Raw genomic sequence first — 54,766 nt, 5'->3', positions numbered from 1 at the left:
CAATCGGGGGCGGGACAGGTGGAACTGACAACAGCGGGCTGGCTGCTGCTGGCGCTGGCCTCGGCGCTGGTGGGGCTGGCCAAGGGCGGGCTGGCGATGGTGGGGATGCTGGCGGTGCCGATCCTGTCGCTGGCCATGTCGCCGGTGCAGGCTGCGGGCGTGCTGCTGCCGGTCTATGTCGTCTCGGACATCTTCGGGCTGATCGCCTATCGCCGCCACTGGGACCGGCTCGTGCTGGCGCGGCTGCTGCCGGGGTCGGTCGCCGGGATCGCGCTGGGCTGGGCCACGGCGAGCCTGGTGAACGACGCGGCGGTGGGCGGGATCGTGGGCATCATCGGGGCGAGCTTTGCTGTCATGACGCTGCTGCGCCCTCCGGCCCCCGACGCGGCCCCGCGCCAGGCCGACTGGACGCGCGGCACCGGCTGGGGGCTGATCACCGGCTATACCAGCTTTGTCAGCCACTCGGGCGCACCACCCTACCAGATCTATGTCCAGCCGCTGCGGCTGGGCAAGGAAACCTATGCGGGGACCGTCACCGTCTATTTCGCGGTCGTGAACGCGGTGAAGCTGATTCCCTATGCGGCGCTGGGCCAGCTTGGCGCGGACAATCTGGGCAAGGCCGCGGCCATGATCCCGGTCGCGGCGATCAGCGTGGGGGCGGGGGTGTGGCTGGTGCGCCGCATTCCGCAGCGCGCCTTCTACCTGTTCATCACCTGGGCGCTGCTGGCGGTGTCCCTGAAGCTGATCGCCGACGCGGTGATGTGACGCCGGGCCCGCGTGGCAGGCCCGGCGGAACGGATCATTCCTGTTCGTCGTCCTCGTCGTCCAAGCTGTCGGGCGACTCGCCTGCGGCCATCGGGTTGGCGCGGTCCTCGGCGATCTCGGACAGAAGCTCGTCGGCGGCCTCTTCCTGCTCAAGGATGTCGTTCATCAGGTCGGCCACTTGGTCGAGGCCCAGCAGTTCCGCATAGGCGCGCAGGCTGCCGTAGCGGGCGATCTCGTAATGCTCGACCGCCTGGCACGAGAAGATGATCGCCGCGTCTCCGGCCGCGGTGCCGCCGAAGTCCTGCAGAAGCGAATCGCCTTCCTTCAGGATGCCGTCCATCGCGTCGCATTTCTCGGAACGGGGCTTTTCGCCCATCGCCTCGAAGGCCTCCTCGAGCATGGTGATCTGCTCGGCGGTTTCCTCGAGGTGGCGTTCCAGGCCGCGCTTGAGTTCGGGGTCCTGGGCGGCCGCGATCATCTTGGGCAGCGCCTTCTGGATGCGCGCCTCGGCGTAATACATGTCCTCGAGCCCGTGCTTGAGCAGGTCGGTCAGGCCCATCTCTTCGCTTGCCATGTGCTGTCCTTTCGGGGTTGAGCGGAGCAGGTCGTCGGACGTGGAAAGCCCGAGGGGGCCGCTCGGGTTCCACTAACAAACTCTAAGGACGCGCGCCGAACGCCCTTGCCGAGCCCGGACCAAGCGGGCACTCATCCGGGGGACTTTTTCCAGCAGGAGAGATTGCCGCCATGTCGCGCCCCTATCGCTCGGTCCTCTACATCCCCGCAGCCAACCAGCGCGCCATGGAAAAGGCGCGGACGCTGGCGGCCGACGCGATCATCTTCGACCTCGAGGATGCGGTGGCGCCGGCCGAGAAACCCGGCGCCCGGGACTTGCTGCGTCAGGCGCTGGCACAGGATTACGGCGGGCGGGCGCGGATCGTGCGGATCAACGGCTTCGACACCGAATGGGGGCGCGAGGACGCTGCGGCCTTCGCCACGGGTGCGGATGCGGTGCTGGTGCCCAAGGTCAGCCGCCCCGAGGACCTGGACGCGGTCGCGGCCATCGTTCCCGACACGCCGCTGTGGGCGATGATGGAAACCGCGCTGGGAATGCTGAACGCCGCCGCCATCGCCGCCCATCCGCGGCTTGAGGGAATGGTGATGGGCACCAATGACCTTGCCAAGGAACTGGGCAGCCGCAACCGGCCCGACCGGCTGGCGATGCAGGCGGGCCTCGGGCTTTGCCTGCTGGCGGCGCGGGCGAATGGGCGGGTGATCGTGGACGGCGTCTTCAACGCCTTCAAGGACGAGGACGGCTTGCGCGCCGAATGCGAGCAGGGCCGCGACATGGGCTTCGACGGCAAGACCCTGATCCACCCCGCGCAGCTGGACACCGCCAACGCCGCCTTTGCGCCGTCCGAGGCCGAGGTGGACCTGTCGCGCCGCCAGATCGAGGCCTACGAGGCCGCCATCGCGGAAGGCAAGGCCGTGGCGGTCGTCGATGGCCGCATCGTCGAGAACCTGCATGTCGAGACAGCGCGCCGCACCCTGGCCAAGGCCCAGGCGATTGCCGCGCTGGGCGGCTGATGGCAGGGTGGCACCAAACCGGATGAAGGACGCCCTTCCATGATCCTGATGATCCTCGGCCTTGCGCTCTGGTGGGGCGCGCATCTCTACAAGCGCATGGCGCCGCATCCCGGCCCGGACAACCGGCGCAAGGGCATCGTCGCGCTGGCGCTGGTCGTCTCGGTGATCCTGATGACCATCGGCTACCAGCGGGCCGACGTGACGATGTGGTGGGCGGCGGGCCCGGCGCTGAAGGGCATCAACAACCTGCTGGTGCTGGTGGCCTTCTTCCTGTTCGCCTCGGCGGGGATCAGGAACCGCATCGGCACCCAGATGCGGCACCCGCAGCTGACGGGCTTTTCGCTCTGGGCCTTCGCGCATCTGCTGACGAACGGCGACCTGCCGTCCTTTGTGCTGTTCGGCGGGCTGCTTTTGTGGGCGCTGGTCGAGATGGCCGTCATCAACCGGGCCGAGCCGAACTGGGTCCGCCCCCCGCACCAGACCGTGATGCGGAAAGAGGTCATGGCCGCCGTCGGCGCCCTGGTCGTCTATCTGGTCGTCGGCCTGATCCACGGATGGGTCGGCCCCAACCCCTTCGGAGCCTGAGGATGCCCCTGATCTATCGCCTGCTGACCGAGGATGACACCTCGGCCTTCTGCCACAAGGTCAGCCTGGCGCTGTCGAAGGGCTGGACGCTGCATGGCGCGCCCTCGATCGCCTTCGACCCGACCCGCGGCGTCATGCGCTGCGCGCAAGGAGTCACGAAGGAGATCGAGGCCGACTATCACCCCGACATGAAGCTGGGCGAGCAATGACCAAGACCAACGCAGGCCGTTTCTTCGAGGATTACCGCGTCGGGGACGTCATCCGCCACGCCGTTCCCCGCACCGTCTCGGGCGGCGAGCGGGCGCTGTATCATGCGCTTTACCCGGCGCGCCACGCGCTGCATTCCTCGGACGACTTCGCGCGGGCTTGCGGGCTGGCGGCCTCGCCGCTGGACGACCTGATCACCTTCCACACGGTCTTCGGCAAGACGGTGCCGGACGTGTCGCTGAACGCGGTGGCGAACCTGGGCTATGCCGAGGGGCGCTGGCTGGAGCCCGTCTGGCCCGGCGACACCCTGCGCGCGGAATCCGAGGTGATCGGGCTCAAGCAGAACTCGAACGGGACCTCGGGGAACGTTTATGTCCGCACGCGCGGATTGAACCAGCGCGACGTGCCGGTGCTGGAATATGTCCGCTGGGTGATGGTGCGGAAACGCGACGCCGCCAGCCCCGCGCCCGACGAGGTCGTGCCGCGCCTCGACCGCGTGGTGCTTCCCGACGCGCTGGTGATCCCGGACGGGCTGGATTTCAGCGACTACGACTTCACCCTGGCGGGAGAGCCGCACCGCTGGGGCGATTATCAGGTGGGCGAGATCATCGATCACGTGGACGCCGTGACGGTGGAGGAGGCCGAGCACATGCTCGCCACCCGCCTGTGGCAGAACACGGCCAAGGTCCATTTCGACGCGACCTTCCGCGAGGACGGCAAGCGCCTGATCTATGGCGGCCATGTCATCAGCCTGGCGCGCGCGCTGTCCTTCAACGGTCTGGCCAACGCGCAGATGATCGTGGCGCTGAACGCGGGCGCGCACGCCAACCCCTGCTTCGCAGGCGACACCGTGCGCGCCTGGTCCGAGGTGCTGGACCGCGCGCCGACCAACGCCCCGGGCGTGGGTGCCGTCCGCCTGCGGCTGGTTGCCCACAAGGGTCCGCCCGGCGACCTGACGCTGAAACGCGAGGATGGCCGCTATGCGCCGCACGTCCTGCTCGACCTCGACTACTGGGCGCTGATGCCGCTGTGAGGCGCGGGCTTGCAGCCGCGGCCCTTGCTGCGGGGCTCGTGGTGCTGGGTGCGACCTTTGCAGGCCCGCTGCATCCGGCGGGCGACTCGCTGGCCGTGGGGCGGCCCTTCCTGGCGGCGCTGCTGGTGATCGCCGGGCTGCTTCTTCGGGGAAGGATGGGCTGGGCGGCCGTGGCCGGCGGGGTCGTGGCGCTGGCGCCGATCCTCTGGGCCATGCGGCCGGTCGAGAAACCCGAGCCGGGGCAGGGGATCGTCGTTTATCAGAAGAACCTGCTCTATTCCGTTGACGATCCGGCGCAAATTGCCGCCGACATCCGGGACAGCGGCGCGGACGTGGCACTGCTGCAGGAACTCAGCGCGCAGAACGGCGAACTGACCGGGATGCTGGCCGATGTGCTGCCGCATCAGGCGGTCTGTCCCTCGAACACGCCTGGCACCGTATCGATCCTGTCGCGCTGGCCCTTTCAGGGAGAGCCCTACTGCGCCACAGGCGTCGGACTTGCCTGGGTCCGGGTGGCGCTGCCGCAGGGAGAGGCGGCGGTGGCCTCGCTGCACCTCGACTGGCCCTGGCCCCAGAGCCAGCCGGAGCAGGTCGCACAACTGCTGCCCATGCTGCGCGATCTGCCGCATCCGGTGATCCTGGCGGGCGACTTCAATGCCGTGCCATGGTCGCAGACGGTCGCCAGCATCGCCGAGGCCACCGGGACAAACCGCGCGGGTCCCCTGCGGCCCAGCTTCTCGCTAGGCGGCCTGCCGATCACCATCGACCACCTGCTTGCCCCGGAAGGCTGGACTGCCGTCACCGAGATGCGGCCGGGGCTCGGTTCTGACCATCAAGGTCAAAGGGCGACCCTGGTGCCCTGACTTTGTGATCACTGTCTCGCAGCTTGTGATCACGATTTGCGCTAACAGCGCGAAAGCCTGTCGGGGACTTGAACAATCCCGTGACAGCGACGAAAGGATGACTAGAGAGACTCCGATTTCAAGCCAGCCCGCGCGCCAGCTTGGCCCGCGCTTTTCGGACAGGAGCGCCCATGGCAGACATCCCCCGCGGCAACCGCCCGCTTTCGCCCCATCTGACCGTCTATCGCCTGCCGATGGCGGCGATCACCTCGATCATGACCCGCATCACCGGGCAGGCCATGCTGGCCGGGCTTCTGCTGATCGTCTGGTGGCTGGTGGCCGCGGCGACCGGGCCCCGCGCCTTTGCCACCGCCGACTGGGTGGTGCGCAGCTGGATCGGCTACCTGGTCCTGTTCGGCTCGGCCTGGGCGCTGTGGTTCCACTTCCTGTCCGGCATCCGGCACCTGTGCTATGACGCGGGCCTGCTGCTGACCCGCGACGACGCGCAGCGCGCAAGCTGGGTGCTGATCATCGGCTCGGTGGTGCTGACGCTCATCACCGCCATCCTGTTCGTGTTCTGAGGGGACGTTTCATGCGCTACATCACTCCCCGCAAGGCCGCCCGCGGCCTCGGCGCCGCCGGTCCCAGCACCGGCACCGCGCAGCACTGGTCGATGACGGTCAGCTCGGTCGCGCTGCTGATCCTGACGCCCGCCTTCATCTTCGTCGTCGCGTCGGCGCTGGGCCTGCCGCACCACGCGGTCTTCGCCTATTTCAGCCGTCCCTATCCGGCGATCGTCACCGCGCTGTTCCTGATCGTGGGCATGCTGCACTACATCAACGGCACCCGCATCATGATCGACGACTATGCCGATCACACCGAGCGCCGCGTCGCCATCCTTGCCTCGCAACTGTTCGGCTGGGCGGTGATCGCCGTGGTCGTCTATGCGCTGGCGCGCATGGCGCTGTCCCCCGTGGTCGCGCCCGTGGCCGCCGTCGTCGTCAACTGAGGTTTCCATGTCCGCTTACGAATATCAGACGCACGACTATGACGTGGTGGTGGTGGGGGCCGGCGGCGCGGGCCTGCGCGCCACCCTCGGCATGGCCGAGCAGGGCTTCCGCACCGCCTGCGTGACGAAGGTCTTCCCGACCCGCAGCCACACCGTCGCGGCCCAGGGCGGTATCGCCGCCTCGCTGTCGAACATGGGACCGGACAGCTGGCAGTGGCACCTTTACGACACCGTGAAGGGCTCGGACTGGCTGGGCGACACGGACGCGATGGAATACCTCGCGCGCAGCGCGCCCGCCGCGGTCTATGAGCTTGAGCATTACGGCGTGCCCTTCTCGCGCACCGAGGAAGGCAAGATCTACCAGCGTCCCTTCGGCGGCCACACGACCGAGTTCGGCGAGGGCCCGCCCGTCCAGCGCACCTGCGCCGCCGCCGACCGCACCGGCCACGCCATCCTGCACACGCTGTATGGGCAAAGCCTCAAGGAAAAGGCCGAGTTCTTCATCGAATATTTCGCGCTCGACCTCATCATCACGGACGGGGCCTGCACGGGCGTCGTCTGCTGGAAGCTCGACGACGGCACGATCCACGTCTTTAACGCCAAGATGGTGGTGCTGGCGACCGGCGGCTATGGCCGCGCCTATTTCAGCGCGACCTCGGCCCACAGCTGCACCGGCGACGGCGGCGGCATGGTGGCCCGCGCGGGCCTGCCCCTGCAGGACATGGAGTTCGTGCAGTTCCACCCCACCGGCATCTACGGCTCGGGCTGCCTCATCACCGAAGGCGCGCGGGGCGAGGGCGGGTATCTCACCAACTCGGAAGGCGAGCGGTTCATGGAACGCTACGCCCCGACCTACAAGGACCTTGCGTCCCGCGACGTGGTCAGCCGCTGCATGACGCTGGAGATCCGCGAGGGCCGCGGCGTGGGCGAGCACAAGGACCACATCTTCCTGCACCTGTCGCACCTGCCGCCCGAAACGCTGCATGAACGCCTGCCGGGCATCAGCGAGTCGGCCAAGATCTTCGCGGGCGTCGATGTCACGCGCGAGCCGATCCCGGTGCTGCCGACCGTCCATTACAACATGGGCGGCATCCCGACGAACTACTGGGGCGAGGTCCTCGCCCCCGAGCAGGGCAACCCGGACCGCGTCTTCCCCGGCCTGATGGCGGTGGGCGAGGCGGGCTGCGCGTCCGTGCATGGCGCGAACCGGCTCGGCTCGAACAGCCTGATCGACCTCGTGGTCTTCGGCCGCGCCGCCGCCATCCGGGCGGGTGAGGTGGTGGACCGCGCGGGCGCCATCCCCTCGACCAACAGGGCCGAGGTGGAACGCGCGCTCGACCGCTTCGACGCGCTGCGCCATGCCCAAGGCGGCACGCCCACGGCGGTCCTGCGCGACCGGATGCAGCGCACGATGCAGTCGGATGCGGCGGTGTTCCGCACCGACAAGACGCTGGCCGAGGGCGTGGACAAGATGCGCGAGATCGCGCTGGGGCTGGACGACCTGCGTGTCACCGATCGCAGCCTGATCTGGAACAGCGACCTGATGGAAACGCTGGAACTGACCAACCTGATGCCGAACGCGCTGGCGACCATCGTCGCCGCCGAGGCGCGCAAGGAGTCGCGTGGCGCGCACGCGCATGAGGACTACCCCGAGCGGGATGATGCCAACTGGCGCAAGCATTCGCTTGCGTGGGTCGATGGAAATGACGTCAAACTCGCCTATCGGCCCGTCCATCTCGAGCCTTTGACGAAGCACGAGGACGGCGGGATCGATCCAAAGAAGATCGCACCGAAAGCGAGGGTCTACTGATGCGTCTTTCCGTTCTTCCCGTCCTGGCCGCGGCTGCCGCGCTGGCGGGCTGCGTGGCCGTTCCGCCACCCACCGTGGCCCCCGGGCCCGTCGTCGTGGCGCCGCCCGCAGGCGCCGTCGTGGTGACGCCGCCCGCGGCCACGCCGAACAACGCGGCCGCCCGCCAGGTCATCAACGCCGAGATGGCGCGCCGCCTGCCGGGCCGCAACGTGGGGCCGCTGACCGACTGCGTCGTGTCGAACGCGACCATGGCGGAACTGGCCGACATCGCCGCCCAGCAGGGCCAGCCGGGCGCGGCGGGGGCGGTGGCCTCGGTCGTGTCGCGTCCCGCGACCTCGCAGTGCATCGCCAAAGCGGCGACCGCCTGATGAAGGTGCGCGCGCATCCCGCCCTCGCGGCGCTGCTCTTGCTGGCCACGGGCCTTGCGGCCTGCGGGCCGGTTCCCGTGGACCAGGCCGAGCGCAGCTGCCTCAGGGATGCGCGCGAAGCCACAGCCCCGCGCAGCCAAGCCGTGCTGGGCGTGGGCACCGACGGAGACGACGTGGGGGTCCTGGCGGGCTTCAGCGTCTCGGTCTCGTCGGACTACATCACGGGGCGCGACCCGGCCGTGGTGTTCCACGATTGCGTCCTGCGGCGCTCGGGCCAGGTGCCGACCCGCCCGCTGCACCAGCAGCCGGGCTACAGGAGCTGAACATGCCCGACAGCCGCATCGCCCGTCCCGACGGCGCCCCCAAGGGCCTGGTGCGCGCCCATCTGGCGACCTTTCCGGCCCGCGCGGGCATCTTCCGCCGGGTGGTGGACGCCATCCTGCCGCAGGTGGACCGGCTGGTCATCGTCTTCAACGAGATGGACGAGGCGCCCGCCGATCTCGAGGCCGATCCCCGCATCGAGGCGATCACCACCGACCGCGACACCAAGGATCTGGGGCGCTTTTTCACCCGCCCCCGGCCCGACGACATCGTGTTCCTGATCGACGACGACATCGCCTATCCGGCCGACTACGTGGCCCGTTCGATCGAGCGGGCGGATGCGATCGGCTGGGCCGGCAACGTCTTCGGCTACGCCGCCTCGGACTTCCGCCATGGCGCGGAAGGCGAGCGTGGTTGGCGCCGCATCCGCCCCGACGCCGCCCTGCCGCAGCCCTTGGGCGTGCGGATGCTGGGCACCGGCACGGCGCTTGCACGCGGCGACGCGATCCCCACGATCAGCGAGATGGCGCCCTACCTCGGCCACGCCGACGTGGGCTTCGCCCTGCTGAACCACCGCGCGGGCCGCCGCGCCTGGTCGCTGCCGCGCGAGGGCAGGTGGCTGGCGGATGCATTGCCCGAGGATCTGGCGTCCTCGCGCCTGTCCCTGACCTTCCGCGCTCAGCCCTCCCTGCCGGTGGTTGCTGCGATCAACGAGATCATCGGTGCGGACCGTGATCATCCCGGGCAAGCCGCTGGTGCGGCCGAGGATGTGGCCTGAGGCAATGCTGCAGGGCACCGATCACCGGGCTGATGAAAAAGAGCAGGCGGCCGAGCCACGGCCTTCAACCTCCTTTGCCCTGACACTTCCACCCGAAGAGGCGGAGGTCGTGGCCTCCGCCTATGCTTCCGCCTCTGTGATCCTGGAATACGGCAGCGGTGGCTCGACCTTTCTTGCGCTGCGCTCGGGCGCTGGGTTCGTCATGTCGGTCGAAAGCGACAAGGCCTGGTCCGAGCGGATCGCCGCCGCCATGGGCGCCGAGTTCACTCACGACCGCTTCCTTGTCCACCATGCCGACATCGGCCCGACCGGTCCCTGGGGACGGCCCGAAGGCAGCGGCGCTTATCGCCGGTTCCACCTTTACGCCACGGGCATCTGGGACCATCCCGGCTTCCGCCATCCCGATGTCGTGCTGATCGACGGGCGCTTCCGCGTGGCCTGCTTCCTGACCACGATGATCCGCTGCACGCGGCCTGTCACCGTCCTCTTCGATGACTATATCGATCGCAAGTACTACCACTGGATCGAGGAGCTGATCCCCCGCGACGAGATGATCGGGCGGATGGCGCGCTTCACGGTCCGCCCGCAATCCCTGCCGCCCGAACAGCTGACACGCGTCGCGGGCGCCTTCACCGACCCGCGCTGAGCCAGCGACAACATGGGCGGCACGCCCTGAAAGGATAGCCAGATGGTCCAGTTGAACCTTCCGAAGAACAGCCGCATCCGGGTCGGGAAGACTTGGCCCCGGCCCGAGGGCGCGACGAACCTGCGCCGCTTCAACATCTATCGCTGGGACCCGGACACCGGCGAGAACCCGCGGCTCGACACCTACTGGATCGACCTCGACAAATGCGGCCCCATGGTTCTGGACGCGCTGATCAAGATCAAGAACGAGATCGACCCGACGCTGACCTTCCGCCGCTCCTGCCGCGAGGGGATCTGCGGGTCCTGCGCGATGAACATCGACGGCGGCAACCATCTCGCCTGCATCTACGGCATGGACGAGATCAAGGGCGACGTGAACATCTATCCGCTGCCGCACATGCCCGTGGTCAAGGACCTGATCCCCGACCTGACGCATTTCTACGCCCAGCACGCGGCGGTGCATCCCTACCTGATCACCGAGACGCCCGCGCCGGGCAAGGAATGGCGTCAGTCGATCGAGGACCGCAAGAAGCTCGACGGCCTTTATGAATGCATCCTCTGCGCCTCCTGCTCGACGGCCTGCCCGTCCTACTGGTGGAACCAGGACCGCTTCATGGGTCCGGCCGCGCTGCTGACCGCCTATCGCTGGATCATCGATTCCCGCGACGAGGCGACGGGCGAGCGGCTGGACGAGCTGGAGGACCCCTTCAAGGTCTACCGCTGCCACACGATCATGAACTGCACCAACACCTGCCCCAAGGGCCTGAACCCGGCCAAGGCCATCGCCGAAATCAAGCACATGATGGTCGAGCGCGCGATCTGAGTGCGGCGTTATTGTCTGAAAGGCCGCCCCTCCGGGCGGCCTTTTGCATTGCGGCTATGCGCTGGATTGCACGTGACCGAGCGTCACGCGGATGGTCTGCGCTGCGTTGCAGCCCTATATCCAAGCGCGAGGGAGGACCGTCCTCTAGCCAAGGTAAGACACTGGAAATGAACCGCACCGACCACGCCGACCGTCCGCAGGGCCTGATGGCCGATCTCGACAACCGCGCCCGCTCTGTCCGCCGCCTGCCCAACACGCGCGCGCTGGACGTCCTGGCCCAGATGTATGCCTATCACGATATCCAGGCGCCCGCCGGCCAGGTGGACTCGGCCTACGACCACGCGGCCTGAGCCGCGGCCGTCGAACCTGAAACGGGGCCGGACAACCGGCCCTTTTTTCATGCCTGATCGTCGGGGGGCATCTGAAGCTCGACGGCGAGGAAGCGCTCGAAATCGTCGAGATCCAGTGGATCGACCAGCCCGAAGGCGCGCATCCAGACGGCCGCCGGGCGCATCCCCTCGGGGTCGAGCTTGCACCAGGTGATCCGCCCGCGCCGTTCCTGCTGGATCAGCCCGGCGCTTGCCAGCGTCGCCAGGTGCTTCGAGATCGCGGCAAGGCTGATCCCGAAGGGCGCGGCCACGTCCGTCACCGCCATGTCGTCCTCCAGCAGCATCGACAGGATCGCCCGCCGCGTCGGGTCGGCAAGCGCGGCGAAGATGGCGTCGAGGTCGGATTCGGGAGGCATGACTCATGCTCAACTGCAGGGTTGAATGATGAACTGCAGGCCGGTGCGCCGCAAGCCGGCAGCGGGAGTTCAGCTAACCCTTTGATCCGGAATGGGGTGAAGCAAGTGGCGCACTGGTTGACTCGGGGCGGGGGACTGCCTATCAGCACCGCAACTTGAAGGGGGCAGGCGTGTCCGACGACGGCGACGACGGCGTCCAGCAGGCGCGGGACGCCGAACGGCTGAAGGCGCTGGAAGAGCGGCTGGCGCAGGCCCGCCGCGACGACCGGCTGACGCCCCCGGGAATGGACAAGTTCGCCCATGCCAACCAGGCGTGGCGGATGGTCATCGAGCTTGTGGCCGGCCTCGCGGTAGGGTTCGGCGTGGGCTTCGGGCTTGACCGGCTGCTCGGCACGACGCCGATCCTGCTGGTGATCTTCATCTTCCTCGGCTTTGCGGCCGGCGTGAAGACAATGCTGCGGACCGCCGCCGAAATGGGCGGGGCCGCACCGGGAACAGGGCCGGCCAAGCCGGCGGACGACAGGCCGGCGGGTGATCCGGCGAAGGACGAAAGGGACTGAGCGTGGCGACTGAAGAAAGCACGGGCCTGGTGTTCCATCCGATGGACCAGTTCATCGTTCGTCCGCTGTTCGGCGACGGCCCGATCCACTGGTACACGCCCACCAACGTGACGCTGTGGCTGATGCTGGCGGTGCTGGTGGTGTGGCTGCTGTTCGTCGCCGGCACCTCGGGCCGGTCGCTGATCCCGTCGCGCGTGCAGTCGATGGCCGAGCTGACCTATGGCATGGTCCACAAGATGATCGAGGAAGTGTCGGGCAAGGAAGGCCTGCGCTACTTCCCCTACATCTTCACCCTGTTCTGCTTCATCCTCTTCTCGAACCTGTTGGGCCTGGTGCCCAAGTCCTTCACTACGACCTCGCACATCGCCGTGACCGGCGTGCTGGCGCTGATGGTGTTCCTGGGCGTCACCATCCTGGGCTTCGTGCTGAACGGCACCCATTTCCTCGGCCTCTTCTGGGTCAAGTCGGCGCCGCTGGCGCTGCGCCCGGTGCTGGCCGTGATCGAGCTGATCTCGTACTTCGTGCGTCCCGTCAGCCATTCGATCCGACTTGCGGGCAACCTGCTGGCCGGCCACGCCGTGATCAAGGTCTTCGCCGCCTTCGCCGCCATCGCGGTCGTGGCGCCGGTCTCGATCCTCGCCATCGTCGGCATGTATGCCTTCGAGGTCATGGTCTCGGTCATCCAAGCCTATGTCTTCACCATCCTGACCTGCGTGTACCTCAAGGACGCGCTGCACCCGGGCCACTGACGCCCGATCGGGATTTCACTTTCCAAACCGTTTCCAAGCCTCAAGGAGCATATCATGGAAAACGTCGCGACCTACGCCGAGCTGGGCAAATACCTGGGTGCTGGCCTGGCCTGCATCGGCATGGCGGGCGCCGCCATGGGCGTGGGCAACGTCGCCGGCAACTACCTGGCGGGCGCCCTGCGCAACCCCTCGGCTGCCGCGTCGCAGACCGCCACGCTGTTCATCGGCATGGCCTTCGCCGAAGCCCTGGGCATCTTCTCGTTCCTGGTCGCCCTGCTGCTGCTGTTCGCAGCCTGATCCCGGCGCCACTCCTTGCTTTTGGGCGGGCGCCTGACGCGCCCGCCCGATTGCCAACCGCAGGCCAGGGATAGGATATGTTCAGCCTTTTGCAGCAGACCGCCCCGACCGCGGTCGAAACGACCACCACCACGGCTCCCGCCGATCAGGGGTCCACGGCGACGACGATCACCGTGCCGCTGAATGGCGAAGTCGCGAGCACCGGTGCGGCCCCCGCCGCGCCTGTCGGGCAGGGTGCGCCGGCCGCCGCGGAATCGACCGCGGCCCAGACACACGCGACCGACTCGATCATCGTGCCGAACGCCAGCGGGGCCGAAGACGCACCCGCCGTCGCTCAGGACGGTGAAGGCCACCTGCCGACCTCGGCCGTCATCGAACACGCCGACGGCACCACCGAAGCCGTGGGCGCCGCCGTTCCCGGCACCGACGAGACGCACGCCGTGGTCGAGGATCACGCCGCTGCCGAATCCGCCGGGATGCCGCAGCTCGACTTCGCCACCTTCGGCAACCAGATCTTCTGGCTGCTGGTCGCGCTGGCGCTGATCTACTTCATCCTGTCGCGCGTGGCGCTGCCGCGCATCGGCCGGATCCTTGGCGACCGGCAGGGGCTGATGACCGCCGATCTGGCAGCGGCCGAGGACTTCAAGCGCAAGGCGCGCGAAGCAGAAGCCGCTTACGAGAAGGCGCTGGCCGATGCCCGGGCCGAGGCCAACAAGATCGTCGCTGCCAACAAGGCCGAGATCGACGCCGAGCTGAAGACCGCCATCGCCCGCGCGGATGCCGAGATCGCAGCCCGGACGCAGGAATCCGAACGCCGCATCGCCGAGATCCGGCAGTCGGCCGCCTCGGACGCCCGCACCGTTGCCCGCGATGTCGCGGCCGAACTGGTGCGCGCCTTCGGCGGCAACGCCGACGGCTCGATCGACCAGGCTGTCGACGCCCGCATCAAGGGAGCCGTGCTATGATCGCCCGTCTGACCGCCGTGACGGCCGTTCTGGCCGCAAGCCCCGCGCTGGCCGCGACCGGGCCCTTCTTCTCGCTGCGCAACACGGACTTCATCGTCCTGCTGGCGTTCCTGGCCTTCATCGGCATCCTGATGTACTACCGGGTGCCGTCGGCAATCGCGCGTCTGCTGGACAAGCGGGCGGAAGGGATCAAGGCGGATATCGCCGAGGCCCGCCGCCTGCGCGACGAGGCGCAGGAGATCTATGCCAACTACGAGCGCCGCCAGCGCGAGGTTCAGGGTCAGGCCGACGCCATCGTGGCGAACGCCCGCCGCGAGGCGCTGGCCCAGGCCGACAAGGCCAAGGTGGACCTGCAGACCTCCATCGACCGCCGGCTGCAGACAGCGCAGGACCAGATCTCGGCCGCCGAGACCGAGGCCGTGCGCGCCGTCCGCAACCAGGCGATCCAGGTGGCCATGGCCGCCGCGACCGAGGTGCTGGGCCGCCAGATGGGTCCGCAGGACCGCAGTGCCGGCATCGACCGCGCCATCGACGACGTGGCGCATCACCTGAACTGACCGCTGCAGGGCAGTCGGAAAGAAGGAACCCCCGGTGTCGCCACCGGGGGTTTTCGCTTGTCCCGGCCCGTTCAGCGCGTCGGGCGGATGATGATCTCGACCCGGCGGTTCTGCGCGCGGCCTGCTTCGGTCGCATTCGACGCGACCGGCTGGCTTGATCCCATGCCGCTGGTGGCGATGCGGTTCGGCGACACGCCGCCCGAGGTGAGGATGGCCGCGACCGAGCGCGCCCGGCGCTGCGACAGGTCCATGTTGTAGGACGCCGCACCCGTCGAGTCGGTGTGGCCGATCACCTGCACCGTCGAGTTCGGATACTGCTGCAGGTTCCGCGCCAGCGCGTAAAGGTCGTTCTGGGCGGGACCCGAGACGGCGGCGCTGTCGAAGGCGAACAGCACGCCTTCGGGCAGGGTGACGTTCAGCGTCTGTCCGGTGTTGACGACCTGCACGCCGGGCGTGGTCATCTGCTGCTGCAGCGCCCGCGCCTGGGCGTCGAGGACCGAGCCGACCAGTCCGCCCGCCGCGCCGCCCAAGATTGCCCCGCGCGCGATGTCGCGGCCGCGGTTGTTGCTGTCGTCATCGCGGATCGCGCCGAAGATCGCGCCCGTCGCAGCACCGGCGAGAACGCCCTGCTGCGTGCGGCTCATGTTGGTGGGCTGGCCGTAGGGATCGGTCGCACAGGCGCTCAGCACCATGGCGCCGGACACGGCGAGGATCAGGGGAACGCGGCGGGTCATCATACTGTCCTTTCGTAGGCATGGGCCGGGCCGGGAGGTTCTTGCGGCCACCCTTCAGCCCGTGGAACGGCAACAGGCTTGCAGAAGTTCCGTTCCTCGGCCAGCGGAAGCCGCTGAACGGGCGTCACTTTCGCTCGACCGGCCGAGAGGCTTGCGTGCGGGGCCAAGGCCGGGCATCACCCCTCGCATGGCCAAGGACCCGACGCTCATCCTTTCGACACCCCGCACCCGGCGCGCGGCACCCCCGCGGGTCGCGGCGGGGCGCCTGCCGCCGCCCTTGTCCTATGCCGAGCAGGTGGCGATCTTTTCCATCCTGCAGGCGGGCAACCCCAAGCCCGTGACCGAGCTGCGATACCGCGATGCCTTCACGCTGCTGGTCGCCGTGGCCCTGTCGGCGCAGGCGACCGACGCGGGCGTGAACAAGGCCACGCCCGCCCTGTTCGATGCCGCGCCCACGCCGCAGGCCATGGTCGCGCTGGGAGTCGAAGGCGTGACCGACCACATCAAGACCATCGGCCTGTTCCGGCAGAAGGCGAAGAACGTGGTTGCCCTGTCGCAGCGGCTGGTGGAGGAGTTCGGCGGCAAGGTCCCGACCTCGCGCGCCGCGCTGATGAGCCTGCCGGGCGTGGGGCGCAAGACGGCGAACGTCGTGCTGAACTCGTTCTTCGGCATCCCCGCGCAGGCGGTGGACACCCATATCTTCCGCGTCGGCAACCGCACCCGCATCGCGCCCGGTCGCGATGAGTCCGAGGTCGAGCGCGCCATCGAGGACAATGTCCCCGCCGAGTTCCAGCAGGACGCCCATCACTGGCTGATCCTGCACGGCCGCTATGTCTGTCAGGCCCGCCGTCCGCGCTGCACGATCTGCCCGATCCGCGCCCATTGCCCTTATGAGCCGAAGACGACCGATCCCGTATGAGGCGGCCCCTTGTCCCGGCCGTCCGTCGCCGGTTTAAGCGCGGGAACAGCCAAGGGGAACAGTGCATGGCATATCAGGTGATCGGCATCGGCAACGCGGTCATGGACGTGATCTCGACCGCGGGGGACGCGCAGCTGGACCGGCTGGGGGTGCAGAAGGGCATCATGCAGCTGATCGAGCGTGACCGCGCCGAGGTTCTGACCCACGCCAGCAACGGCGCGCGGCTGATCCCCGGCGGCTCGGTCGCCAACACGCTGGCGGGGCTGGGACGGCTGGGGCTCTCCACTGCCTTCATCGGCCGCGTGGCGGGGGACGATCTCGGGCTTGCCTATGCACGCGACATGGGGGCGGACGGCACGGATTTCGTGAACGCGCCGCTGGATGGGGCGGAGCTGCCGACCTCGCGGTCGATCATCTTCGTGACGCCCGACGGCGAGCGGTCGATGAACACCTATCTGGGCATCTCGGCCGAACTGGACGAGGGCGACGTGGACGCAGGCCTGTTTTCCGATGGAAGCTGGCTGTTCCTGGAGGGCTATCTGTTCGACAAGGACAAGGGGAAGGCCGCCTTCCTCAAGGCCGCCGAGGCCTGCCATGCCGCCGGAGGGCAGGCTGGCATCGCGCTCAGCGATCCTTTCTGCGTGGACCGCCACCGCGAGGATTTCCGCCGCCTCGTCGCGGGCCCGATGGATTATGTCATCGGCAACATCCACGAATGGCAGGCGCTTTATCAGGTCGAGGATCTCGAGGAGGCGCTGCGGCTTGCCTCGGCCGACTGCGGAACGGTGATCTGCACGCGTTCGGGCGAGGACGCGATCCTGATCCGGGCGGGCGAGCGGGTGACGGTCCCGGTCCATCGCGTGACGCCCGTGGACGCGACCGGGGCAGGGGACCAGTTCGCGGCGGGGCTGATCTATGGGCTGGCGACGGGAAAGCCGCTGGCCGCCGCGGGCCGCATGGGCTGCATCGCCGCCGCCGAGGTGATCGGCCATGTGGGCGCCCGCCCCGAGGCGGACGTCATGGCGCTGTTCCGCGCCGAAGGGCTGGCCTGAGCCTTACTGACCGGGTGCCGGTGCCGTGGCCGGTCCAGGAGCAGCAGGCGCAGGGGCGTCCGGGGTGGCAGGCTCGCCCGCTGTCGGCTCGGCAGGCTCATCAGCAGCAGGCGCCAAGGGCTCAGGTGCAGCAGCGCTCGTTCCGGGCTCGGCTGCGGCAGGTGTCACCGGCTCTGGTGTTGCAGGCTGCGCCGCAGCGGGCGTGACCGGCTCGGGCGCAGCGGTGGCGGCGACGGGCTCGGGTGCGACGGGTTCGTCCGGCGTGATCCGCCAGACAGTGTTCGACAGGTCGTCGGCCACGATCACGGCGCCGCGCGGATCGACCGTCACGCCGACGGGCCGGCCGCGCGTGTTGTCCGCGTCCTGCAGGAAGCCGGTGACGAAGTCGATCGGCTCTCCGGCGGGCCGTCCGTCCTGAAACGGGACGAAGATCACCTTGTAGCCCGAGGGCGGGTTGCGGTTCCAGCTGCCATGCTCGCCCACGAAGACGCCGTCCGCGAACTGCTCGCCCATCGCCGGAACCGAGAAATCCACCCCCAGCGCCGCGACGTGAGAGCCCAGCGCATAGTCGGGCGCAATGGCCGAGGCGACCTTTTCGGGGTCCTGCGGCTGGGCGCGGATATCGACGTTCTGGCCCCAGTAGCTGTAGGGCCAGCCGTAGAAGCCCCCCTCCTGCACCGAGGTGAGATAGTCGGGAACAAGGTTGTCGCCGATCTCGTCACGCTCGTTCACCACCGCCCAGAGCTGGCCGGTGCCGGGCTGGATCGTCAGCGCCGTGGGGTTGCGCAGGCCGGTCGCATATTGCCGATGCATCCCCGTGGCCACGTCGATCTCCCAGATCATCGCGCGGTCTTCCTCGGCCTCCATCCCGCGCTCGGTGATGTTGCTGTTCGACCCGATGCCCACATACAGGAAGCGGCCATCCTCGCTGGCCGTCATGGCCTTGGTCCAGTGGTGATTGATGACCGACGGCAGTTCCGTCAGCACCTCGGGCGGGCCGCTCGCCTGCGACTGGCCCTCGGTATAGTCGAAGCGTACCACGGCGTCCTGGTTGGCGACGTAGATCGCGCCGTTCACGAAGGCCAAGCCGTAGGGAGAGTTCAGGTTCTCGGCAAAGATCCCCCTGGTTTCATAGGTGCCGTCGCCATCGGCGTCGCGCAGCAGCGTCAGGCGGTTGCCGCCGGACACCGAGCTTTTCCCCCAGGCCTTGATGATCCCGGCGATCAGGTCCTTGGGCCGCAGCGCCGGCGCGCCCTGTCCCTTGCCCTCGGCCACGAGGATGTCGCCGTTGGGCAGGATCAGCGTCTGGCGCGGGATCATCAGGTCGGTGGCGATGGGCTGGATCGTGAAGCCCTCGGGCACCACGGGCCGGTCGTCGCCCCACAGCGCAGGGCGGGGGATCTTCATGGTGGGCAGAAGGCCGCGCTGCGGTTCCCCGAGGGTCGGGTTGGGGCCGTATTCCGGGGGCGGGGTCTGGTCCTGCGCGGATGCGCCGGTTGCCAGGACGCCGATCGCGGCGGCGGTGCCAAGCAGATAAAGCAGGCGCATCATGTCACCTTTCAGTCCGGATGCCGGAAAAGCCGATCCATGCCGCGACAAAGGCCAGCAGCGCCGAGATGGCCGACAGCCATATGGCCTCGGGCATGATGGCCCAGGCATCCTTGGCATGGATGAAGGCGTTCAGCAGGCCGAGCACCCACATGGCCAGCAGGGCCACGAAATAGAGGATTGTGCGCCGCTGCCCCCGCGTTTCCCGGCGGAACAGGTTGATCAGCGCCCAGAGCCCGGCGAAGGCGCCCACGAGCAGGCCCCCGGCGTTCAGCCACTGCGCGAAGTTGTGCCACTGGATCTGGAAGGTCGCGCGATAGGCAAGGTCGCTGGCCAAGGTTCCAAGGAACAGAGGAAAGGGGAAGGACAGGAGGATCGCGTGCAGCGGGTGGATCGGCCTCGGGTCGGCCCGACCGTAGATTGCAACCATGACTGCGCCCCCGCCGTTTCTCTATGGTTGCGAACGCGGGCCTTCGCGGGGGGTTCCCCCGAAGGTTGCAAAAGACGACGGGCGCCGGAGTTTCCTCCAGCGCCCGCCCCTGTTCCTGTTGATCCGGTACTGCCTTACGCGGCCTGCTTCTGTCCGCCAAAGCGGCCGTAGAAGCTTTCGCCTTTGGCGGCCATGTCGCGCAGCAGCGCAGGCGGGGCGAAGCGGTCGCCATGCTCGGCGGTCAGCTTGTCCGCCAGTTCCACCGCGCGCTCGGCCCCCAGCATGTCCAGCCAGCCGAAGGGTCCGCCGGTCCAGGGCGCGAAGCCCCAGCCGAGGATGGCGCCCACGTCGCCCTCGCGGATGTCGGTCAGCACGCCCTGTTCCAGCGCGCGCACCGCCTCCAGCGCCTGCACGAACATCAGGCGGTGCTGGACCTCGGTCAGTTCCGGCTGGTCCTCGGCACGCGCCCAGTTCTCGCCGATGCCGCGCCACAGGTCCCCGCGCTTGCCGGCCTCGTCATAGTCGTAGAAGCCGGCCTTGGCCTTGCGGCCCATCCGGCCCGCATCGGCCAGTCTGAAGATGACCGCGTCCACGTCCCCGTCGGCATAGGCGTCGCCCATCGCCGCCTTGGTCGCCTTGGCGATCTTGACGCCCAGGTCGATCGAGGTCTCGTCCACCAGCTGCAGCGGCCCCAGCGGCATCCCCATCAGCTTGGCCGCGTTCTCGACCAGCGTCGGGTTCACCCCTTCGCCGACCATGCGGATGCCCTCGTTGATATAGGGGATGATGCAGCGGTTGGCGTAGAAGAAGCGTGCGTCGTTGACGACGATCGGCGTCTTGCGGATCTGCCGCACGAAGTCGAGCGCCTTGGCCACCGCCCGGTCGCCGGTCTGCTGGCCGCGGATGATTTCCACCAGCGCCATCTTGTCCACCGGGCTGAAGAAGTGGATGCCGATGAACTGCTCGGGACGCGTGCTGGCCTTGGCAAGATCGCTGATCGGCAGGGTCGAGGTGTTGGTGGCGAAGATCGCGTCGGCGGGGATCACCGCCTCGGCCTTGGCAGTCACGTCGGCCTTGACCTTCGGGTCTTCAAAGACGGCCTCGACGATCAGGTCGCAGCCCGCCAGCGCCGCATAGTCGGTCGTGGCGGTAATGCGGCCCAGAACCTCGGCCTTCTTCTCCTCGGTGACCTTCTTCCGGCTGATGCCCTTGTCGAGGATGCCGGTCGAGTAGGACTTGCCCCGGTCGGCTGCCTCCTGCGTCGAGTCGATCAGCACGACCTCGATGCCTGCGTTGGCCGAGACATAGGCGATGCCCGCGCCCATCATGCCGGCGCCGAGGACGCCGACCTTGCGGACGCGCTGGTCCGGGGCCTCGGGGCGGTTCGCGCCCTTCTCCAGCGCTTCCTTGTTGATGAAGAGGCTGCGGATCATGTTGCCGGACGAGGGGTTCATCAGCACATGGGTGAACCAGCGCGCCTCGATCCGCAGCGCGGTGTCGAAGTCCACCAGCGCGCCTTCATAGACCGCCGACAGCAGCGCCTTGGCCGCCGGATAGACGCCCATGGTCTTGCCGTGGACCATCGCGGCGGCGCCGAGGAAGGTCATGAAGCCGCCTGGGGTATAGGGCGAGCCGCCGGGCATCTTCCAGCTCTTCTGCTCCCACGGCTTGACCAGGTCGGCGTCGGTGGCCTTCAGCACCCATTCGCGGGCCGCGGCCAGCGGGTCTTCGACCACCTCGTCGATGACGCCCGCGGCCTTGGCCTTGGCCGGGTCGTTCATCTTGCCTTCCAGCAGCAGCGGGGCCGCGGCCATCGCGCCCAGCTTGCGGATCAGCCGCGTAGTGCCGCCCGCGCCGGGGAAGATGCCGACCATGATCTCGGGCAGGCCGATCTTGGCCTTGGGGTTGTTCGCGGCAAAGATGCGGTGGGTCGCCAGCGGCAGTTCCAGCCCGATCCCCAGCGCGGTGCCGGGCAGGGCGGCGGCAATCGGCTTGCCGCCCTTCTGCGTCTTGCGGTCCATGCCCGCCAGCTCGATCTTGCGCAGCAGGTGGTGCAGGCTCATCACGCCGTCGAAGACCGCCTGCGGGCCGCCTTCCTTCATCTGCGCCAGCACGTTCAGGTCCATGCCAGCGGCGAAGTCCGCCTTGCCGCTAGTGATGACGATGCCCTTCACGGCCTCATCGGCCAAGGCATCGTCGATGAGGTTGTTCAGTTCCGCCGCGCCGTCCATCGACAGGACGTTCATCGACTTGCCGGGCACGTCCCAGGTGATGACGGCGACGCCGTCGTCGCCCTTCTGCATGGTGAAATCGGTCATGGCTGCCTCACACGCGTTCGATGATCGTTGCCGCGCCCATGCCGGACGCCACGCACAGGGTCGCCAGACCCGTTTCCTTGTCCTGCCGTTCCAGTTCGTCCAGCAGTGTGCCGATGATGATGGCGCCGGTGGCGCCCAGCGGGTGACCCATCGCAATGGCACCGCCGTTCACGTTGACCCTTGCGGGATCCACCTGGAAAGCCTGCATGAAGCGCAGCACGACGGACGAGAAGGCCTCGTTCACCTCGAAAAGGTCGATGTCCGAGATGCTCATGCCCGACTGCTGCAGGACGCGTTCCGTCACCGGCACCGGGCCGGTCAGCATGATCGTGGGGTCGGTGCCGATCTTCGCCGTTGCACGAATGCGCGCGCGCGGCTTGAGGCCGCGGGCCTCGCCCCATTCGCGGCTGCCGATCAGGACCGCGCCTGCGCCGTCCACGATGCCCGAGGAGTTCCCGGCGTGGTGGATATGCTCGATCCGGTCGAGATGGGGATATTTCAGCAGCGCGACCTTGTCGAAGCCGGGCATGACCTCGCCCATGTCCTTGAAGGCAGGCTTCAGCTTGGCCAGGTCCTCCATCGTCGTGCCGGGGCGCATGTATTCGTCGTGGTCGAGGATCACGATGCCGTTCTGGTCGCGCACCGGAACGATGGATTTTGCGAAGCGCCCTTCCTGCCACGCCTGGGCGGCGCGGCGCTGGGATTCGACGCCGAAGGCATCGGCCTCCTCGCGGGTGAAGCCGTATTCTGTGGCGATGATGTCGGCGGAAATGCCCTGCGGGACGAAATAGGTCTTCATGGCAAGGCTGGGATCGACGGCAATCGCCGCTCCGTCCGAGCCCATCGGGACGCGGCCCATCATCTCGACGCCGCCGGCGATATAGGCCTCGCCCGCCCCCGCCTTGACCTGGTTCGCGGCCAGGTTCACGGCCTCCATCCCGCTCGCGCAGAAGCGGTTGATCGAGAGGCCCGGCACCCGCTCGTCGAGGTCCGAGAGCAGCACGGCCGACCGCGCGAGGCATCCGCCCTGTTCGCCCACCTGGGTGACGTTGCCCCAGATCACGTCCTCGACGGCGTGGTCGCTGAGGCCGTTGCGTTCCTTGATCGCGTTCAGCAGGCGTGCGGAGAGCGCAACCGCCGTGACTTCGTGCAGGCTGCCGTCCTTGCGGCCCTTGCCGCGCGGGGTGCGGGCGGCGTCATAGATATAGGCGTCGGTCATGCGTCCTCCTTCAGGCCCGGTCGGCAGGGCTGCCGGGCATCAGATCATAGGGGTGCTTCCAGCCGGGCAGACCCGCGATGCGGTCCAGCCAGGCGTCGATATGCGGCCAGTCGGAACGGTCGAAACCGAAGGGCTCGGGGTAATACAGGTATCCGCAACAGGCGAAGTCGGCGATGGTGGGGGCGGTATCGGCCACCCAGTCGCGCGCGGACAGGTGGTCGTTCAGCACCTGGTAGGCGGCCTTCAGGCGGCCCTGCTGGAAGGCGATCACCTCGGCCGGGCGCTTCTCGGGCGGCAGGAAGTTCGACAGGAAGCGGGTCGAGCCTGCCACGCCCGACAGCTTGTGGTTGTCCCAGAAGAGCCAGCGCAGGACCTCGCTGCGGTCGGTGCCGCCGAGGCGGCCGGTGCGCTCGGCCACGTGCAGTTGGATCACGGCGGACTGGGTCAACGTCAGCCCGCCGTCGCGCAGGACCGGAACCTCTCCCATGGGATTGATGGCGCGGAAGGCGGGACTGCGCGCCTCGCCGTTGAAGAAATCGACCTTGACGGGCTCCCATGCGTAGCCCGCGAGTTCCATCGTCAGCGCGGCCTTGTAGGCGTTGCCCGATTCACCAAAGCACCAGAGTTGCGCCGTCATGCCTGCCCCCGCCATTGCAACCGGGGGCTTCGCGCCCCCATCGTCATATATGACGATCCCCCGCGGGATATTTCCGCGAAGAAGAATGAAGAAGAATTCCGTGAAAGATTAACCGTTCCTCAAGGTTTCATCCTCAGCATTGTTTCCACGGTACAGGCTGGGAAGCCGATGACCGTCGAAGGAGAAGAAAGCCCCGGCCCGCCAGAGATGCCTATGGGCCGCGCGGGCCGGGGCCGCATCCGGCCTGCGTTCTTCTTCGTCCAAATATCCCCGCCGGAGGCTCCGGCCGTGCCGCAGGCGGGGAGGGTGGTCATTTCAGAACTGCTCGGCCGCCAGCGCCATCACCGTGTCCGAACCCGACTGGATGCGGGCCAGGTGCGTCGCGGTCATCGGCAGCTGCCGCTTCATGTAATAGCGGCCGGTCGCCAGCTTGGTGCGGTAGAACTCGGCATCGCCCCGGCCCTCGTCCAGCGCATTCTGCGCGGCAACGGCCATCCGGCCCCACATCAGGCCCAGCACCGTGTGCCCGAAGAGGTGCATGAAGTCATAGGAGCCCGCCAGCGCGTCGTTCGGATTCTTCATGCCGCGTTCCATGAAGAACATGGCTGCCGCCTGAAGGTCCTTGGACGCGGCCTTCAGGGGCTCGAGGAAGTCGGCCTTCAGCGCCGCGTTGCCCTCGTTCTCGCGGATGAAGCCCTTGACCATCTCGAAGAAGCTCATGACGTGCTTGCCGCCGTCCAGCGCCAGCTTGCGGCCGACGAGGTCCAGCGCCTGGATGCCGTTCGCGCCCTCGTAGATCATGGCGATGCGGGCGTCGCGGACGAACTGCGACATCCCCCACTCTTCGATATAGCCGTGGCCGCCGTAGACCTGCTGGGCCTGGACCGTGCCCTCGAAGCCCTTGTCGGTCAGGAAGCCCTTGATGACCGGAGTCAGCAGCGAGACGAGCCCCTCGGCCTGGGCGTCGCCCGCGTGGCCGCGGTCGATCAGGTCGGCACCCCAGAAGGTCAGCGCGCGGGCGCCTTCCAGAAAGGACTTCTGATCCATCAGCGCGCGGCGGATGTCGGGATGGACGATGATCGGGTCGGCGGGGCCCTGGGGATTCTGCGCCCCGGTCACCGCGCGGCCCTGCAGCCGGTCGCGGGCGTAGATGACGGCGTTCTGGTAAGCCGCCTCGGCGACCGCATAGCCCTGCAGGCCCACGCCCAGCCGCGCCTCGTTCATCATGGTGAACATGGCGCGCATGCCCTTGTGCAGATCGCCCAAGAGCCAGCCCTTCGCCCCGTCATAGTTCATGACGCAGGTCGAGTTGCCGTGGATGCCCATCTTCTCCTCGATCTTGCCGACCGAGACGGGCTGGCGCTCGCCGAGGGATCCGTCCTCGTTCACCAAGAACTTGGGCACGATGAACAGGCTGATGCCCTTGGTGCCCTCGCCGCCGCCGGGGGCCTTGGCGAGCACGAGGTGGATCACGTTCTCGGACAGGTCGTGGTCGCCGGCCGAGATGAAGATCTTCTGACCGGTGATCAGGTAGCTGCCGTCCTGTTGCGGCTCGGCGCGGGTGCGCAGCATGCCGAGGTCCGTGCCGCAATGGGGCTCGGTCAGGTTCATGGTGCCGGTCCAGTCGCAGGACACCATCTTGGGCAGGTAGGTGCGCTTCTGCTCGTCCGTGCCATGGGCATGGATGGCGGAATAGGCGCCGTGGGTCAGGCCCTGGTACATGTTGAAGGCCATGTTGGCCGCCACGAAGATCTCGCCCGTGGCCACGCCCATGACATAGGGCATCCCTTGGCCGCCGTATTCGGGATCGCAGTCGAGGCCGGTCCAGCCGCCTTCCTTCACCGCCTCGAAGGCGGCCTTGAAGCCCTCGGGCGTGCGGACCACGCCGTTTTCCAGCACGCAGCCCTGGCTGTCGCCGACCGCGTTCAGGGGGGCCAGAACCTCGCTGGCCAGCTGGCCCGCGGCTTCCAGGATCGCCTCGGTGAACGAGGGTTCCAGGTCCGAGCGTCCGGGCAGGTCCGAGGCGGACACGTCGAGGACATCGTGCAGCAGGAACTGCATGTCGCGGATCGGGGCGTTGTAGGCGGTCATGGGGCCTCCACGGCAGCTGTCGCGGATGCGGGCGACGCGCGCCCCGGCCTTGCGGCGGGCGCGCCAGGGCTGCGCTGCATCCACGGGATCACGTCGGATGGCTGCCGTGGCGGACGGGCGGACAGCAGAATGTCGGACATCGCTGAACCCCTCCCCTCGTCAGCCTTGCACGACAAGAGTTACAGCGCGTCCGCCGCTTCGCCAGCGGGGACGCTGCGTCATGGGCCCGGCTGCCGGGACGTCAGTTGGCGGCGGCCTCGTCCTCGGAGGGCATGCTGCCCAGCAGCTCGACAGTCTCGTCGCGCAGCCTGCGCAGGTCGGTCATGGAGGCCTCGATCTCGTCGCGCTGGGCGGCCAGCACGTCGAGCTGGCGGGTGGCGAGATCCACCCAGACCTCGTATTGGGCGCGGGTGCCCTGCTGCTGGTAGATCAGCAGCCACTGCCGGATGTCCTCCAGGCTGAAGCCGAAGCGGCGGCCGCGCATGATCAGTTTCATGCGGGCGATCTCGCGCGGGCCATACCAGCGGGCGCGGCCTTCGCGCCGGGGGCTGAGAAGTTCGATATATTCGTAATAACGCAGCGTGCGTGGAGTCACGTCGAACCGGGCGCACATTTCCTTGAAACTGATCCAGCTTTCGTCCGGCATTCCCTGCGTCCCCGTGCGTTGTGCCGCAACGTAACGCAGCCTGCCGCCGACCTCAACCGCAACGGGTGTCGCACGGGCGGACTTGCGGGGCGGCACCGGGCAGGGCAGTCATCCGGGAACCACATGGCGAGGACGAGGATGGAACTTCTGCCCGGTGCCCGGACCGAGGACGCGGCCGAGATGGCCCGGATCTTCATGACCGTCATCCCCCATGCGCGCGCCCTGGGGATGGAACTGGTCGAGGCGACCCCCGGCGTGGTCGAGATCGCCATGCCCTGGAGCGCGGAGTTCGTGGGGGACCCGCGCACGGGCGTGCTGCATGGCGGCGTGATCTCGGCGCTGATGGACACCTGCTGCGGGGCGGCGGTGATGACCCATCCCGCCCGTCCCGCGACAACGGCCACGATCGATCTGAGGATCGACTATCTGCGCTCGGCCACGCCGGGGCAGCGGGTGCGGACGCGGGCCGAGTGCTTTCACATGACGCGCTCGGTCGCCTTCGTACGGGCCGTCGCGCGGGACGAGGGCGACACGCCCGTGGCGACGGCCACCGGCAGCTTCACCGTGGGAGGCTGAGATGGACGGCATGGCGATGACGCGCGAATCGGTGATCAACCAGCTGCTGGCGCAGGTGCCCTATGTCCGTTGGCTGGGAGTCGCCGTGGACCGGCACGGGGACGAGCTGACCGCCGTGCTGCCCTTTTCCGACAAGCTGATCGGCAACCCGGTCCTGCCTGCGCTGCATGGCGGCGTCACGGCGGCCTTTCTTGAAACAACCGCCGTGCTGGGCCTGTTGTGGGCGACGCTGGATGGAAGCCGCGGCCTTCCGCTGGGAGAGGAGGGGCTGCCCCGGCTGCCCAAGACCATCGACTTCACGGTGGACTACCTGCGGTCGGGCGCGGCGCGGGACGCCTATGCGCGGGCCCGCGTGGTCCGGCTGGGGCGGCGCTATGCCAGCGTGCAGGTCGAGGCCTGGCAGGACCGCCGCGACCGCCCCTTCGCGCAGGCGAACGGGCATTTCCTGATGCCGCAGGGATAAGGCCCCGAGTTCATGAAAAAAGGCCCCCGAGGGGGCCTTTGCGCCGGGGCAGGGCCGGTCAGGCCTCCGAGGCGATCTGGCGGCGCGCTTCTTCGCGCAGTTCGACCATCTTGGCGCGGATCGTCGCTTCGTCGGCGCGCCCGGCCAGGTCCTCGGACAGCTTGCGGAACACGTCGTCCTCGCCCGGCTCCTCGAAGTCCGAGGTCACGACGGTCAGCGCATAGGTGCGCGCCTCGTCGCCGGTCTTGCCCAGCAGGCCGGCCGCCCATTCGCCCAGAAGGCGGTTGCGGCGCGCCTCGGCCTTGAAGCGCAGTTCGGCGTCATGGGCGAACTTGGTTTCAAAGGACCGTTCGCGGTCGTCGAAGGTGGTCATCGCGGCCTCCGTTGCAAGATTGCGCCTGATATGCCTGCACGGCATGGCTCTCGCAAGCTCGTATTGCCCCCGCGGCCCGAACGGCGTTATGGGTGCGGCAAAGTTTGCAGTTTTCCCGGACGAAAGGCGCGATCATGGCCCCCAGGCGCAAGAAGATCTATGAGGGCAAGGCCAAGATCCTTTACGAAGGCACAGAGCCCGGCACCCTGATCCAGTATTTCAAGGACGACGCCACCGCCTTCAACGCCCAGAAGAAGGCGGTAATCGAGGGCAAGGGCGTGCTGAACAACCGTCTGTCCGAGTTCTTCATGCAGGGCCTGGGCAACATCGGCGTGCCGACCCATTTCATCCGCCGCATCAACATGCGCGAGCAGCTGATCCGCCAGGTCGAGATCATCCCGCTGGAGGTGATCGTGCGGAACTTCGCCGCCGGGTCCATCGCCAAGCGGCTGGGGATGGAGGAGGGGACCCAGCTGCCCCGCCCGATCGTCGAATACAGCTACAAGAACGACGAGCTCGGCGACCCGATGGTGTCCGAGGAATACGTGATCGCCTTCGGCTGGGCGACCCAGCAGGACCTGGACGACATCGTCAGCCTTGCGCTGCGGGTCAACGACTTCCTGTCGGGCGTCTTCTACGGCGTCGGCATCAAGCTGGTTGATTTCAAGATCGAGATCGGGCGGATCTGGGACGGGGATTTCATGCGGCTGGTCGTGGCCGACGAGATCAGCCCCGACAGCTGCCGCCTGTGGGACGTCAAGACCGGGCAGAAGCTGGACAAGGACGTATTCCGCCGCGACCTGGGCAACCTGACCGACGCCTATACCGAGGTCGCCCGGCGCCTGGGCGTCATGCCCGCAGCGGCGCCCGTCAAACCGACGCTGATCAACTGAAGGAACGCCGCGCATGAAAGCGAAAGTCACGATCATGCTGAAGAACGGCGTCCTCGATCCCCAGGGCGAGGCGATCCGCCACGCGCTGGGCACGCTGGGCTTTTCGGGTGTGAACGGCGTCCGGCAGGGCAAGGTGATCGAGCTGGACCTGGCCGCGACCGACCGCGCTGCCGCCGAGGCCGAGGTCGGCCAGATGTGCGAGAAGCTGCTGGCGAACACCGTCATTGAAAGCTGGCGGGTTGAGATTCTTTGAGCGCCTGCCGGCGCGAGCCGGGGCTCTGCCCCGCTCGGGCCTTGCCCCTTGCTCGCTCGAAACCGTCCACCGGACGGTTTCGCGGGCGCTCGCAAGCCCAGGGTATTTGGCCGAAGAAGAATGAGCTGAGGCCGCGTCCATGATCGACCGGCTTCACGCCTTCATGGTGCTGGCGCGTGAACAGCATTTCGGCCGTGCCGCCGAGGCGCTGGGGATCACCCAGCCCTCGCTCTCCTCGGCGCTGAAGTCGCTGGAGGATCAATTGGGCGTGCAGCTTGTCCGGCGCGGCTCGCGCTTTCACGGACTGACGCCGGAAGGCGAGCGGGTGCTGGACTGGGCGCGGCGCATCGTGGGCGACGTGCGGACCATGCAGGCCGAGTTGCGCGCGACCCGCAGCGGCGTATCCGGGCGGCTGCGGCTGGGGGTGATCCCGACGGCCATGCCGCGCATCGCCGAGCTGACGGCGCCCTTCCTTGCCCGCCATCCGGCGGCCGAGGTCACGATCCTGTCGCGGTCCTCGGACGAGATCCGCGACCAGATCGCCGCGCTGGAACTGGACGCGGGCGTGACCTATCTGGATGGCGAGCACCTGGGGCGCTTGCGGACGGTTCCGCTGTTCATGGAAACGCTCTGCCTTGTGGACCGGACCGAGGCGGGCGGGCCGGTCTCCTGGTCCGATGCGGCGACGCGTCCGCTTTGCCTGCTGACCCCCGACATGCAGAACCGCCGGATCGTGTCCGCGCGGCTGGCCGAGGCAGAGGCGTCGGCGGTGCCGCGGGTCGAATCGAATTCAATGCTGGCGATCCTGTCCCATGTGGCCAGCGGCGACTGGGCTGCGATCCTTCCGCAGGCGCTGGCCGAGGGGTTGTCCTTGCCCGTGGGCGTCAGGGCGCGGCCGCTGTCGGGCGGGCCGGGCAACATGGTCGGGCTGGTGCTGGCCGCGCGCGAGCCCTTGCCGCCGCTGGTCGAGGCGCTGATGCAGGTGGCGGAGCAGTTTTCTGATAGATAGCGCCTATCAAGGAACGGCACTTCAGGATTGATCCACCTATCGCGCAGGCCTAATCCTGTGGCGCCAGCGGCCATTCCGGAGCAAGCCCATGCAGTCACCCGCCAACGCGCCCCATTCTCCGAACACGCCCAAGGTCGCGGCGCTGGATGGCGAGGGCCTCGAGCGGTTGGGGGCCATCATCGCGCGTCATGCGGGGAGCGAGGGTCCGTTGCTGCCGATCCTGCATGACGTGCAGGCGGAATGGGGCATGATCCCCGAGGCTGCCCAGCCGATCATCGGCAATGCGCTGGGGATGAGCCGGGCCGAGGTTTACGGCGTCGTCAGCTTCTACCACGATTTCCGCGAGGCGCCTGCGGGCCGCCATGTCCTGCGGCTGTGCCGGGCCGAGGCCTGTCAGTCGATGGGCGCGGATGCCTTGGCCGATCAGGTGCAAGCGGCGCTGGGGCTCGACTGGCACGAGACGACGGCGGACGGGGGGCTGACGTTGGAGCCGGTGTTCTGCCTTGGGCTCTGCGCCTGCGGGCCTGCCGCGCAGATGGACGACCGGTTGGTCGGGCGGGCGACCGTGCAGCGGGTGGTGGCGCTGGCAGAGGGGGTGCGGTGATGCGGGTCTGGGTTCCGATCGACGCCGCTGCCCGCGCGCTGGGCGCCGACGAGGTGGCCGAGGCCGTCCAGCGCGAGATGGGCGTGGCGCCCGTGCGCAACGGCTCTCGCGGGATGATCTGGCTCGAGCCGCTGATGGAGGTCGAGATCGACGGGGTGCGGCATGGCTTCGGGCCGGTGACGCCCCAGGACGTGCCCGTGATCCTCGCCGATCCCAAGGGGCATCCGCTGGCGCTTGGGCCGGTCGAGGACCTGCCCTGGATGAAGCGGCAGACGCGGCTGACCTTTGCCCGCGTTGGGGTGATCGACCCGCTGTCGCTGGAGGACTACAAGGCCCACGGCGGGCTTGAGGGGTTGAAGGCGGCGCTGGCCGCGCCCGAGAAGATCGTGGCCGAGGTTACGGAGTCCGGCCTGCGCGGACGTGGCGGCGCGGGCTTCCCGACCGGCATCAAGTGGGCGACCGTCGCCAGGGCCGCCGCCGACCGCAAGTACATCGTCTGCAACGCCGACGAGGGCGACAGCGGCACCTTCGCCGACAGGATGCTGATGGAGGGCGACCCCTTCACGCTGATCGAGGGCATGGCGATTGCCGGCATCGCCGTGGGAGCGACCCAAGGCTACGTCTATATCCGCAGCGAATACCCCGACGCGATCCGCGCCATGCGTGCGGCCATCGACATCGCGCGGGCGGCGGGGGTGCTGGGCGGCTCGATCCTCGGCTCGACACATGGCTTCGACATGGAGGTGCGGGTTGGCGCCGGCGCCTATGTCTGCGGCGAGGAAACCAGCCTGCTGAACAGCCTGGAAGGCAAGCGCGGCATCGTGCGGGCCAAGCCCCCGATCCCGGCGCTGGAGGGCTTCCTGGGCAAGCCCACGGTGGTCAACAACGTCCTGTCGCTGGCGACCGTCCCGTGGATCATGGCAAACGGGGCTGCGGCTTACGCGGCCCACGGCATCGGCCGGTCTCGCGGAACCATGCCGTTGCAGATCGCGGGAAACGTGAAGCATGGCGGGCTGTTCGAGGTGGCCTTCGGCCTGTCGCTCGGCGAGATCGTGGACGAGATCGGGGGCGGCACTGCCTCGGGGCGACCCGTGAAGGCTGTGCAGGTCGGCGGCCCCCTGGGCGCCTATTTCCCGCGCGCGCTGTTCGACACGCCCTTCGGCTACGAGGAGTTCGCGGGCAAGGAGGGCCTCGTCGGCCACGCGGGCATCGTCATCTTCGACGACACCGCCGACATGCTGGCAATGGCCCGCTTTGCGATGGAGTTCTGCGCCATCGAGTCCTGCGGGAAATGCACCCCCTGCCGCATCGGCTCGACTCGCGGGGTGGAAACAATCGACCGGATCGCGGGCGGGGATCTTGAAGCCATCCCGATCCTCACCGATCTTTGCAACACGATGAAATGGGGAAGCCTCTGCGCGCTTGGGGGCTTTGCGCCCTATCCGGTCATGTCCGCGCTGACGCATTTCCCCGATGATTTCACCGGACGGCCCTCGACAGGAACGGGCGTCCGGGTGGAGGCTGCCGAATGAAGGACTTCATCATCCCCGACGACCGCGACCTCGGCACCCCCGCGTCGCATTCGGACATCACCGTCACCCTGACGGTGGACGGCATCCCCGTCGCGGTCCCTGCGGGGACCTCCGTCATGCGCGCCGCCGCCATTGCCGGGATCACGGTACCGAAGCTCTGCGCGACCGATCACCTGACCGCTTTCGGCTCCTGCCGGCTCTGCGTCGTCCAGATCGACGGGATGCGCGGCACGCCCGCCTCCTGCACGACGCCGGTGGCCGAGGGCATGATCGTCCACACCCAGACCGACGAGGTTGCGCAGATCCGGCGCGGGGTGATGGAGCTTTACATCTCGGACCACCCGCTGGACTGCCTGACCTGCGCGGCCAACGGCGACTGCGAGCTGCAGGATATGGCCGGGGCCGTGGGCCTTCGCGAGGTTCGCTATGAAACCGGCAAGAACCACTTCCAGCGCCGCGAGAACGGCGAGACGAACCCTGAATGGCGGGCCAAGGATCACTCCAACCCCTATTTCACCTTCGATCCGGCGAAATGCATCGTCTGCTCGCGCTGCGTGCGGGCCTGCGAGGAGGTTCAGGGCACCTTTGCCCTGACCATCGACGGTCGCGGCTTCGACAGCCGCGTGTCGGCGGGGCTGGCCTCGGATAGCTTCCTGTCCTCGGACTGCGTATCCTGTGGCGCCTGCGTGCAGGTCTGCCCGACCGCCACGCTGATCGAGAACAAGGTGATTGAGGTCGGCACCCCCGAGCGCGTCGTGAAGACGACCTGCGCCTATTGCGGCGTCGGCTGTTCTTTCGACGCCCATATGCGCGGCGAGACTGTCGTGAAGATGGTGCCCAGCAAGGACGGCAAGGCCAACCGGGGGCATAGCTGCGTCAAGGGTCGCTTCGCCTGGGGCTATGCCACCCATGCCGAGCGCATCCTGAACCCGATGATCCGCGAGGATTACCGCGATCCCTGGCGGGTGGTGTCCTGGGAAGAGGCGATCCGCTTCGCCGCCGACCGCCTGCGCGCGACGCAGGAAAGACACGGCCGCGACTCCGTCGGCGTCATCACCTCGTCGCGCTGCACGAACGAGGAAACCTATCTGGTGCAGAAGCTCGCCCGCGCGGTCTTCGGCAACAACAACACCGACACCTGCGCCCGCGTCTGCCATTCGCCCACGGGCTATGGCCTCAAGACCGCCTTCGGCACCTCGGCGGGGACGCATGACTTCGACTCGGTGGAGGAAACCGACCTCGCGCTGGTGATCGGGGCGAACCCGACCGAGGGCCACCCGGTCTTCGGCTCGCGCCTGCGGCGGCGGCTGCGGGAAGGGGCGGGGCTGATCGTCATCGACCCGCGCCACATCGACCTGCTGGACACGGCGCACCGGAACGACGCGATCCACCTGCCGCTGCTGCCCGGCACCAACGTGGCCGTCCTGACCGCGATGGCCCATGTGATCGCCGCCGAGGGCCTTTACGACGAGGCCTTCATCTGCGAGCGCTGCGACTGGGACGAGTTCCTGGAATATCGCGACTTCCTGTTGGACCCGCGCCATTCGCCCGAGGAGGTCGAGCGACAAAGCAACGTCCCCGCCGACCTGATCCGGCAGGCGGCCCGCGCCTATGCGGCGGCGCCGCGCGCCTCGATCTACTACGGGCTGGGCGTGACCGAGCATTCGCAGGGCTCGACCACCGTCATGGCGATCGCCAACCTTGCCATGATGACCGGCAACATCGGCAAGCCCGGCACCGGCGTAAACCCGCTGCGCGGCCAGAACAACGTGCAGGGATCGTGCGACATGGGGTCCTTCCCGCACGAGTTCCCCGGCTATCGCCACGTGACCGACATCGAGACGCGCAAGCTCTACGAGCAGGTCTGGGGTGTGCCGCTGTCGGACGAGCCGGGGCTTCGAATCCCCAACATGTTCGACGCGGCGACGCAGGGGCGCTTCAAGGGCCTTTATTGCCAGGGCGAGGACGTTCTGCAGTCCGACCCCGACACCAGCCACGTCCAGTCGGCGCTGGCGAGCCTCGACATCCTGATCGTCCACGACCTGTTCCTGAACGAAACCTCGAACTACGCCCATGTCTTCCTGCCGGGGTCGAGCTTCCTGGAAAAGGACGGCACCTTCACCAACGCCGAGCGCCGGATCAACATGGTCCGCAAGGCCATGACCCCCAAGAACGGTTATGCCGACTGGGAGATCACGGTGATGCTGGCCAATGCGCTGGACGCGGGCTGGGACTACAGCCACCCGTCCGAGATCATGGACGAGATCGCGCTGACCACGCCCAGCTTCGCTGGCGTCAGCTACGACCTGCTGGACCGCGAGCAGTCGGTGCAGTGGCCTTGCAATGCCAAGGCGCCGCTGGGCACGCCGGTCATGCACATCGAGGGCTTCGTGCGCGGCAAGGGCAAGTTCATCAACACCGAATACGTGCCCTCTGAAGAACGCACCGGCGGCCGCTTCCCCTTGTTGCTGACCACGGGGCGGACGCTGACGCAGTACAACGTCGGCGCCCAGACCCGGCGCACCGACAACACCGTCTGGCACCCCGAGGACGTGCTGGAGATCCATCCCCACGACGCCGAACAGCGCGGCATCCGCGAGGGCGATTACGTGCGCGTGGCCAGCAGGGCGGGCGACACGACGATCCGGGCGAAGATCACCGAACGGGTCGCGCCGGGCGTGGTCTACACGACCTTCCATCACCCCAACACGCAGGCCAACGTGGTGACGACCGACAACTCGGACTGGGCGACCAACTGCCCCGAGTTCAAGGTGACGGCGGTGCAGGTCAGCCCTTCGAACGGGCCGTCCGAGTGGCAGGAGCAGTATCGCAGCCATTCCGAGCTGTCCCGCCGCATCCTGCCGGCCGCGGAATGAGCGAGGTTGCTTTGGCCGCGGGGCACTCGCCCCTTCGGCACGAGGATTCGGATGTGACGCCGCCGGGTGAGGCAACGCCGTTCATGGACGGCACGGCGGCTGCATCCGAGGACGCGGGGCCGCGCGGGGAAATCCCTCGCGCGGCCGATCCCGTCGCCATTCCTCGCCGCTGGTCGGGCAGCGGATGGGTTCAGGCGGACGCACCTGCCACCCCCGAGGAAGCCGCCGTCGCCATCGTCATCGACGGCACCAGCCAGGCGGTGCTGATGGCGACCCCGCACGACCTCGCAGATTTCGCGCTGGGCTTCGCCTTGACCGAGGGGCTGATCGCCTCGCCCGCCGACGTGACCGACCGCGAGATCGCGCAGGTCCGCCCGCCCGCGCAACTGCCGGGCGTCCCCGCCTACGAAGCGCGCCTGTGGCTGCGCCCCGGCCTCGCCTCGGGCTTGGCCGAGCGGCGGCGCAGCATGGTCGGCCCGGTGGGCTGCGGCCTTTGCGGCGTGGACAGCATCGCGGCGGCCCTGCCGCAGGTGGTTCAAGTGGCCGAGGGTGCGCGCCTTTCTCCGCAGGATATAGGCCGCGCCATGCAGGGGCTGTCGGAAGGCCAGCGCCGCTGGCGCGAGACTCCCGCGATCCATGCAGCGGGCTTCTGGTCGCCCGCGCAGGCCGTGGTGCGCGAGGACGTGGGCCGCCACAACGCGCTCGACAAGCTTGCCGGGGCGCTGGCGGACCAGGCGATAGATGCAAGGACAGGGGCCATCGTCATGTCCTCGCGCCTGTCGGTCGATCTCGTGCAGAAGACGGCGCGCATCGGCGCTTCGGTGCTGATCGGCGCCAGCACGCCGACGCGGCTGGCCATTGCCTGGGCCGAGGCGGCGGGGATCACCCTGATCGGCCGCGCCCGGGGCGAGGCCTTCGACCTTTACACCCATCCCCAGCGCATCGAGGGCTGACGCCTTGTCCGAGATTTCCGAACACTCGCCGCATGACAAGCTGATCCGCATGGCGAACCAGATCGCCGCCTTCTTCCGCAGCCAGCCCGGCCAGCCCGAGATCGCCGTGGCGGGTCACATCAACGACTTCTGGACCTACCGGATGCGCATGGACCTGCTGGCCGCCCTGCGCGCGGGTGAACCCGTGGACCCCATCGTGCAGGCCACCGCCCCGCATATCCGCCTGCCGCACGAAGCGACCGAAGGCGTGAAGCCCGTCGATCCCCTGTCGCATCAGGAATAGGGACCGGCAATTCCCACTGAGAATACGACCTTCCGTGAAGGCTTTCTTCTTTGCCCAAGTATCCTCGGGGGTGCGGGGGTGGAAAACCCCCGCTCCGGCGACGACGCAAGCGCCGCCTCAGCCGCAGCGGGAATGTCCGCAACTGGGGCAGGTCATGCAGCCCTCGATCATGCGCATCCCCGGCGTGCCGCAGGCGGGGCAGGAGGGGCCGACCGGGGCGCTGCCGTCCGCATGGGGGTCGGACTTGAGACCCGCGCCCTCGCCCGACAGGAAGCCTATGGCGATCATGTGGCGCTCGATCACGCCGCCGATGGCGGCCAGGATCGAGGGGACGTAGCGGCCCTCCATCCAGGCGCCGCCGCGGGGGTCGAAGACGGCCTTCAACTCCTCGACCACGAAGCTCACGTCGCCGCCGCGGCGGAAGACGGCCGAGATCATCCGCGTCAGCGCCACGGTCCAGGCGTAATGCTCCATGTTCTTCGAGTTGATGAAGACCTCGAAGGGGCGCCGCCTGCCGCCGTCGTCGATGTCATTCACTGTGATGTAGATTGCGTGCTCGCTGCCGGGGAACTTGAGCTTGTAGGTCGCGCCCACCAGCGACACCGGGCGGTCCATCGGCTTGTCCAGCAGCGCCGGGGCAGTGGCCGCGGCGGGCTTTTCGACCGACAGCACGGACCCGGTCACCTCGTTGGGACGATAGGTGGTGCAGCCCTTGCAGCCTTGGTCCCAGGCGGCAAGGTAGACGTCCTTGAAGGCCTCGAAGAAAATGTCCTCGGGGCAGTTGATGGTCTTGGAAATCGAGCTGTCCACCCAGTCCTGCGCCGCCGCCTGCATGGCGACGTGGTCCAGCGGCGACAGCGTCTGGGCGTTCACGAACCAGTCGGGGAAGGGCGCGTCGCCCATGCGGTCGCGCCACAGTTGGGCGGCGTAGTCCACGACCTCCTCCTCGGTGCGGGTGCCATCCTTCTGCAGGACCTTGCGGGTGTAGCTGTGGGCGAAGACCGGCTCGATGCCCGAACTCACGTTACCGGCATAGAGGCTGATCGTGCCGGTCGGCGCCACGCTGGTCAGCAGGGCGTTGCGGATGCCGTGGGCGCGGACGGCCTCGCGCACGTCCTCGTCCATCTTCTGCATGAATCCCGAGGATAGGTAGGCCTCGGCGTCGAACAGCGGGAAGGCGCCCTTTTCCTTCGCCAGATCAGCGCTGGCGAGATAAGCCGCCCGCGTGATCCGGTGCATCCACTGGCGCGTGGCCTCGGCCGCCTCGGGCGCGCCATAGCGCAGGCCGACCATCATCAGCGCGTCGGCAAGGCCCGTGACGCCCAGCCCGATGCGGCGCTTGGCCTGCGCCTCGGCGGCCTGCTGCGGCAGCGGAAAGCGCGAGGCGTCCACGACATTGTCCATTATCCGCACGGCGGTCGTGACCAGTTCCTCGAGCGCGTCGAGGTCCAGTGCAGCCTTGGGACCAAAGGGGTCCTGCACCAGCCGCGCGAGGTTGATCGAGCCCAGCAAGCAGGCGCCATAGGGCGGCAGGGGCTGCTCGCCGCAGGGGTTGGTGGCAGAGATTTCCTCGACATAACGCAGGTTGTTCATCCGGTTTATGCGGTCAATGAAGATCACGCCCGGCTCGGCATAGTCATAGGTCGCGCGCATGATCCGGTCCCACAGGTCGCGGGCACGGACGGTGCGGTAGACCTTGCCGCCGAAGACCAGCGGCCAGTCGGCGTCGGCCTTGAGCGCCTCCATGAAGGCATCGGTCACCAGCACCGACAGGTTGAACATCCGCAGCCGGGCCGAGTCCTGCTTGGCGGCGATGAAATCCTCGATGTCGGGATGGTCGCAGCGCATCGTGGCCATCATGGCGCCCCGGCGCGAACCCGCCGACATGATCGTGCGGCACATCGCGTCCCACACGTCCATGAAGGACAGCGGTCCCGAGGCATCGGCGGCCACGCCCTTCACCTCGGCCCCCTTGGGGCGGATGGTCGAGAAGTCGTAGCCGATGCCGCCGCCCTGCTGCATGGTCAGCGCGGCTTCCTTGAGCGCGTCGAAGATGCCCCCCATGCTGTCGGGAATCGTGCCCATGACAAAGCAGTTGAACAGCGTGACCGACCGCCCGGTGCCCGCGCCCGCCATGATCCGGCCCGCGGGCAGGAAGCGGAAGTCCTCGAGCGCGGCGTAGAAGCGGCCTTCCCAGGCGGCGGGGTTCGTTTCCACCGAGGCGAGGTCGCGGGCGACGCGCCGCCATGTGTCCTCGACCGTGGCGTCCAGCGGCGTGCCGTCGGCGGCGCGCAGGCGGTATTTCATGTCCCAGATCTGTTCGGCGATGGGGGCGGCGAAACGGTTCATCCGGGTGACCTGCTTGGCATGGAACTCAGTTTTCCGTCATGCATCCCGCGCCTGCCGACGGCAAGCGCCGAGGCACGGCACAATCTTCTTGTATGAAGATGAGTGTTTCTGTCAGTTAAAAGCCTGCATGATTCTGATGGAGCCTGAAGATGCCCCGCCTCCTTCCCCTTGCCCTTCTTGCCGCCACCCTGTCGGGCGGAATGGCGATTGCCTCGGTCCCCGGCGAATATGACACCGGGCCGCAGACGGCGGGCGTGGCCGCCCCGATCAACCTGGCCGAGCCCCGCGAGACGCCGGCCGGGGCCATGACCTATGAGATCTTCGAGGCGACCGTCGAGCATGGCGACATGCCCGAATGCCCCAAGGCGATGGCGCAGGAAGGGCGGTTCTGCCGCGTGGTGCTGCAGAACGACATGCTGCATGTCTTCGCCTTCGCCGAGGATGGCGACCAGCCGATGGTTGCGGTGATGGAATATCCGCTGGACGCCGTCACCTTCCCGCAGTGAGGATCAGGCGTCCTTCCTGGGCGCCTCGCGCAAGGCGCGCCTGTTGATCTTGCCGGTGGGCGTGCGGGGCAGGGCTTTGAGCCGGATGAACTCGCGCGGCTGCTTGTAGCGGGCAAGGCCCGTCTCGGCCGCCGCGCGCATGGCCTCGGGCGTGGCGGGGCCGGTCCAGAATGCGGCGATGATCGAGGCGCCCGGAACCGGCAGTTCGGTCACCGCGACGTCGCCCGCGCCGGGGACGGGCACCAGCACGTCCTCGACCTCGGCAGGCGCGACGCGGAAGCCGCCTGCGTTCATCATGTCGTCGGCGCGGCCCAGGGTCGAGATCGCGCCGTCCTCGGCCTGCACGGCCAGGTCGCCGGTCAGGAACCATTCCCCCTGGAACTTCGCGGCGGTTTCCTCAGGCTGGCCAAGATAGCCCAGAAACAGGCCCGGATCGCTGCGATGGACCGCCAGCACGCCGGGCTGACCGGGGGGCAGGGGCTCGCCTTCATCGGACAGGATCGCCACGCGGCGGCCCGGCTGGGGATAGCCCGCCGAGCCCTCGGGCGCGGGACGGGTAGGCGAGCCCGACAGGAAGGTCGAGCATTCCGACATGCCCATCGCCTCGTGCAGTTCGGTCCCGGTGCGGTCCCTCCATGCCCGGCGCAACTCGGGGTCGAGCCGTTCGCCCGCCGTCAGGCCGTGGCGCAACTCGGGCAGCGGTGCCCAGTCGGCGCGCAGCATCCGGCGGAAGACGCCCGGTGCACCGGCGATGATCGTGGCACCATTGCGACGGGCGAGCAGAGGGATCTGCTCGATCGCCGTGCCGTCGGCCGGGATCAGCGCGGTTGCGCCTGCGGTCCAGGGGTCCATCAGCCCCGTGCCCAGCGTGAAGGTCCAGTTGAAGGCGCCCGCATGCAGCAGCCGGTCGCAGGGCGTCAGCCCGTACCAGCCGTCGAACATCATCTGCCGCGCGAGGATTGCCCGATGCGCGTGCATCACCGCGCGCGGGCGCCCCGAGGTGCCCGAAGTGTAGACGATATAGGCAAGACGGTCGGCGTCGCCCCGGTCGAACTCGGCCGGCGGCAGGAAAGCCATTCCTGACAGCTCGGTCACCGGCATGACCGGCGCCGGGTCGCCTTCGGGCAGGTCGATGCCCTCGCCCGCGATGGTCAGAGCATGGGTGATCTCGCCCGCGATCTTGGTAACCTCGCGCGCTGTCAGCATGGCCGAGGTCGGCACGGGGATCAGCCCGGCTGCGATGCAGGCAAGATAGGCCACGGGGAAGCCCGGCTCGTTCCCGATCCGCAGCAGCACCCGGTCGCCGGGCGTCAGGCCGCGTTCCCGCAGTCCCGTGGCCGTTCCCAGGACGGCGGCGCGCAGCCGCGCATGGGACCAGCGGTCGGCACCGGTGGGCGAGACCACCGCGAGCGCCAGCTTGTCAGGCGAGGCCAGCCCCGCCGCGAGCACATGTTCAGCCAGATTGAAGTCCTGCATGGCGCCCTGAGTGCCGCCTGATGCGCGCCGCTGCAAGTCGCTTGTGCGCATGATCGGCCGCCTGTGTCCCCGACGCACAGCCGGGCTGCATGCATGAAAAAACGGCCTGCGTTTCCGCAGGCCGCCAAGTGGCGCATCCGGACGGAGCGCGATGCGCCTGTGAGATCAGAGCAGCTTGAGATCCGAAGCCGAGGCGCGGCCGTCACGGCCCGACTGCAGCTCGTACTGGATCTTCTGGTTGTCGTTCAGGCCGGTCAGGCCCGCACGCTCAACCGCGGAAATATGGACGAACACGTCCTTGCCGCCATCGTCGGGCGCGATGAAGCCGTAACCCTTGGTGGCATTGAACCATTTAACCGTGCCGGTCGCCATGACCTTCTCTCCTTCAGTATCCCGGTGGCGAGATTGCCAGCCGAGCCGTGCAGCCCTTTCGCAGTCCGGCTGCCCCGTGAAGGGACGCGGTAGAAAGTCATGCTCACGCGAGGTCAGGATGCCCGAATCGCCCGTAAACGCAAGGGGAGAATCGCGGCAAGCTCACGCCCGCGTGACGTTCCGGCAATTCGGCGCCGGTCGCGCGGGTCAGCCCCGCAGGTCCGGGGGCGTACCCTCGGCCACCAGACTTTCCAGCGCCGCGTCCAGCGTCACCGATTCCGACCCTTGCCGGTCCAGGCGGCGGATCGAGACGCTGCGCTCGGCCACCTCCTTCATGCCCACGGCCATGATGACGGGCACCTTCTGCAGCGAATGCTCGCGGACCTTGTAGTTGATCTTCTCGTTGCGGATGTCCGCCTCGGCCCGGATGCCGGCTGCGGTCAGGGCGGCCACCACCTCGCGCACGTAGTCGTCGGCGTCCGAGACGATCGAGGCCACGACCACCTGCCGGGGCGCGAGCCACAGGGGCAGCTTGCCCGCGTAGTTCTCGATCAGCATGCCGATGAAGCGCTCGAAGCTGCCCAGGACCGCCCGGTGCAGCATTACGGGGCGGTGCTTCTGGCCGTCCTCGCCGACATATTCGGCGTCGAGCCGTTCCGGCAGGTTCGGGTCCACCTGCAGCGTGCCGCACTGCCACTGGCGGCCGATGGCGTCGGTCAGGGTGAATTCCAGCTTGGGGCCGTAGAAGGCGCCCTCGCCCTCCTGCACCTCGAAGTCATAGCCCGCGGCGCGGCAGGCGTTGCCCAGCGCAGATTCAACCCGATCCCAGCTTTCGTCCGAGCCGATGCGCTTTTCGGGACGCGTGGAGAGCTTGACCGTCCAGTTGTCGAAGCCGAGGTCGGCGTAGATGCGGGCCAGGAACTCGATGAACTTCTTCGTTTCCGGCTCGATCTGGGCTTCGGTGCAGAAGATATGCGCGTCGTCCTGGGTGAAGCCGCGCACGCGCATGATGCCGTGCAGCGCGCCCGAGGGTTCATAGCGGTTGCAAGACCCGAACTCGGCCATCCGCAGCGGCAGGTCGCGGTAGGATTTCAGGCCCACGTTGAAGATCTGCACATGGCAGGGGCAGTTCATGGGCTTGAGCGCGTTCACCGTCTTTTCGCGCGCGTGTTCCTCGTCCACCTCGACGATGAACATGTTTTCCTGGTAGTTCTGCCAGTGGCCCGAGGCTTCCCACAGCTTGCGGTTCACGACCTGGGGCGTGTTCACCTCGACATAGCCGCCGCGCTTCTGCTGGCGGCGCATGTAGTCCTGAAGCGTCGTGTAGATGTTCCAGCCGTTCGGGTGCCAGAAGACCTGTCCCGGCGCTTCCTCCTGCATGTGGAACAGGTCCATCTCGCGGCCCAGCTTGCGGTGGTCGCGCTTGGCGGCCTCCTCGAGCATGGTCATGTGGGCCTTGAGCTCGTCGCGGTTGCGGAAGGCCACGCCGTAGATGCGCTGCAGCATGGGGCGGGTGTTGTCGCCCAGCCAGTAGGCGCCCGCCACATGGGTCAGCTTGAAGGCGTCGGCCGGAAGCTGGCCGGTGTGCTGCAGGTGCGGACCGCGGCACAGGTCCTGCCAGTCGCCGTGCCAGTACATCCGCAGGTCCTCGCCCTCGGCGATGCGGTGGATCAGCTCGATCTTGAAGGGCTCGCCCGCGGCCTCGTAATGGGCGATGGCGCGGGCACGGTCCCAGACCTCGGTGCGGACGGGATCGCGGGCGGCGATGATCTGCTTCATGCGCGCCTCGATGGCGCCGAGGTCGTCGGGCGTGAAGGGCTCGGCGCGGTCGAAGTCGTAGAACCAGCCGTAGTCGCGGACCGGGCCGATGGTGACCTTCACGTCGGGCCAGAGTTCCTGCACCGCGCGCGCCATGACATGGGCGAGGTCGTGGCGGATCAGTTCCAGCGCAGGCGCGGCGTCCTTCATCGTGTTGATGGCGATGCTGCCGCTTTCCGTCAGCGGCCAGGCGAGGTCGACGTGGCGACCGTCGAGGCTGGCGCTGATGGCGTTCTTCGCGAGGCTGGGCGCGATCGAGGCGGCGACCTGCGCGGCGGTGGTCCCGGCGGGATAGTCGCGGATGCTGCCATCGGGGAAGGTAAGGGAAATCTGGGACATCGCGTCCTCCCAATCGGTTTGGCGCCCACGGAACGCCCGGTTGCGGGTTATGTGAGGGCCCGTGTGGCGTGGGAGGACGGGAGTGTCAATGCGGCGGCCGGTGGTGCGGTCAGGCTGGGGGCTTTACGCCCCTCGTCGTATACGACGATCCCGTGGGATACTTGGTCGAAGAAGAAAGGAGCGAGGACGATGTTTCATCGGACCGCATCGGGGCGGCAACTGGCTTGTGAGCGGCTTGAGGGGCAGGGGCCGGGTGTCGTGTTCCTGCACGGGTTCAAGTCGGACATGGGGGGAACCAAGGCCATCGATCTGGAGGCCTGGTGCCGCGATCAGGGCCGCGCGATGCTGCGCTTCGACCTGTCGGGGCATGGGGCGAGCGGCGGACTGGTCGAGGACTTCGGCATCGGCGACTGGCTGGAGGACGCGCGTGACGTGATCGACACGCTGGCGCCGGGACCGCAGGTGCTGGTCGGCTCGTCACTGGGTGGGTGGCTGGCACTGCTGCTGGCGCGTGCGCAGCCGGAACGCTGGGCGGGGCTGGTGACGATCGCCGCCGCGCCGGATTTCACCGCGCGGATGCAGGCGGGCTTCACCGATCAGGACCGGGCGGCGCTGGCGTCGGAGGGCCGGATCACACGGCCGAGCGAATACGGCGAGGATTACGTCTTTTCGCGACGGCTGTTCGAGCAGGGGGCGGAGAACAGCGTCTTCGGGGGACCGCTCAGGTTGCCGATGCCCGCGAGGTTCCTGCAGGGCACGGCGGATGCCGATGTGCCGATGAAGGATGCGCTGCGGCTGCTGTCCCATGCCGAGGGACCGGACATCCGGCTGGCGCTGGTCAAGGACGCCGACCACCGATTCAGCGCACCGCGCGAGCTGCGGATGATCCGCGAGGCAGTGGCGGAACTGGCGGTCTGAACAACGACGCCCGGCCATCGGGGCCGGGCGTCGCGGATGTCAGAAGCTGACGGTGAAGTGGTCGCCGGTGTCGGGCTTGGCGCCGGTGATCTTCGATTTGGCGATCTCGTAGAAGAAGCCGATGCGTCCGGCGGTGGTCCAGACCTCGGCCTCGGACATGGTGAACTTGAGCAGGCGGACGTCCGGGTCGCGTTCATCGTTGCCGAACCAGCTGGAGGCCACGGCGTTCCAGACCTCGTCCAGCTTGGCCTTGTCGTTTGAAAGCTCAAGCTTGCCCTCGATACGGGCGTAAAGCTGACCGTCGCCGTCGCCCACCGCATGAACGGCCTTCTTCGCGCCGCCTTCCACAGCTTCGACCAGGTCGGTGCCGGCGGCGGTGATGAACCACAGCGTGGCGGTTTCCTGCTCGGCGTAATGCGACATGGGCACCAGCCGCCAGTCGGGCTCGGCGCCCAGCATCCCGGCGTTGATGCCTTCGAGGCGTTTCCAGAAGGTGTCACGGTTGTCGGTCATGGGTCCTCCTATGCGCCCTCGTGGCGCGGACAGTCGCAAGTGCAACCCCGCTGCGCTGCAGCGGTTCCGCGCAAGCGAAAGGCCCCGGCGCGGGGGCCGGGGCCTTTGAAAGGGGCAGAAGGATCAGACCGCGATCTTGCTGTCTTCTTCCGCCGGATCGCGGCGGGTGTCGCCGGGTCCGGTCATGCCGCGCAGGCGCTTGGGCCGGCTGGTCTGCTCGGGGTGCTGCGAATGTTCGTCCATGAAATCCAGCACCAGCGGGCGGATGTTGATGCGCCAGCTCTTGCCGGCAAAGATGCCGTAATGCCCCGCGCCGGGTTCAAGATGCTGGGCCTTCTTCTTTTCGGGGACGCCGCTGCACAGCTTCAGCGCCGCCACACACTGGCCGGGCGCCGAGATGTCGTCGTTGGCGCCCTCGACCGTCATCACCGCGACGTCCCTGATCTTGCCGATGTCGACCGCGCGGCCTTCCACCGTGAAGCGGTTGCCCGCGATCTCGCATTTCTTGAAGACGCGCTCAACGGTGGACAGGTAGAACTCGGCCGTCATGTCCATCACGGCAAGGTATTCGTCGTAGAACTTGTTGTGCTTGTCGCCTTCGGAGCCTTCGCCCTTCGCCTCGGCGACGATCTTGTCGCGGAAGGCGCGGGCATGGGTTTCGGCGTTCATGGCGATGAACGAGGTCAGCTGCGCCAGCCCCGGATAGACCATCCGGCCCACGCCCCGGTATTTGAAGCCGACCTGCTGGATGAACAGGTGCTCGAGCTCGCCCATCGTCATGCGGTTGCCGAAATCGGTGACCTCAGTCGCCGCCGCATCCGGGTCAATGGGTCCGCCGATCAGGGTCAGGGTGCGGGGCTGGGCGGCGGGCTCGTCCTCGGCCAGCATGGCGGTGGCGACAAGCGCCAGCGGCGCGGGCTGGCAGACCGCGACCACATGCAGGTCGGGGCCTAGGTGCTTCATGAAGTCGACGAGGTAGCGGGTGTAATCCTCGACGTCGAACTTGCCCTCACTGACCGGAATGTCGCGGGCATTGTGCCAATCCGTCACCCAGACGTCGCAATCGGGCAGCAGGGATGTCACGGTAGAGCGCAGAAGGGTGGCGTAATGGCCGGACATGGGCGCGACGAGCAGGACGCGGCGGGCCATCGGCTCGCGCCGGGCGACGCGGAAATGGACCAGGCTGCCGAAGGGACGGCGGATCACCGGCTCGACATAGACCAGGTGGTCCTGGCCGTCGGCGCTGGGGATCGGCGGGATTTCCCAGTCGGGCTTGATGACCATGCGGGCGAAGCTGCGTTCCGTGACGCGGCCCCAGGCGCTCATGACCTTGAAGAAGGGCGAGGGGATCATGGCGAACAGCGGATAGGAGGCCATGGCCCGGGCCGATGCCCCCATCCATTCGTTCGTGTTACGCAGCGTTTCCATCGCGTCATAGGACAGCATGCCACGCGCGCCTTTGTAGACCATCGCCACGAACTCCCTGGAATATTCCCTGTGCGTAAAGGCGGGTTTGCGATCAGCGTCAACCTGGTCTTTAATGCAGACAGGGGTAGCGAGGATCCAATGTCATGGCCAAGAAACGTCAGAATGACGTGACGGAAAAAGCGCGGCAAACGGCAGCTTCGAACGTTGTCCAGCCGGAACAGCAGCTTGATGCTGCAATCGCAGAAACTTTGGGCGCGACCGTGATGGCTGCGGGGCACGAGGACGCGATCCTGGCCGACGAGATCACGAGCCTGGAATCGGATGTCCCCGTCTCCGTGACCGAGTCGATTCTGGCCGAAGCGGCGGTCTCCGCCCCCTCCGAGACGCAGGAGAAGGACGGACAAACGGCCGTTTCTGAGGAAGAAGAGGCCCGCGGCGAATCGCCGCCCCCTCAGCAGCCCGCCCCCGCCGGAGAGGCGCAGCCTGCCGCCGTCGCGGCCGGCGATCAGGACGAGGATGCATCCGCAGCAAAGCCGTCCGACGAGATCCCCGAGGAGGAGGTGAACCCCCTCGAAAGCCTGGGCGTGATCTCGGCCGAGGAACTGGCCGACGCGGTGGCCGAGGCCGAGGCGGAAGCCGCCGCCGAGCCGGTCACCGTGACCGACGACGACGGGACTGCCGCAGCGCCCGCACCTGCGCCCGTCGCAGAGGGGCAGGGGGCCGCGCCCGCGGCGCATGAGAACCCGCTGACCGCGCCCGGCCTGACCGAGAAGCTGGCCGAGAACATCGCCCGGATCGAAAGCCTCAGCCAGCGTCTGCTGCGCGCCGTTGCCAGCAAGCCGATGCGCGCCGCCTCGATCGAGGGGCCGGGTCCCGAGCTATACGGCTCGGTCGCGCAGGCCTGGGTGAAGCTGGCGACCGAGCAGCCCGCGCGCCTGATCGAGCAGCAGGTCCGTTACTGGGGCGACACGCTGCGCCACGTGGCCGAGGCCCAGGGCGCGTTCCTGCACGGCTTCCAGGCGCCGGCCGGCAGCGACACGTCCGACCGCCGCTTCAAGAACCCGCTGTGGCACACGAATCCCTTCTACAGCTTCGTGATGCGCCAGTATCAGATCAACGCCGAGGCGATCCGCAAGGCCACCGCCGACCTGCAGATCGACAACGAGGTCGAGCGTCGCCGCGTGGACTGGTTCACCCGCCAGATGATCGACATGCTGGCGCCGACCAACTTCCTGGCGACGAACCCCGACGCGCTGGTCAAGGCTTTGGAAACCGAGGGCGACAGCCTCGTGCGCGGGCTGGAAAACCTGGTCCGGGATATCGAGGAAAGCGGCGGCGAGATGATCGTCTCGCTGGCCGACCGCAGCGCCTTCCGCGTGGGCGAGAACATCGGCACCACGCCGGGCGAGGTCGTCCACCGCACCCGGATGTTCGAGCTGATCCAGTACCGGCCCCTGACGGACCAGGTCCACAAGGCGCCGCTGATCGTTTTCCCGCCATGGATCAACAAGTACTACATCATGGACCTCAAGCCGCAGAACAGCCTGCTGCGGTGGCTCGTGGAACAGGGTCACACGCTGTTCGTGGTGTCCTGGAAGAACCCCGACGAAAGCTTCGCCGACGTGGCCATGGACGACTATGTCGCGGCCTACCTCGAGGCGATGGACAAGGCGCTGGAACTGACGGGCGAGCGGCAGCTGAACGCCCTCGGCTACTGCATCGGCGGCACCACCCTGACGGCGACGCTGGGCGTGCTGAAGCAGCGCGGCGATGACCGGGTGAAGTCCGCGACCTTCCTGACCACGCTGACCGACTTCTCGGACCAAGGAGAGTTCACGACCTTCCTGCAGGACGATTTTGTCGGCGGGATCGAGGACGAGGTCCGGCGCACCGGCTACCTGTCGGCCAAGCTGATGCAGCGGACCTTCAGCTTCCTGCGCGCCAACGACCTGATCTGGGGCCCTGCGATCCGCAGCTACATGCTGGGCGAGACGCCGCCCGCCTTCGACCTGCTGTTCTGGAACGGCGACGGCACCAACCTGCCGGGGCGGATGGTCACCCAGTATCTGCGCAAGCTGTGCCAGGCGAATGCGCTGGCGCGCGAGGGCTTCGAGATCCTCGGACACCGCGTCCACCTGTCCGACGTCACGGTGCCGGTCTGCGCCATTGCCTGCGAAAGCGACCACATTGCGCCCTGGCACCACAGCTGGAAGGGGATCGCGCAGATGGCCTCGGCCGATCGCACCTTCATCCTTTCGGAGTCGGGCCATATCGCCGGGATCATCAACCCGCCGGGCAAGGTGAAATACGGGCACTACGTTTCGCAGGCCGATTTCAGCGGCACGCCCGAGGACTGGCGCGGCCATGCCCGGCACAACGAGGGCAGCTGGTGGCCGCGCTGGGCCGAGTGGCTGGCGCAGCATTCGGGACCGATGGTCCCGGCGCGCGAGCCCCAGGTCTCCTTGGCTCCGGCCCCCGGCGTCTATGTCCACGAGGCGGCATGATCTTCGCGGCGCGACCTTCGGGTCGCGCCGCTTTTCATTCTGCCTGCCGGCATCATCCTGATCCGGCCGGCAGAAGGCGCAAGAAATTGCGCATTCATGCTGCAGTGCAGCATGACCTACTTGAAATGCTGCACTGCAGCATCTACTCTAGTGGCACTTCCACCACCCGCTGACTGCCTTTAGGAGAGTTCCGATGGCCAAGACCCCCGACTTCACCAAGCCGTTCCAGGACATGATGGCGAACCTTCCCGTCGACACCTCGTCGATGACGGAGGCCTTCAAGTCCCAGGCCCAACTGAGCGAGCGCATGACCCGCGTGGCCCTGCAGGCAGCCGAGCGTTCGACCGAGATTTCGGCCGCCTGGGCCAAGGACACGCTGGCCCGCATGGGCGAGCTGACCACCTCGAAGGACCAGCCCGCCGACTACGCCAAGGCGATGTCGGACTTCGCCTCGGCCGCTGCCGAACTGGCCGCCGAGCACATGGCCGCCTATGCCGAGGTTGCCAAGAAGGTCCAGATGGACACCGTCGACCTGCTGCTGAACGCCGGCAAGGAAGCCCAGGCCGATGCCCAGCGCATGGCCCAGACCGCGACCACCAACATCCAGAACGTCGCCCGCCAGGCACAGGATGCGGTCACGAACCCGGGCAACAAGGACAAGGCCTGATCCCGGCTGCGGGGCCGGTCCCGGCCCCTCGTTCCTGACCATGACGCAGCGCGCGCCCGCGACGGGCGCGCGTTTTTGCTTTGCAATCGCGGCGCCCCCATCCCATCATTGCTGCAGATGCATCAAAGCGAAGCCGCCATGCCCGCCGAAGCCGCCAAGTCGAAGCCCGAGCCGCTGCTGATCAAGCGCTATGCCAGCCGGCGGCTCTACAATACCGAGACCAGCGACTACATCACGCTTGACGAGATCGCCAAGGTAGTCCGCGAAGGCCGCGAAGTGCGGATCGTGGACCTCCGATCCGGCGACGACCTGACGCGCCAGTATCTTCTGCAAATCATTGCGGAACACGAAAGCCGGGGCGAGAATGTCCTGCCCGTGGACCTTCTGACCGACCTCGTGCGCAGCTATACCGCGCAGGCGCAGTCGGTCGTGCCGCAGTTCCTGGCCGCCAGCTTCGAGATGCTGCGCCACGGGCAGTCCAAGATGATGGAGCAGCTGACCGCCCTGCAGCACCCCATGGCCTCGATGCCCGGTTTTTCGGAAATGCAGCGCCAGCAGCAGCTGTTCCTGAAGGCGATGATGGGCGGCTGGGTCGGCAGCAGCAGCCCCGCCCGCGACGAGGACGAGGACGCCCCCCCGCCCGAGCCCACGCCCTTGCGCGGCAAGTCCCGTCCCGCGCGGCCCGCCTCCGAGGAAGCCGAGGACATCCGCCGCCAGTTGGCCGAATTGCAGGCGCGCATCTCCAAGCTCTGACTTGCAGGGCGCGCCGCGGCGGGCTAAACCCCCGCCACGGACGGTTGGCCGAGTGGTCGAAGGCGCACGCCTGGAAAGTGTGTAGGCGGGGAACCGTCTCGAGGGTTCGAATCCCTCACCGTCCGCCATATAATTCCTGAATAATCATTATGTTTCAGGATCTTATTGGCGCGGCTGAGTTGCCTCAGGTTACACATGAGGTTACACAGCGTGGTCTTAGTCTATGAGATTGGGGCGATCCGGGTCATGTGCCAGCACATCGAGCCGAAGGGCAATCGTTGGTATTATCGGCGGCGGATCCCAAACGACTGCCGCGACCTTCATAGAGCGCCGGGATCCAAGAAGGCCCCTGAGCAGATCTATTTCTCCCTGAAGACTGCGAACAAGGCGGAAGCCTGTCGTCTGGCCGTCAGTCACACCCGGCGGCTGGATGCCCTCTGGAAGGCTCACAGAGAGGGCCTCGCGAATCCTCAGCTTGCGGTGGCTCAGCTAGAGGCCGCAGGGCTCAGCCCAGGTGATGGCGCACGCTATCCAGACCTCGATCCTGTAAGCACCTTCGTTGATGACCTCATGGGCCGCTATGAGCCCTGGGAGGAGCGTCCAGAGCCGACACGTCAGCAGCGGTTGACCTATGACATTCTTATGTCCGGGAAGGTCCCGAGGACGCTCAGCGATGCCCGAGAGAAGCACATCGAGCTCGGCAAGCTCTCCAAGGAGCCCAAACAGATCCGACAGTTTGAGAGGGCTTGGGGCATTCTTATGGAGGTCACAGGAGACATTACCCTCGACAAGCTCAGCCGTGAGCACGCCAATGAGTTTGTCCGCAGAGTGATCGCCAAGGGCAAAGGGCCTCAGGGAAATGGGCCTGCCACCGTAGAGCGCTATCTGAAGCAGATCAGCCCAGTCATCACGACAGCCATTCGGGAGTTTGAGCTGACCATGAACAACCCCTTCGCTGGGGTGGTTATTCCAAACAAGGCAGAGGGCAAACGTAAGCCACGCGACAGCTTCTCACGGGAAGAGCTCAAAGCGATCCAAGAGCGCTGTCGTGAGGTGAATGATCAGCGGCGCTGGGCGATATCCATGATCTCCGACACGGGAGCTCGGCTCGCTGAGATTATCGGCCTCCGGAAATCAGACGTGATCCTAGATGCGTCTGTGCCGCACATCGTCATAACGCCCCATCCCCTGAGACGGCTCAAGACTGCCTCATCGGCTCGCAAGGTCCCGCTCGTCGGAGAGGCCCTCTGGGCGGCTCAGGAGGCGATGGCAACAGAAGGAAAGCTCCTGTTCCCGGTCTTCACGCCCCGAAAGCCAGACGAGCCAATCAACGCTGCATCTGCCTCAGCGGCGCTCAACAAGTGGCTCAAGGACAACAAGCTCGTCAGAGAAGGTCAGACCATCCACAGCTTCAGGCACACGATGAGGGACCGCCTCAGGGACGCTGGAGCACCGATGGATGTGGCGGATGCGATCGGCGGCTGGGCACGGCAGAGTGTCGGTGATAGCTATGGGAGAGGGCACAGCTTGGAGAGGCTGCAAGGGTACCTGACTGCGATAAGTCTGTAAGGTGATTGGAAGAGGCAAATGACGCGGCGATCATCAACCAAGAGGTTCGACTCCCCTCGGCTCCACCATATTTAGAGTCCTAATTAAGGCTCTGATTATATTATAAAAAATCTGTGGACACGCGAAGCTCCCCACACGTCTACCCCACACATTTACCCCAAACAGGTGCATAGCGCCGATTCACCTGCGCGAAGTGCTTCAACCTTAGACTTGCAGTTCATCCCGCAACAGGAGCAGCGTCGTAGTTCGAACAGCGACGAAGCACACGCTTGAGTGCTCAGTCGATCCCCGCCTCAAAGCTCCCCTGCGGCATACTCCGAGGACCATAACGAGCGGACAGCCGCTTTGGTCTTGTTTGCGCCAACCCAATTTACGTGAGAATAATCTTCAGAACATGCCAACGTGTTCTCAGCACAAGCCGGCAAGTTATATACTGCTTCTTTCAACTTGAAAGACTTGTTTCGACAGGCAAATCTATGACACTCGACGGATTTCTTACTTTTTTTGGCATACTGTTCGCGGCGTATGCTGTGATTGATCCGGTAACGAGATTAAGGATACGCTTAGATTCGCCCGCGCAGCTGACGCTTCTGTTTGTCTCCATAGCTGCTGTTATTTTCTTCCAGTTTGTAAATCCAATAGTTTCCGTTCTGCCTCTTCCTTTGGCAACTTGGTTTGTTGGCTTAAGATTCGGGCAGCCGGAAGATGTTCTAAATAATACCCAGATGGCCTTTATCGTTACGCTAGTTTGGAGCGTTTCTGCGGTCACGCTGTATAGCTTTAATCGTCCGAGAGCGAGAAGAATACGTCGCCTTCCGCCGTTAGTGGAACGTCTGTACGACTCGCGTCGCTACATAGAGATTTTGACGCTGGTTTCTCCTTATATTGATGTTCTTAAGCGATCCTTCTACCGAGAACATTTGCTTGAGAAGTTACATGATAGGCTCGAGAAAGCTGGCCGTGGAACTTTCCGGACGATCGATCTCATAAATATGGACAAGAACAGGAAGCAAGCCCGCTACCTCCGCTTTTCTAGTCTAGTATCTTCGATGATACCTTCAGCCCGCAAACGGACCACTGCAGCAAGGGAGATAGTAGACCTGATCGCAAAATCACGCGATATCCGGCATGTTCTTCAAACACAGAAACCAGAGTTTGCAGCAATTTTCTTTAAGACGTTTCAGTCGGAGCTTTACGACGAGTTTGATAGGTATGTTTTAGAAAGCATGATGAATTCGGAAAGCCATCTCAGGAGTGACTTACGAAAAACTACAAATCTAGCCAGAGAAACGTACGCACTTGATCCAAGCGCCATAGTTCTAAACAACTTCCTTGAAGACATCAGTTTTGCGCAACGTTCGGGAATTTGGCGGCCGGTCGGAGAAGCTGCAATAAAGGTCATTGAAGAGGACGAGCAGTATGCTGATGTTATAAGAAGGCCTCCTCCTGTTGAAGACGAAGATTTGTTCAATGATATTACTTACTCAGCAATTCATTTTTTCGATGTGATGGTTACCCGAGCCGCGGTAAGTGGGTTGTGTGATAACATGTGGCTCATGTATCTAATGCACTTCGTTCGAAAAATAATTACCCTCTCTAGTCTCCCGTTGCCTCAATCGTCGCGTCTAAGTGAGTTCCCCACTCTAGGCCTAAGGCTTATTTGGGAATGTCAATATCGCTTAAGTAATTGGGTGGAGCTCTCATGGAGGCTGCCGGAGGGGAATCCTAATTCTTCGCCCTCCAGCTTTGCCGAAGCTCGCGAGATTTGTGCAATACCGTACTGGGCAGCCTGGACCCTCTGCATTGTCGTAAGGAACATTATCACTAGTGACGACATTCCAGAGGAATTCAAGCGAGAGCGGTTCGGGAGCTTTGTTAGAACATGTTCCAAGCTCCCAAAGTCCGGCCCAGGCTCGTACCTTCGGGAGTATATGGCTGAGGCCATTGTTCTCGGCCCTCCTGACGCTCATGATCGAGATCTTTCTGACAGCGTTCGGGACATGCTTTCACACGTGGACGTAGTTGACCGCTTCAATTTTTCGGAACTTAATGTGCGACTTCAGTGATGCTGGTTCTTCTCCTCGATATTCGCTCTGCACGTTGATCGGAATCTGTGGCATCGTTGTGTCGCAGTATTCCTCGTTGGCTGCTTCGCAGTTGTACGAGAGATGCGATGCTACCTGTTTCACTCTTAGTGCGGCGCGTGGAACCGGACCTCTTCAAAGTTTGCTTGGCCGGTGAAGTTGTGTCCTGAAGTCTTGCTAGCGAATATTACGCTGTTGTGCTCAAAGTAAGGGGTCGTATGCGTCTTCTGCATGTTCCGCATACTCCTCGAGAAGGCTGTCGTTCATGTGGGAAAGGTGTGGCGTGTCAGCGATGGCGGAAACAGCTTCGTACGGAAGGTAAGTGCAATACTCGTACAGAGGTCCCCGTTCCAAAAGTGAAAAAACAGGACGCTTGATCTCTCGGAAGACCTTTTCGCGTTTGTCTGATGGTGCCACAATATGGAGACGAATATCCATGTTGGGTTGAAGGGCCAGAAGATCGGCCATGCGGAGTATTCCGCTGTACACCGCAGTCGTGTGTTCAACTTCGAACGCTCGCGCAATAGAGCGGCGCTTAAGCCAAAGAACATCTATGTTCTCAATTGTTCGAAGGGTTACATCATCGTAGTTGAGGGGAAGAGTGTCGATCAGGGTGCGCCGTGCCTCGACCGTTAAGTGCTCGCATACACGGGCCCTATCGTTGCGGGGCACCCAAACGTTGAATTCCATCTTCGCGCCAATTTCAGCTAATCGGGCCTGCATAGTTATGGAGATGCGTTCGTCCGGCTCTTCTGAGGCAACTCTCAGTACGCTGGGCGCCTTGCTCTCGTTGTCGGCATTGTCAGGCACTTCGACAGCTACCTCCCGGTCTAAGCCTCTGACCGTGGACTTGCGGGCGAGCTGTCTGCGATCTCTGTCCGTGAATGGATACTCCTGGGGCTTGGCGGCTTGTGCCCTCAGCCTCTGCAACAGGAACTCACCGTCGGCTTTATTCAGCCTGCGCAACGAGCTTCGGAACTGTCCTGTCCATCCCGACGTGCCTGGCTCAAAACTTTGAGTAGACGAAAGTGTGCGCCAAACTTCATCTTCGAAGATCGGTATGGCTGCCTCAGGCTTCAGAAGCACAATAGGCCTAACCTTAAATCGGAGCACAAAGGGGTCGGGATCGCTAAAGATGGGGGAGTCGTCTTCATACACCGAGGAGATCACTTCAAGTGCGCCGCACCAACGGGACAAGCGAACCAGGTAGCAAACAAAGATGTCGCCCGGCTTTACATCGCTCTCGGCAGCATTTCTCTGCCGAAGCTTGAAGCCCGACACCTCAGCGCCGTTTCGCTGAAATGCCTCCCAAGTGTCCGGAGTAAACAAGTTCAAAATGAACGCCACCGAACTGTTGACCTGCCATGGGATTTTTCCTCCACCGCCGATTAGAGTCCGCCCTAACTCGAGGACGGACA

General features: G+C 66.5%; 57 protein-coding genes and 1 tRNA gene. 40 read left to right on the top strand and 18 right to left on the bottom strand.

From position 1 onward, the window contains the following. Positions 1 to 18 precede the first annotated feature (18 nt). Entirely contained in the window at positions 19 to 765 is a 747-nt protein-coding gene (locus tag ACFFII_RS04520; RefSeq protein WP_377697699.1) for a sulfite exporter TauE/SafE family protein, read from the top strand. 34 nt (positions 766 to 799) lie between these two features. Here ACFFII_RS04520 and ACFFII_RS04515 read toward each other — a convergent pair whose 3' ends face one another. Beyond that, the gene (locus tag ACFFII_RS04515) at positions 800 to 1,339 is read right to left on the bottom strand and encodes a YciE/YciF ferroxidase family protein (protein WP_377697698.1); all 540 of its coding nucleotides are present in this window, start codon (positions 1,337 to 1,339) and stop codon (positions 800 to 802) included. A 170-nt stretch (positions 1,340 to 1,509) separates the two neighbouring features. On the opposite strand from ACFFII_RS04515, the gene ACFFII_RS04510 reads away from it, so the two are divergent. From ACFFII_RS04510 to ACFFII_RS04445, 14 genes are all read left to right on the top strand, one after another. Then, the gene (locus ACFFII_RS04510; protein WP_377697697.1) at positions 1,510 to 2,349 is read left to right on the top strand and encodes an HpcH/HpaI aldolase/citrate lyase family protein; all 840 of its coding nucleotides are present in this window, start codon (positions 1,510 to 1,512) and stop codon (positions 2,347 to 2,349) included. A 39-nt stretch (positions 2,350 to 2,388) separates the two neighbouring features. Then, positions 2,389 to 2,934 (top strand): NnrU family protein, encoded by a 546-nt coding sequence (locus ACFFII_RS04505; RefSeq protein WP_377697696.1) that lies wholly within the window; start codon positions 2,389 to 2,391, stop codon positions 2,932 to 2,934. A 2-nt stretch (positions 2,935 to 2,936) separates the two neighbouring features. Beyond that, positions 2,937 to 3,143, top strand: coding sequence for a DUF1737 domain-containing protein (locus tag ACFFII_RS04500; protein WP_377697695.1), 207 nt, complete (start codon positions 2,937 to 2,939; stop codon positions 3,141 to 3,143). Further along, on the top strand, positions 3,140 to 4,174 hold the full coding sequence (locus ACFFII_RS04495) for a MaoC family dehydratase (protein WP_377697694.1): 1,035 nt from the start codon (positions 3,140 to 3,142) through the stop codon (positions 4,172 to 4,174). The genes ACFFII_RS04500 and ACFFII_RS04495 overlap by 4 nt, the downstream gene beginning before the upstream one ends. Positions 4,175 to 4,212: 38 nt before the next feature. Beyond that, complete coding sequence (locus ACFFII_RS04490; RefSeq protein WP_377697693.1) at positions 4,213 to 5,037, top strand: endonuclease/exonuclease/phosphatase family protein; 825 nt, start codon at positions 4,213 to 4,215, stop codon at positions 5,035 to 5,037. Positions 5,038 to 5,207: 170 nt separating this feature from the next. Further along, on the top strand, positions 5,208 to 5,597 hold the full coding sequence (gene sdhC / locus ACFFII_RS04485) for a succinate dehydrogenase, cytochrome b556 subunit (protein ID WP_090754132.1): 390 nt from the start codon (positions 5,208 to 5,210) through the stop codon (positions 5,595 to 5,597). Positions 5,598 to 5,608: 11 nt separating this feature from the next. Continuing rightward, entirely contained in the window at positions 5,609 to 6,025 is a 417-nt protein-coding gene (locus tag ACFFII_RS04480; RefSeq protein WP_090754130.1) for a succinate dehydrogenase, hydrophobic membrane anchor protein, read from the top strand. A 7-nt stretch (positions 6,026 to 6,032) separates the two neighbouring features. Next, complete coding sequence (gene sdhA, locus ACFFII_RS04475) at positions 6,033 to 7,835, top strand: succinate dehydrogenase flavoprotein subunit (protein WP_377697692.1); 1,803 nt, start codon at positions 6,033 to 6,035, stop codon at positions 7,833 to 7,835. Further along, positions 7,835 to 8,203, top strand: coding sequence for a hypothetical protein (locus ACFFII_RS04470; RefSeq protein ID WP_377697691.1), 369 nt, complete (start codon positions 7,835 to 7,837; stop codon positions 8,201 to 8,203). The genes sdhA and ACFFII_RS04470 overlap by 1 nt, the downstream gene beginning before the upstream one ends. Beyond that, positions 8,203 to 8,526 carry a hypothetical protein gene (locus tag ACFFII_RS04465; protein ID WP_377697690.1) on the top strand — a complete coding sequence of 108 codons (324 nt, stop codon included), beginning with the start codon at positions 8,203 to 8,205 and terminating at the stop codon, positions 8,524 to 8,526. Before ACFFII_RS04470 ends, ACFFII_RS04465 begins: the two co-directional genes overlap by 1 nt. A 2-nt stretch (positions 8,527 to 8,528) precedes the next feature. Beyond that, positions 8,529 to 9,302, top strand: a complete 774-nt coding sequence (locus ACFFII_RS04460) for a hypothetical protein (RefSeq protein WP_377697689.1) — start codon at positions 8,529 to 8,531, stop codon at positions 9,300 to 9,302. Between the two features lie 109 nt (positions 9,303 to 9,411). Beyond that, positions 9,412 to 9,948: a hypothetical protein gene (locus ACFFII_RS04455; protein ID WP_377697688.1), complete on the top strand. Its 537-nt coding sequence runs from the start codon at positions 9,412 to 9,414 to the stop codon at positions 9,946 to 9,948. Between the two features lie 42 nt (positions 9,949 to 9,990). Further along, complete coding sequence (locus ACFFII_RS04450) at positions 9,991 to 10,770, top strand: succinate dehydrogenase iron-sulfur subunit (protein WP_090754120.1); 780 nt, start codon at positions 9,991 to 9,993, stop codon at positions 10,768 to 10,770. Positions 10,771 to 10,937: 167 nt separating this feature from the next. Further along, positions 10,938 to 11,120 carry a hypothetical protein gene (locus ACFFII_RS04445; protein WP_377697687.1) on the top strand — a complete coding sequence of 61 codons (183 nt, stop codon included), beginning with the start codon at positions 10,938 to 10,940 and terminating at the stop codon, positions 11,118 to 11,120. Positions 11,121 to 11,167: 47 nt separating this feature from the next. On the opposite strand, the gene ACFFII_RS04440 is transcribed toward ACFFII_RS04445, so the two are convergent. Next, a complete protein-coding gene (locus ACFFII_RS04440) occupies positions 11,168 to 11,515 on the bottom strand; it encodes an ArsR/SmtB family transcription factor (protein ID WP_377697686.1) in 348 nt (115 codons plus the stop codon). Between the two features lie 170 nt (positions 11,516 to 11,685). Here ACFFII_RS04440 and ACFFII_RS04435 point away from each other — a divergent pair, with 170 nt between their 5' ends. The 5 genes from ACFFII_RS04435 (at position 11,686) to ACFFII_RS04415 (ending at position 14,643) form a co-directional block, all read left to right on the top strand. Further along, complete coding sequence (locus ACFFII_RS04435) at positions 11,686 to 12,075, top strand: AtpZ/AtpI family protein (protein ID WP_377697685.1); 390 nt, start codon at positions 11,686 to 11,688, stop codon at positions 12,073 to 12,075. A 2-nt stretch (positions 12,076 to 12,077) separates the two neighbouring features. Beyond that, positions 12,078 to 12,824: a F0F1 ATP synthase subunit A gene (locus tag ACFFII_RS04430; protein ID WP_245688706.1), complete on the top strand. Its 747-nt coding sequence runs from the start codon at positions 12,078 to 12,080 to the stop codon at positions 12,822 to 12,824. A 54-nt stretch (positions 12,825 to 12,878) separates the two neighbouring features. Beyond that, the gene (locus ACFFII_RS04425) at positions 12,879 to 13,121 is read left to right on the top strand and encodes a F0F1 ATP synthase subunit C (RefSeq protein WP_090754114.1); all 243 of its coding nucleotides are present in this window, start codon (positions 12,879 to 12,881) and stop codon (positions 13,119 to 13,121) included. A gap of 476 nt (positions 13,122 to 13,597) precedes the next feature. Beyond that, entirely contained in the window at positions 13,598 to 14,086 is a 489-nt protein-coding gene (locus ACFFII_RS04420; protein WP_377698173.1) for a F0F1 ATP synthase subunit B', read from the top strand. After that, positions 14,083 to 14,643 carry a F0F1 ATP synthase subunit B gene (locus ACFFII_RS04415; protein WP_377697684.1) on the top strand — a complete coding sequence of 187 codons (561 nt, stop codon included), beginning with the start codon at positions 14,083 to 14,085 and terminating at the stop codon, positions 14,641 to 14,643. Before ACFFII_RS04420 ends, ACFFII_RS04415 begins: the two co-directional genes overlap by 4 nt. A 71-nt stretch (positions 14,644 to 14,714) precedes the next feature. Here the strand turns inward: ACFFII_RS04415 and ACFFII_RS04410 are convergent, their stop codons facing one another. Next, the gene (locus tag ACFFII_RS04410; RefSeq protein ID WP_377697683.1) at positions 14,715 to 15,377 is read right to left on the bottom strand and encodes a YiaD family glycine zipper/OmpA-like lipoprotein; all 663 of its coding nucleotides are present in this window, start codon (positions 15,375 to 15,377) and stop codon (positions 14,715 to 14,717) included. A 265-nt stretch (positions 15,378 to 15,642) separates the two neighbouring features. Between ACFFII_RS04410 and nth the strand changes: the two genes are divergently transcribed. Together nth and ACFFII_RS04400 are read left to right on the top strand one after the other, a co-directional pair. Continuing rightward, positions 15,643 to 16,296, top strand: a complete 654-nt coding sequence (gene nth, locus ACFFII_RS04405; RefSeq protein ID WP_377698172.1) for an endonuclease III — start codon at positions 15,643 to 15,645, stop codon at positions 16,294 to 16,296. Positions 16,297 to 16,361: 65 nt separating this feature from the next. After that, positions 16,362 to 17,348 carry an adenosine kinase gene (locus ACFFII_RS04400; protein ID WP_377697682.1) on the top strand — a complete coding sequence of 329 codons (987 nt, stop codon included), beginning with the start codon at positions 16,362 to 16,364 and terminating at the stop codon, positions 17,346 to 17,348. Between the two features lie 3 nt (positions 17,349 to 17,351). Here the strand turns inward: ACFFII_RS04400 and ACFFII_RS04395 are convergent, their stop codons facing one another. The 7 genes from ACFFII_RS04395 to ACFFII_RS04365 all read right to left on the bottom strand — a co-directional run bounded on the left by ACFFII_RS04395 (position 17,352) and on the right by ACFFII_RS04365 (position 26,237). Then, complete coding sequence (locus ACFFII_RS04395) at positions 17,352 to 18,896, bottom strand: DUF7133 domain-containing protein (RefSeq protein WP_377697681.1); 1,545 nt, start codon at positions 18,894 to 18,896, stop codon at positions 17,352 to 17,354. 4 nt (positions 18,897 to 18,900) lie between these two features. Further along, positions 18,901 to 19,326: a DUF2231 domain-containing protein gene (locus tag ACFFII_RS04390; RefSeq protein ID WP_377697680.1), complete on the bottom strand. Its 426-nt coding sequence runs from the start codon at positions 19,324 to 19,326 to the stop codon at positions 18,901 to 18,903. 134 nt (positions 19,327 to 19,460) lie between these two features. After that, the gene (locus tag ACFFII_RS04385) at positions 19,461 to 21,644 is read right to left on the bottom strand and encodes a 3-hydroxyacyl-CoA dehydrogenase NAD-binding domain-containing protein (protein ID WP_377697679.1); all 2,184 of its coding nucleotides are present in this window, start codon (positions 21,642 to 21,644) and stop codon (positions 19,461 to 19,463) included. 7 nt (positions 21,645 to 21,651) lie between these two features. Further along, complete coding sequence (locus tag ACFFII_RS04380) at positions 21,652 to 22,863, bottom strand: acetyl-CoA C-acetyltransferase (protein WP_377697678.1); 1,212 nt, start codon at positions 22,861 to 22,863, stop codon at positions 21,652 to 21,654. A gap of 10 nt (positions 22,864 to 22,873) precedes the next feature. Then, positions 22,874 to 23,500 (bottom strand): glutathione S-transferase family protein, encoded by a 627-nt coding sequence (locus ACFFII_RS04375; protein ID WP_377697677.1) that lies wholly within the window; start codon positions 23,498 to 23,500, stop codon positions 22,874 to 22,876. Between the two features lie 315 nt (positions 23,501 to 23,815). Further along, on the bottom strand, positions 23,816 to 25,591 hold the full coding sequence (locus tag ACFFII_RS04370) for an acyl-CoA dehydrogenase C-terminal domain-containing protein (protein WP_377697676.1): 1,776 nt from the start codon (positions 25,589 to 25,591) through the stop codon (positions 23,816 to 23,818). A gap of 241 nt (positions 25,592 to 25,832) precedes the next feature. Beyond that, positions 25,833 to 26,237: a MerR family transcriptional regulator gene (locus ACFFII_RS04365; RefSeq protein WP_377697675.1), complete on the bottom strand. Its 405-nt coding sequence runs from the start codon at positions 26,235 to 26,237 to the stop codon at positions 25,833 to 25,835. A 138-nt stretch (positions 26,238 to 26,375) separates the two neighbouring features. Between ACFFII_RS04365 and ACFFII_RS04360 the strand changes: the two genes are divergently transcribed. Both ACFFII_RS04360 and ACFFII_RS04355 read left to right on the top strand, forming a co-directional pair. After that, the gene (locus tag ACFFII_RS04360) at positions 26,376 to 26,813 is read left to right on the top strand and encodes a PaaI family thioesterase (protein ID WP_377697674.1); all 438 of its coding nucleotides are present in this window, start codon (positions 26,376 to 26,378) and stop codon (positions 26,811 to 26,813) included. Between the two features lie 16 nt (positions 26,814 to 26,829). Further along, positions 26,830 to 27,276 carry a PaaI family thioesterase gene (locus tag ACFFII_RS04355; protein ID WP_377697673.1) on the top strand — a complete coding sequence of 149 codons (447 nt, stop codon included), beginning with the start codon at positions 26,830 to 26,832 and terminating at the stop codon, positions 27,274 to 27,276. Between the two features lie 58 nt (positions 27,277 to 27,334). Here ACFFII_RS04355 and ACFFII_RS04350 read toward each other — a convergent pair whose 3' ends face one another. After that, positions 27,335 to 27,649 carry a DUF1476 domain-containing protein gene (locus tag ACFFII_RS04350; RefSeq protein WP_090754090.1) on the bottom strand — a complete coding sequence of 105 codons (315 nt, stop codon included), beginning with the start codon at positions 27,647 to 27,649 and terminating at the stop codon, positions 27,335 to 27,337. A gap of 134 nt (positions 27,650 to 27,783) precedes the next feature. On the opposite strand from ACFFII_RS04350, the gene purC reads away from it, so the two are divergent. The 8 genes from purC to ACFFII_RS04310 all read left to right on the top strand — a co-directional run bounded on the left by purC (position 27,784) and on the right by ACFFII_RS04310 (position 36,052). Beyond that, the gene (gene purC / locus ACFFII_RS04345; protein WP_090754088.1) at positions 27,784 to 28,542 is read left to right on the top strand and encodes a phosphoribosylaminoimidazolesuccinocarboxamide synthase; all 759 of its coding nucleotides are present in this window, start codon (positions 27,784 to 27,786) and stop codon (positions 28,540 to 28,542) included. A 13-nt stretch (positions 28,543 to 28,555) separates the two neighbouring features. After that, entirely contained in the window at positions 28,556 to 28,795 is a 240-nt protein-coding gene (gene purS, locus ACFFII_RS04340) for a phosphoribosylformylglycinamidine synthase subunit PurS (RefSeq protein WP_090754086.1), read from the top strand. 139 nt (positions 28,796 to 28,934) lie between these two features. After that, entirely contained in the window at positions 28,935 to 29,804 is an 870-nt protein-coding gene (locus tag ACFFII_RS04335) for a LysR family transcriptional regulator (protein ID WP_377697670.1), read from the top strand. 88 nt (positions 29,805 to 29,892) lie between these two features. Next, a complete protein-coding gene (locus ACFFII_RS04330; protein WP_377697669.1) occupies positions 29,893 to 30,408 on the top strand; it encodes a formate dehydrogenase subunit gamma in 516 nt (171 codons plus the stop codon). After that, positions 30,408 to 31,940: a formate dehydrogenase beta subunit gene (locus ACFFII_RS04325; protein ID WP_377697667.1), complete on the top strand. Its 1,533-nt coding sequence runs from the start codon at positions 30,408 to 30,410 to the stop codon at positions 31,938 to 31,940. The genes ACFFII_RS04330 and ACFFII_RS04325 overlap by 1 nt, the downstream gene beginning before the upstream one ends. Continuing rightward, positions 31,937 to 34,816 (top strand): formate dehydrogenase subunit alpha, encoded by a 2,880-nt coding sequence (fdhF, locus tag ACFFII_RS04320; RefSeq protein ID WP_377697666.1) that lies wholly within the window; start codon positions 31,937 to 31,939, stop codon positions 34,814 to 34,816. The genes ACFFII_RS04325 and fdhF overlap by 4 nt, the downstream gene beginning before the upstream one ends. Beyond that, positions 34,813 to 35,769 carry a formate dehydrogenase accessory sulfurtransferase FdhD gene (gene fdhD / locus ACFFII_RS04315; RefSeq protein WP_377697665.1) on the top strand — a complete coding sequence of 319 codons (957 nt, stop codon included), beginning with the start codon at positions 34,813 to 34,815 and terminating at the stop codon, positions 35,767 to 35,769. Before fdhF ends, fdhD begins: the two co-directional genes overlap by 4 nt. A 4-nt stretch (positions 35,770 to 35,773) precedes the next feature. Continuing rightward, entirely contained in the window at positions 35,774 to 36,052 is a 279-nt protein-coding gene (locus tag ACFFII_RS04310) for a formate dehydrogenase subunit delta (protein WP_377697664.1), read from the top strand. A 117-nt stretch (positions 36,053 to 36,169) separates the two neighbouring features. On the opposite strand, the gene ACFFII_RS04305 is transcribed toward ACFFII_RS04310, so the two are convergent. Further along, positions 36,170 to 38,401 carry an adenosylcobalamin-dependent ribonucleoside-diphosphate reductase gene (locus ACFFII_RS04305; RefSeq protein ID WP_377697663.1) on the bottom strand — a complete coding sequence of 744 codons (2,232 nt, stop codon included), beginning with the start codon at positions 38,399 to 38,401 and terminating at the stop codon, positions 36,170 to 36,172. A gap of 149 nt (positions 38,402 to 38,550) precedes the next feature. On the opposite strand from ACFFII_RS04305, the gene ACFFII_RS04300 reads away from it, so the two are divergent. Further along, positions 38,551 to 38,907, top strand: coding sequence for a hypothetical protein (locus tag ACFFII_RS04300; RefSeq protein ID WP_377697662.1), 357 nt, complete (start codon positions 38,551 to 38,553; stop codon positions 38,905 to 38,907). Positions 38,908 to 38,910: 3 nt separating this feature from the next. Here the strand turns inward: ACFFII_RS04300 and ACFFII_RS04295 are convergent, their stop codons facing one another. The 3 genes from ACFFII_RS04295 to thrS form a co-directional block, all read right to left on the bottom strand. Then, on the bottom strand, positions 38,911 to 40,383 hold the full coding sequence (locus ACFFII_RS04295; RefSeq protein ID WP_377697661.1) for a class I adenylate-forming enzyme family protein: 1,473 nt from the start codon (positions 40,381 to 40,383) through the stop codon (positions 38,911 to 38,913). A gap of 165 nt (positions 40,384 to 40,548) precedes the next feature. After that, on the bottom strand, positions 40,549 to 40,755 hold the full coding sequence (locus ACFFII_RS04290) for a cold-shock protein (RefSeq protein ID WP_090754070.1): 207 nt from the start codon (positions 40,753 to 40,755) through the stop codon (positions 40,549 to 40,551). 207 nt (positions 40,756 to 40,962) lie between these two features. After that, positions 40,963 to 42,912, bottom strand: coding sequence for a threonine--tRNA ligase (gene thrS, locus ACFFII_RS04285; RefSeq protein ID WP_377697660.1), 1,950 nt, complete (start codon positions 42,910 to 42,912; stop codon positions 40,963 to 40,965). Between the two features lie 189 nt (positions 42,913 to 43,101). On the opposite strand from thrS, the gene ACFFII_RS04280 reads away from it, so the two are divergent. Then, positions 43,102 to 43,830, top strand: a complete 729-nt coding sequence (locus ACFFII_RS04280) for an alpha/beta fold hydrolase (protein WP_377697659.1) — start codon at positions 43,102 to 43,104, stop codon at positions 43,828 to 43,830. Positions 43,831 to 43,869: 39 nt separating this feature from the next. Here ACFFII_RS04280 and ACFFII_RS04275 read toward each other — a convergent pair whose 3' ends face one another. Together ACFFII_RS04275 and phaZ are read right to left on the bottom strand one after the other, a co-directional pair. Then, positions 43,870 to 44,343 carry a pyridoxamine 5'-phosphate oxidase family protein gene (locus ACFFII_RS04275; protein WP_377697658.1) on the bottom strand — a complete coding sequence of 158 codons (474 nt, stop codon included), beginning with the start codon at positions 44,341 to 44,343 and terminating at the stop codon, positions 43,870 to 43,872. Positions 44,344 to 44,466: 123 nt separating this feature from the next. Continuing rightward, on the bottom strand, positions 44,467 to 45,813 hold the full coding sequence (phaZ, locus tag ACFFII_RS04270; protein ID WP_377697657.1) for a polyhydroxyalkanoate depolymerase: 1,347 nt from the start codon (positions 45,811 to 45,813) through the stop codon (positions 44,467 to 44,469). Positions 45,814 to 45,914: 101 nt separating this feature from the next. Between phaZ and phaC the strand changes: the two genes are divergently transcribed. From phaC to ACFFII_RS04240, 6 genes are all read left to right on the top strand, one after another. Beyond that, positions 45,915 to 48,275, top strand: a complete 2,361-nt coding sequence (phaC, locus tag ACFFII_RS04265; protein ID WP_377697656.1) for a class I poly(R)-hydroxyalkanoic acid synthase — start codon at positions 45,915 to 45,917, stop codon at positions 48,273 to 48,275. Between the two features lie 193 nt (positions 48,276 to 48,468). Beyond that, positions 48,469 to 48,942, top strand: a complete 474-nt coding sequence (locus tag ACFFII_RS04260) for a Phasin (protein WP_090754060.1) — start codon at positions 48,469 to 48,471, stop codon at positions 48,940 to 48,942. Between the two features lie 117 nt (positions 48,943 to 49,059). After that, positions 49,060 to 49,695, top strand: coding sequence for a polyhydroxyalkanoate synthesis repressor PhaR (phaR, locus tag ACFFII_RS04255; protein WP_377697655.1), 636 nt, complete (start codon positions 49,060 to 49,062; stop codon positions 49,693 to 49,695). Between the two features lie 38 nt (positions 49,696 to 49,733). Continuing rightward, positions 49,734 to 49,823: transfer RNA gene (locus ACFFII_RS04250), tRNA-Ser, on the top strand. 67 nt (positions 49,824 to 49,890) lie between these two features. Then, the gene (locus ACFFII_RS04245; RefSeq protein ID WP_377697654.1) at positions 49,891 to 51,264 is read left to right on the top strand and encodes a tyrosine-type recombinase/integrase; all 1,374 of its coding nucleotides are present in this window, start codon (positions 49,891 to 49,893) and stop codon (positions 51,262 to 51,264) included. A 476-nt stretch (positions 51,265 to 51,740) separates the two neighbouring features. Next, the gene (locus ACFFII_RS04240) at positions 51,741 to 53,330 is read left to right on the top strand and encodes a hypothetical protein (RefSeq protein ID WP_377697653.1); all 1,590 of its coding nucleotides are present in this window, start codon (positions 51,741 to 51,743) and stop codon (positions 53,328 to 53,330) included. Positions 53,331 to 53,549: 219 nt separating this feature from the next. Here ACFFII_RS04240 and ACFFII_RS04235 read toward each other — a convergent pair. Further along, positions 53,550 to 54,766: type II restriction enzyme NmeDI-related protein (locus tag ACFFII_RS04235; RefSeq protein WP_446686932.1), on the bottom strand; the 1,217-nt coding region annotated here is incomplete at its 5' end.

Source organism: Paracoccus niistensis, assembly GCF_042432925.1.
GTDB classification, from domain to species: Bacteria; Pseudomonadota; Alphaproteobacteria; order Rhodobacterales; family Rhodobacteraceae; genus Paracoccus; species Paracoccus niistensis.
The sequence above is the reverse complement of the archived record's forward strand: the minus strand, read 5'-3'. Positions and strand labels throughout refer to the sequence as shown.

Bases quoted from the DNA above. Each gene is read 5' to 3' on its own strand.
- ACFFII_RS04515 (WP_377697698.1), bottom strand. From the start codon at position 1,339: ATGGCAAGCGAAGAGATGGGCCTGACCGACCTGCTCAAGCACGGGCTC.
- ACFFII_RS04510 (WP_377697697.1), top strand. From the start codon at position 1,510: ATGTCGCGCCCCTATCGCTCGGTCCTCTACATCCCCGCAGCCAACCAG.
- ACFFII_RS04505 (WP_377697696.1), top strand. From the start codon at position 2,389: ATGATCCTGATGATCCTCGGCCTTGCGCTCTGGTGGGGCGCGCATCTC.
- ACFFII_RS04500 (WP_377697695.1), top strand. From the start codon at position 2,937: ATGCCCCTGATCTATCGCCTGCTGACCGAGGATGACACCTCGGCCTTC.
- ACFFII_RS04495 (WP_377697694.1), top strand. From the start codon at position 3,140: ATGACCAAGACCAACGCAGGCCGTTTCTTCGAGGATTACCGCGTCGGG.
- sdhC (WP_090754132.1), top strand. From the start codon at position 5,208: ATGGCAGACATCCCCCGCGGCAACCGCCCGCTTTCGCCCCATCTGACC.
- ACFFII_RS04480 (WP_090754130.1), top strand. From the start codon at position 5,609: ATGCGCTACATCACTCCCCGCAAGGCCGCCCGCGGCCTCGGCGCCGCC.
- sdhA (WP_377697692.1), top strand. From the start codon at position 6,033: ATGTCCGCTTACGAATATCAGACGCACGACTATGACGTGGTGGTGGTG.
- ACFFII_RS04470 (WP_377697691.1), top strand. From the start codon at position 7,835: ATGCGTCTTTCCGTTCTTCCCGTCCTGGCCGCGGCTGCCGCGCTGGCG.
- ACFFII_RS04465 (WP_377697690.1), top strand. From the start codon at position 8,203: ATGAAGGTGCGCGCGCATCCCGCCCTCGCGGCGCTGCTCTTGCTGGCC.
- ACFFII_RS04460 (WP_377697689.1), top strand. From the start codon at position 8,529: ATGCCCGACAGCCGCATCGCCCGTCCCGACGGCGCCCCCAAGGGCCTG.
- ACFFII_RS04450 (WP_090754120.1), top strand. From the start codon at position 9,991: ATGGTCCAGTTGAACCTTCCGAAGAACAGCCGCATCCGGGTCGGGAAG.
- ACFFII_RS04445 (WP_377697687.1), top strand. From the start codon at position 10,938: ATGAACCGCACCGACCACGCCGACCGTCCGCAGGGCCTGATGGCCGAT.
- ACFFII_RS04440 (WP_377697686.1), bottom strand. From the start codon at position 11,515: ATGCCTCCCGAATCCGACCTCGACGCCATCTTCGCCGCGCTTGCCGAC.
- ACFFII_RS04425 (WP_090754114.1), top strand. From the start codon at position 12,879: ATGGAAAACGTCGCGACCTACGCCGAGCTGGGCAAATACCTGGGTGCT.
- ACFFII_RS04420 (WP_377698173.1), top strand. From the start codon at position 13,598: ATGCCGCAGCTCGACTTCGCCACCTTCGGCAACCAGATCTTCTGGCTG.
- ACFFII_RS04415 (WP_377697684.1), top strand. From the start codon at position 14,083: ATGATCGCCCGTCTGACCGCCGTGACGGCCGTTCTGGCCGCAAGCCCC.
- ACFFII_RS04410 (WP_377697683.1), bottom strand. From the start codon at position 15,377: ATGACCCGCCGCGTTCCCCTGATCCTCGCCGTGTCCGGCGCCATGGTG.
- ACFFII_RS04400 (WP_377697682.1), top strand. From the start codon at position 16,362: ATGGCATATCAGGTGATCGGCATCGGCAACGCGGTCATGGACGTGATC.
- ACFFII_RS04395 (WP_377697681.1), bottom strand. From the start codon at position 18,896: ATGCGCCTGCTTTATCTGCTTGGCACCGCCGCCGCGATCGGCGTCCTG.
- ACFFII_RS04390 (WP_377697680.1), bottom strand. From the start codon at position 19,326: ATGGTTGCAATCTACGGTCGGGCCGACCCGAGGCCGATCCACCCGCTG.
- ACFFII_RS04385 (WP_377697679.1), bottom strand. From the start codon at position 21,644: ATGACCGATTTCACCATGCAGAAGGGCGACGACGGCGTCGCCGTCATC.
- ACFFII_RS04380 (WP_377697678.1), bottom strand. From the start codon at position 22,863: ATGACCGACGCCTATATCTATGACGCCGCCCGCACCCCGCGCGGCAAG.
- ACFFII_RS04375 (WP_377697677.1), bottom strand. From the start codon at position 23,500: ATGACGGCGCAACTCTGGTGCTTTGGTGAATCGGGCAACGCCTACAAG.
- ACFFII_RS04370 (WP_377697676.1), bottom strand. From the start codon at position 25,591: ATGACCGCCTACAACGCCCCGATCCGCGACATGCAGTTCCTGCTGCAC.
- ACFFII_RS04365 (WP_377697675.1), bottom strand. From the start codon at position 26,237: ATGCCGGACGAAAGCTGGATCAGTTTCAAGGAAATGTGCGCCCGGTTC.
- ACFFII_RS04360 (WP_377697674.1), top strand. From the start codon at position 26,376: ATGGAACTTCTGCCCGGTGCCCGGACCGAGGACGCGGCCGAGATGGCC.
- ACFFII_RS04355 (WP_377697673.1), top strand. From the start codon at position 26,830: ATGACGCGCGAATCGGTGATCAACCAGCTGCTGGCGCAGGTGCCCTAT.
- ACFFII_RS04350 (WP_090754090.1), bottom strand. From the start codon at position 27,649: ATGACCACCTTCGACGACCGCGAACGGTCCTTTGAAACCAAGTTCGCC.
- purC (WP_090754088.1), top strand. From the start codon at position 27,784: ATGGCCCCCAGGCGCAAGAAGATCTATGAGGGCAAGGCCAAGATCCTT.
- purS (WP_090754086.1), top strand. From the start codon at position 28,556: ATGAAAGCGAAAGTCACGATCATGCTGAAGAACGGCGTCCTCGATCCC.
- ACFFII_RS04335 (WP_377697670.1), top strand. From the start codon at position 28,935: ATGATCGACCGGCTTCACGCCTTCATGGTGCTGGCGCGTGAACAGCAT.
- ACFFII_RS04330 (WP_377697669.1), top strand. From the start codon at position 29,893: ATGCAGTCACCCGCCAACGCGCCCCATTCTCCGAACACGCCCAAGGTC.
- ACFFII_RS04325 (WP_377697667.1), top strand. From the start codon at position 30,408: ATGCGGGTCTGGGTTCCGATCGACGCCGCTGCCCGCGCGCTGGGCGCC.
- fdhF (WP_377697666.1), top strand. From the start codon at position 31,937: ATGAAGGACTTCATCATCCCCGACGACCGCGACCTCGGCACCCCCGCG.
- fdhD (WP_377697665.1), top strand. From the start codon at position 34,813: ATGAGCGAGGTTGCTTTGGCCGCGGGGCACTCGCCCCTTCGGCACGAG.
- ACFFII_RS04305 (WP_377697663.1), bottom strand. From the start codon at position 38,401: ATGAACCGTTTCGCCGCCCCCATCGCCGAACAGATCTGGGACATGAAA.
- ACFFII_RS04300 (WP_377697662.1), top strand. From the start codon at position 38,551: ATGCCCCGCCTCCTTCCCCTTGCCCTTCTTGCCGCCACCCTGTCGGGC.
- ACFFII_RS04295 (WP_377697661.1), bottom strand. From the start codon at position 40,383: ATGCAGGACTTCAATCTGGCTGAACATGTGCTCGCGGCGGGGCTGGCC.
- ACFFII_RS04290 (WP_090754070.1), bottom strand. From the start codon at position 40,755: ATGGCGACCGGCACGGTTAAATGGTTCAATGCCACCAAGGGTTACGGC.
- thrS (WP_377697660.1), bottom strand. From the start codon at position 42,912: ATGTCCCAGATTTCCCTTACCTTCCCCGATGGCAGCATCCGCGACTAT.
- ACFFII_RS04280 (WP_377697659.1), top strand. From the start codon at position 43,102: ATGTTTCATCGGACCGCATCGGGGCGGCAACTGGCTTGTGAGCGGCTT.
- ACFFII_RS04275 (WP_377697658.1), bottom strand. From the start codon at position 44,343: ATGACCGACAACCGTGACACCTTCTGGAAACGCCTCGAAGGCATCAAC.
- phaZ (WP_377697657.1), bottom strand. From the start codon at position 45,813: ATGGTCTACAAAGGCGCGCGTGGCATGCTGTCCTATGACGCGATGGAA.
- phaC (WP_377697656.1), top strand. From the start codon at position 45,915: ATGGCCAAGAAACGTCAGAATGACGTGACGGAAAAAGCGCGGCAAACG.
- ACFFII_RS04260 (WP_090754060.1), top strand. From the start codon at position 48,469: ATGGCCAAGACCCCCGACTTCACCAAGCCGTTCCAGGACATGATGGCG.
- phaR (WP_377697655.1), top strand. From the start codon at position 49,060: ATGCATCAAAGCGAAGCCGCCATGCCCGCCGAAGCCGCCAAGTCGAAG.
- ACFFII_RS04245 (WP_377697654.1), top strand. From the start codon at position 49,891: ATGAGGTTACACAGCGTGGTCTTAGTCTATGAGATTGGGGCGATCCGG.
- ACFFII_RS04240 (WP_377697653.1), top strand. From the start codon at position 51,741: ATGACACTCGACGGATTTCTTACTTTTTTTGGCATACTGTTCGCGGCG.